General features: G+C 68.2%; 46 protein-coding genes, 3 pseudogenes and 5 CRISPR repeat arrays (1 of these 54 running past the window's edge). Of the genes and pseudogenes, 13 read left to right on the top strand and 36 right to left on the bottom strand.

The genetic code is table 11. The features are described from left to right. From AC0693_RS34725 to AC0693_RS34700, 6 genes and pseudogenes are all read right to left on the bottom strand, one after another. A protein-coding gene (locus tag AC0693_RS34725) for a hypothetical protein (RefSeq protein ID WP_469320549.1) crosses the window boundary here: on the bottom strand, positions 1-270 show its 5' portion. It extends 138 nt beyond the left edge of the window; 270 of the gene's 408 nt are visible here — the first part of the coding sequence; its start codon is at positions 268-270; its stop codon lies beyond the left edge, outside the window. Between the two features lie 117 nt (positions 271-387). Further along, complete coding sequence (locus tag AC0693_RS34720; protein WP_478804031.1) at positions 388-783, bottom strand: hypothetical protein; 396 nt, start codon at positions 781-783, stop codon at positions 388-390. Between the two features lie 137 nt (positions 784-920). Then, a complete protein-coding gene (locus tag AC0693_RS34715; protein WP_478804030.1) occupies positions 921-1,319 on the bottom strand; it encodes a hypothetical protein in 399 nt (132 codons plus the stop codon). Positions 1,320-1,528: 209 nt separating this feature from the next. Continuing rightward, on the bottom strand, positions 1,529-2,212 hold the full coding sequence (locus tag AC0693_RS34710; RefSeq protein ID WP_478804029.1) for a hypothetical protein: 684 nt from the start codon (positions 2,210-2,212) through the stop codon (positions 1,529-1,531). Positions 2,213-2,405: 193 nt separating this feature from the next. Continuing rightward, positions 2,406-3,470, bottom strand: a pseudogene (locus tag AC0693_RS34705) (BUD32 family EKC/KEOPS complex subunit). Between the two features lie 563 nt (positions 3,471-4,033). After that, entirely contained in the window at positions 4,034-4,528 is a 495-nt protein-coding gene (locus tag AC0693_RS34700; protein ID WP_478804028.1) for a hypothetical protein, read from the bottom strand. Between the two features lie 285 nt (positions 4,529-4,813). Between AC0693_RS34700 and AC0693_RS34695 the strand changes: the two genes are divergently transcribed. Both AC0693_RS34695 and AC0693_RS34690 read left to right on the top strand, forming a co-directional pair. After that, on the top strand, positions 4,814-5,260 hold the full coding sequence (locus tag AC0693_RS34695) for a hypothetical protein (RefSeq protein ID WP_478804027.1): 447 nt from the start codon (positions 4,814-4,816) through the stop codon (positions 5,258-5,260). A 53-nt stretch (positions 5,261-5,313) separates the two neighbouring features. After that, positions 5,314-5,655, top strand: a pseudogene (locus tag AC0693_RS34690) (transposase); the annotation flags it as partial. 551 nt (positions 5,656-6,206) lie between these two features. Here the strand turns inward: AC0693_RS34690 and AC0693_RS34685 are convergent. The 5 genes from AC0693_RS34685 to AC0693_RS34665 form a co-directional block, all read right to left on the bottom strand. Then, positions 6,207-12,353, bottom strand: coding sequence for an FG-GAP-like repeat-containing protein (locus AC0693_RS34685; RefSeq protein WP_478804064.1), 6,147 nt, complete (start codon positions 12,351-12,353; stop codon positions 6,207-6,209). Positions 12,354-13,085: 732 nt separating this feature from the next. Further along, a complete protein-coding gene (locus tag AC0693_RS34680) occupies positions 13,086-14,279 on the bottom strand; it encodes a competence protein CoiA family protein (protein WP_478804026.1) in 1,194 nt (397 codons plus the stop codon). Positions 14,280-14,344: 65 nt separating this feature from the next. Continuing rightward, positions 14,345-14,530, bottom strand: coding sequence for a hypothetical protein (locus tag AC0693_RS34675; protein WP_478804025.1), 186 nt, complete (start codon positions 14,528-14,530; stop codon positions 14,345-14,347). Positions 14,531-14,689: 159 nt separating this feature from the next. After that, positions 14,690-16,240 (bottom strand): zinc finger domain-containing protein, encoded by a 1,551-nt coding sequence (locus AC0693_RS34670; RefSeq protein ID WP_478804063.1) that lies wholly within the window; start codon positions 16,238-16,240, stop codon positions 14,690-14,692. A 568-nt stretch (positions 16,241-16,808) separates the two neighbouring features. After that, the gene (locus AC0693_RS34665; protein WP_478804024.1) at positions 16,809-17,126 is read right to left on the bottom strand and encodes a hypothetical protein; all 318 of its coding nucleotides are present in this window, start codon (positions 17,124-17,126) and stop codon (positions 16,809-16,811) included. A 71-nt stretch (positions 17,127-17,197) separates the two neighbouring features. Here AC0693_RS34665 and AC0693_RS34660 point away from each other — a divergent pair, with 71 nt between their 5' ends. Next, the gene (locus AC0693_RS34660) at positions 17,198-17,554 is read left to right on the top strand and encodes a hypothetical protein (RefSeq protein ID WP_478804023.1); all 357 of its coding nucleotides are present in this window, start codon (positions 17,198-17,200) and stop codon (positions 17,552-17,554) included. A gap of 482 nt (positions 17,555-18,036) precedes the next feature. After that, positions 18,037-20,078: a CRISPR direct-repeat array (repeat unit 29 nt; unit sequence GTGCTCCCCGCCGACGCGGGGGTGATCCG). Positions 20,079-20,180: 102 nt separating this feature from the next. Here AC0693_RS34660 and cas2e read toward each other — a convergent pair. From cas2e to cas3, 10 genes are all read right to left on the bottom strand, one after another. Further along, complete coding sequence (gene cas2e / locus AC0693_RS34655; RefSeq protein WP_478804022.1) at positions 20,181-20,498, bottom strand: type I-E CRISPR-associated endoribonuclease Cas2e; 318 nt, start codon at positions 20,496-20,498, stop codon at positions 20,181-20,183. A 1-nt stretch (position 20,499) separates the two neighbouring features. Next, on the bottom strand, positions 20,500-21,429 hold the full coding sequence (gene cas1e, locus AC0693_RS34650; RefSeq protein WP_478804021.1) for a type I-E CRISPR-associated endonuclease Cas1e: 930 nt from the start codon (positions 21,427-21,429) through the stop codon (positions 20,500-20,502). 59 nt (positions 21,430-21,488) lie between these two features. Next, a complete protein-coding gene (gene cas6e / locus AC0693_RS34645) occupies positions 21,489-22,142 on the bottom strand; it encodes a type I-E CRISPR-associated protein Cas6/Cse3/CasE (RefSeq protein WP_478804020.1) in 654 nt (217 codons plus the stop codon). Continuing rightward, positions 22,139-22,942: a type I-E CRISPR-associated protein Cas5/CasD gene (gene cas5e / locus AC0693_RS34640; RefSeq protein ID WP_478804019.1), complete on the bottom strand. Its 804-nt coding sequence runs from the start codon at positions 22,940-22,942 to the stop codon at positions 22,139-22,141. Before cas5e ends, cas6e begins: the two co-directional genes overlap by 4 nt. Then, on the bottom strand, positions 22,939-24,069 hold the full coding sequence (gene cas7e / locus AC0693_RS34635) for a type I-E CRISPR-associated protein Cas7/Cse4/CasC (protein WP_478804018.1): 1,131 nt from the start codon (positions 24,067-24,069) through the stop codon (positions 22,939-22,941). Before cas7e ends, cas5e begins: the two co-directional genes overlap by 4 nt. Then, entirely contained in the window at positions 24,066-24,758 is a 693-nt protein-coding gene (gene casB, locus AC0693_RS34630) for a type I-E CRISPR-associated protein Cse2/CasB (protein ID WP_478804017.1), read from the bottom strand. The genes cas7e and casB overlap by 4 nt, the downstream gene beginning before the upstream one ends. Next, positions 24,755-26,416: a type I-E CRISPR-associated protein Cse1/CasA gene (gene casA, locus AC0693_RS34625; RefSeq protein WP_478804016.1), complete on the bottom strand. Its 1,662-nt coding sequence runs from the start codon at positions 26,414-26,416 to the stop codon at positions 24,755-24,757. The genes casB and casA overlap by 4 nt, the downstream gene beginning before the upstream one ends. 625 nt (positions 26,417-27,041) lie before the next feature. Continuing rightward, the gene (locus AC0693_RS34620) at positions 27,042-27,533 is read right to left on the bottom strand and encodes a hypothetical protein (protein ID WP_478804015.1); all 492 of its coding nucleotides are present in this window, start codon (positions 27,531-27,533) and stop codon (positions 27,042-27,044) included. A 95-nt stretch (positions 27,534-27,628) separates the two neighbouring features. After that, positions 27,629-27,817, bottom strand: coding sequence for a hypothetical protein (locus AC0693_RS34615; protein WP_478804014.1), 189 nt, complete (start codon positions 27,815-27,817; stop codon positions 27,629-27,631). 298 nt (positions 27,818-28,115) lie between these two features. Then, positions 28,116-31,022, bottom strand: a complete 2,907-nt coding sequence (cas3, locus tag AC0693_RS34610) for a CRISPR-associated helicase Cas3' (protein ID WP_478804013.1) — start codon at positions 31,020-31,022, stop codon at positions 28,116-28,118. A 173-nt stretch (positions 31,023-31,195) separates the two neighbouring features. After that, positions 31,196-34,030: a CRISPR direct-repeat array (repeat unit 29 nt; unit sequence GTGGTCCCCGCCGACGCGGGGGTGATCCG). Between the two features lie 75 nt (positions 34,031-34,105). Beyond that, a CRISPR array of direct repeats spans positions 34,106-34,815; the repeat unit is 29 nt; unit sequence GTGGTCCCCGCCGACGCGGGGGTGATCCG. Positions 34,816-34,906: 91 nt separating this feature from the next. Beyond that, positions 34,907-35,607: a CRISPR direct-repeat array (repeat unit 29 nt; unit sequence GTGGTCCCCGCCGACGCGGGGGTGATCCG). A gap of 55 nt (positions 35,608-35,662) precedes the next feature. Here cas3 and AC0693_RS34605 point away from each other — a divergent pair. Then, entirely contained in the window at positions 35,663-36,583 is a 921-nt protein-coding gene (locus AC0693_RS34605; RefSeq protein ID WP_478804012.1) for a phosphotransferase, read from the top strand. Here AC0693_RS34605 and AC0693_RS34600 read toward each other — a convergent pair. The 10 genes from AC0693_RS34600 to AC0693_RS34555 form a co-directional block, all read right to left on the bottom strand. Beyond that, positions 36,570-37,616, bottom strand: a complete 1,047-nt coding sequence (locus AC0693_RS34600) for a glycosyltransferase (RefSeq protein ID WP_478804011.1) — start codon at positions 37,614-37,616, stop codon at positions 36,570-36,572. The two genes, AC0693_RS34605 and AC0693_RS34600, sit on opposite strands and share 14 nt — an antisense overlap. Continuing rightward, entirely contained in the window at positions 37,616-38,239 is a 624-nt protein-coding gene (locus tag AC0693_RS34595; RefSeq protein WP_478804010.1) for a hypothetical protein, read from the bottom strand. Before AC0693_RS34595 ends, AC0693_RS34600 begins: the two co-directional genes overlap by 1 nt. 1 nt (position 38,240) lies before the next feature. Beyond that, positions 38,241-39,113 (bottom strand): PIG-L deacetylase family protein, encoded by an 873-nt coding sequence (locus tag AC0693_RS34590; RefSeq protein ID WP_478804009.1) that lies wholly within the window; start codon positions 39,111-39,113, stop codon positions 38,241-38,243. Then, positions 39,110-39,835 (bottom strand): glycosyltransferase, encoded by a 726-nt coding sequence (locus AC0693_RS34585; RefSeq protein WP_478804008.1) that lies wholly within the window; start codon positions 39,833-39,835, stop codon positions 39,110-39,112. The genes AC0693_RS34590 and AC0693_RS34585 overlap by 4 nt, the downstream gene beginning before the upstream one ends. Further along, the gene (locus AC0693_RS34580; RefSeq protein WP_478804007.1) at positions 39,832-40,650 is read right to left on the bottom strand and encodes an aminoglycoside phosphotransferase family protein; all 819 of its coding nucleotides are present in this window, start codon (positions 40,648-40,650) and stop codon (positions 39,832-39,834) included. The genes AC0693_RS34585 and AC0693_RS34580 overlap by 4 nt, the downstream gene beginning before the upstream one ends. Before the next feature lie 56 nt (positions 40,651-40,706). Next, positions 40,707-41,582: a glycosyltransferase gene (locus tag AC0693_RS34575; protein WP_478804006.1), complete on the bottom strand. Its 876-nt coding sequence runs from the start codon at positions 41,580-41,582 to the stop codon at positions 40,707-40,709. 163 nt (positions 41,583-41,745) lie between these two features. After that, positions 41,746-41,985: a hypothetical protein gene (locus AC0693_RS34570; RefSeq protein ID WP_478804005.1), complete on the bottom strand. Its 240-nt coding sequence runs from the start codon at positions 41,983-41,985 to the stop codon at positions 41,746-41,748. Beyond that, positions 41,982-42,224 carry a hypothetical protein gene (locus tag AC0693_RS34565; protein ID WP_478804004.1) on the bottom strand — a complete coding sequence of 81 codons (243 nt, stop codon included), beginning with the start codon at positions 42,222-42,224 and terminating at the stop codon, positions 41,982-41,984. Before AC0693_RS34565 ends, AC0693_RS34570 begins: the two co-directional genes overlap by 4 nt. 421 nt (positions 42,225-42,645) lie before the next feature. Then, positions 42,646-43,848 (bottom strand): helix-turn-helix domain-containing protein, encoded by a 1,203-nt coding sequence (locus tag AC0693_RS34560; protein WP_478804003.1) that lies wholly within the window; start codon positions 43,846-43,848, stop codon positions 42,646-42,648. A gap of 114 nt (positions 43,849-43,962) precedes the next feature. After that, a complete protein-coding gene (locus AC0693_RS34555; protein ID WP_478804002.1) occupies positions 43,963-44,625 on the bottom strand; it encodes an HAD-IA family hydrolase in 663 nt (220 codons plus the stop codon). Between the two features lie 289 nt (positions 44,626-44,914). Here AC0693_RS34555 and AC0693_RS34550 point away from each other — a divergent pair, with 289 nt between their 5' ends. Continuing rightward, positions 44,915-45,214, top strand: coding sequence for a hypothetical protein (locus AC0693_RS34550; protein ID WP_478804001.1), 300 nt, complete (start codon positions 44,915-44,917; stop codon positions 45,212-45,214). 8 nt (positions 45,215-45,222) lie between these two features. Here the strand turns inward: AC0693_RS34550 and AC0693_RS34545 are convergent, their stop codons facing one another. Beyond that, positions 45,223-46,824 (bottom strand): ISL3 family transposase, encoded by a 1,602-nt coding sequence (locus AC0693_RS34545; RefSeq protein ID WP_478804000.1) that lies wholly within the window; start codon positions 46,822-46,824, stop codon positions 45,223-45,225. A gap of 1,096 nt (positions 46,825-47,920) precedes the next feature. On the opposite strand from AC0693_RS34545, the gene AC0693_RS34540 reads away from it, so the two are divergent. After that, on the top strand, positions 47,921-48,271 hold the full coding sequence (locus AC0693_RS34540; protein WP_478803999.1) for a hypothetical protein: 351 nt from the start codon (positions 47,921-47,923) through the stop codon (positions 48,269-48,271). Positions 48,272-49,369: 1,098 nt separating this feature from the next. Here the strand turns inward: AC0693_RS34540 and AC0693_RS34535 are convergent. The 4 genes from AC0693_RS34535 to AC0693_RS34520 all read right to left on the bottom strand — a co-directional run bounded on the left by AC0693_RS34535 (position 49,370) and on the right by AC0693_RS34520 (position 52,195). After that, a complete protein-coding gene (locus tag AC0693_RS34535; RefSeq protein WP_478803998.1) occupies positions 49,370-49,699 on the bottom strand; it encodes a hypothetical protein in 330 nt (109 codons plus the stop codon). Then, a complete protein-coding gene (locus AC0693_RS34530; protein WP_478803997.1) occupies positions 49,696-49,854 on the bottom strand; it encodes a hypothetical protein in 159 nt (52 codons plus the stop codon). The genes AC0693_RS34535 and AC0693_RS34530 overlap by 4 nt, the downstream gene beginning before the upstream one ends. A 488-nt stretch (positions 49,855-50,342) precedes the next feature. Then, on the bottom strand, positions 50,343-51,512 hold the full coding sequence (locus AC0693_RS34525) for a helix-turn-helix domain-containing protein (protein ID WP_478803996.1): 1,170 nt from the start codon (positions 51,510-51,512) through the stop codon (positions 50,343-50,345). A 38-nt stretch (positions 51,513-51,550) separates the two neighbouring features. Next, a complete protein-coding gene (locus tag AC0693_RS34520) occupies positions 51,551-52,195 on the bottom strand; it encodes an HAD family hydrolase (RefSeq protein ID WP_478803995.1) in 645 nt (214 codons plus the stop codon). Between the two features lie 388 nt (positions 52,196-52,583). Then, positions 52,584-53,525: a CRISPR direct-repeat array (repeat unit 28 nt; unit sequence GTCTTCCCCGCCGATGCGGGGGTGGTCC). Between the two features lie 252 nt (positions 53,526-53,777). Between AC0693_RS34520 and AC0693_RS34515 the strand changes: the two genes are divergently transcribed. From AC0693_RS34515 to AC0693_RS34485, 7 genes and pseudogenes are all read left to right on the top strand, one after another. After that, positions 53,778-54,035 carry a hypothetical protein gene (locus tag AC0693_RS34515; RefSeq protein WP_478803994.1) on the top strand — a complete coding sequence of 86 codons (258 nt, stop codon included), beginning with the start codon at positions 53,778-53,780 and terminating at the stop codon, positions 54,033-54,035. Further along, positions 54,032-54,406 carry a PIN domain-containing protein gene (locus tag AC0693_RS34510; RefSeq protein WP_478803993.1) on the top strand — a complete coding sequence of 125 codons (375 nt, stop codon included), beginning with the start codon at positions 54,032-54,034 and terminating at the stop codon, positions 54,404-54,406. Before AC0693_RS34515 ends, AC0693_RS34510 begins: the two co-directional genes overlap by 4 nt. A gap of 530 nt (positions 54,407-54,936) precedes the next feature. Then, positions 54,937-55,308, top strand: a pseudogene (locus tag AC0693_RS34505) (terminase large subunit domain-containing protein); the annotation flags it as partial. A 77-nt stretch (positions 55,309-55,385) separates the two neighbouring features. Next, positions 55,386-55,823: a hypothetical protein gene (locus AC0693_RS34500; protein WP_478804067.1), complete on the top strand. Its 438-nt coding sequence runs from the start codon at positions 55,386-55,388 to the stop codon at positions 55,821-55,823. A gap of 26 nt (positions 55,824-55,849) precedes the next feature. Beyond that, on the top strand, positions 55,850-56,209 hold the full coding sequence (locus AC0693_RS34495; protein ID WP_478803992.1) for a hypothetical protein: 360 nt from the start codon (positions 55,850-55,852) through the stop codon (positions 56,207-56,209). Positions 56,210-56,373: 164 nt separating this feature from the next. Beyond that, positions 56,374-57,273: an SRA domain-containing endonuclease gene (locus AC0693_RS34490; protein WP_478803991.1), complete on the top strand. Its 900-nt coding sequence runs from the start codon at positions 56,374-56,376 to the stop codon at positions 57,271-57,273. Between the two features lie 123 nt (positions 57,274-57,396). Continuing rightward, positions 57,397-57,570, top strand: a complete 174-nt coding sequence (locus AC0693_RS34485; RefSeq protein ID WP_478803990.1) for a hypothetical protein — start codon at positions 57,397-57,399, stop codon at positions 57,568-57,570. Positions 57,571-57,671: the final 101 nt, after the last annotated feature.

Here is a 57,671-nt window from a genome sequence, read left to right as displayed (position 1 = left end):
GATGTCGGGCCGGAAGTCAACCGCCTTCCACAGCTGCAGGCCGCTTCGGTCATATCCCTGGCTTGAGTCGACGCTGCAGCCCTGGAAGTAGACGCCGGTCCAGGCGCTGTCCCGGTTGTTGTCCTGCCACCGGCTGGATTCGTTGCCAGGAGCCCAACCTGCGATGTACGTCTCCTTTGAACCTTCGGCCTGCGCCGGAACGGCCCCGATCAGGCCGACCAGTGCGATACCGGCGATCAAGCCGGCTAAACGCTGATGACTGTTCTGCATGTTCATCCCTTGGGTCAGGCGCTCCGCGCGGTTGCGAAACGCTGAAACGGCTGAGGCCGGGGCAGCCGCGGTCCTGTTCGCATGCGGGGATTGCGGTCAGCCCCGGGCGGGGTGCTGCTACCAGCCGATGGTGACCTCGTTCACCCATAGGCCCTCGCCGTCGCCCAGGCCTCGGAGGGCGAAGTAGTACTGACCGGCGTCGTTGGGATCGTTCCAGTCCACCCAGCCGCAGTAGTTGGTCCGCGATCCCTTGCTGATATCCGGGCTCCAGGACACGTCCTTGTGTAACTGCAGGGTGGCGCTGGAGAACGTGGAGTCCGTTGAGCATCCCTGGAAGCGGACGCCAGTCCAGGCGCCGTCAGAATTCCGGTCACTCCAGCGATTCGACTCCTTGGAGATCACCCACCCGCTGATGTACGTGGTGCGTGCCCCCTCAGCGTGCGCGGGAACGGCACCCGTCACACCGAGCAATGCCACTTCAGCCATCAGCCCCGCAAGGCGCCTAATGATCATGGTTTCTCCTCTTTTTCGCGCAGAAGCAGAAGAAGTGACTCCCGGGACATTCCGCGGTTGGCCGGGGCGTGGGAACTGTCCAGCTGGGCCGAGACGCGGCCACGGGCTGTCCTCGCATGAGCACTGGACTCAGTCGGCTAATAGCCGACCGTCAGCTTGTTCACCGACAACCGGGAGCCGTTGCTGAGGCTCTCCAGCGTGAAGTAGTAGCTGCCGGCGTCGTTGGGGTCGTTCCAGTCGACCCACCCGCAATAGTTCGTGCGGGACCCCTTGCTCGGGTCCGGCTGCCAGTCAACCGCCTTGCGGAGCATGAGCCCCGCCTGCTGGAAGCCGCCCGAGTTGGTCGAGCAGCCTTCGAAATAAACGCCAGTCCAGGCCCCATCGGAATTGGTGTCGTTCCAGCGACGGGACTCGTTCGACACGGACCAGGCTGAGATGTACGAGTTGAAGCTTCCCTCGGCATGCGCCGGAGCCACCCCCGCCATACACAACAGCGTCACACCGGCCATCACGCCACCCACGCGCTGACGGTTCATCCCCACCGTGCCTCCCCTCAACAGCACCCGAGAGTGCCGGACATGCGGGGTCAGAGCCAGCCACGCGCGCCCCTCCCCCGAGGACATCAATCGATTCGAACGTTAGTCCTGGAAGGCGCCATTCCTGCTTCGCAAAGGATCAGATGACCGAAAAACGTGGCCGAACAGCCCATTCACGCCGCCAAGCGTTCACCAACGCATCCGGCCCCTCACGCCGGGCTATGCCCGGCGTTCTTCGTGAAGTGCAGCCACGCGCTGAGCGCTGCCTGAAGCTCAAGCACTGCTTCCCGGTCGAGGGTCTCGCCCGTCGTGCCAACGCGGAGCCGTACGTCCTTTCCGGTGACCGTCCAGCCGACGGGAAGCCGGGGCGGCGAGCTGATCGGCGAGCCGTGGGCCAGGGTGCGCAGCATTGCCTCGACTCGGGGTGGCATTGTCCTGTCCCGAGGTGCCCAGGAGACGTTCGCGGGCCGTGTGGGCAGGCCGAGGGCAGCCTGGAATTCCTTGATCGCGGTGTCGAGTGGCTGTGGTGTGGTCGGGGCCTCGCCGATGAATGCCTGGATGAGCTCGCGGTGCGGCACCTTGGAGGTTGGCGGCAGCTCCTCGATGTCCAGGCGCACGACGGCTGGAGGGATGAGGAGGCGGGTGTAGCCCTTCTTCATGAACGAGCCGTGCTGCGCGCGGAGGTTGGCGATGGGCCGGGCCAGCGGGCTCTCCCCGGTGAAGTCCACGTTGGCGGCGGTCAAGACGATCGACGGCTCAGGCCGGGACACTCGAGGCAGCTTCCCGTAGAGGCCGTGGGCCCGGTGCAGGACACCTGTCTGCGTCACCAGGACCGTCACATGCCGGCTGACGGTGTCACTGCCCAGCCGGAACCCCACGACCAGCGTCGCCATCAGCTCTCTCCCTCCGCCATAACAGCAACGCTAGCGAGGGCAGGACTGCCGCCGGGGCCGAATGCGGCATCGTCCTCGCCGCGGGCCGAGGGCGTTGGACCCCTGCAACGCATCGCTGCTGAAGACCACCAGCGTTGCGGGCCCACATCGGATGTTGTGCTTCTCCGCAGTGGCCCATGACCCCATAGGCGCATCAGACGGGGGTGTCCTGCTGCCCAATCCGACGGATTGCCTCCAGCGGGTAGGGGGTCTCCCGGCTCTCCTTCTGGAGCTTGCGGAAGAAGCCCCACATCACCGCGGCGAGCGGCGCATGGCGGGTGATGATCGCCGCGGCCGCCTCCGGGATTCCCGTGGGGCGCTCGCCCTCGGCGCACGCGCGCACCAGTGCGTAGCGCTCGTCCCACCCGTACCCGTACAGGGCAGTGACCAGCCAGTACACCAGGTACGAGGCCGTGTAGCAGTGGTCGTGGCTTTGGTGCCGGTCGTGGAAAGCGGCCTCATCCAGGGCCAGGTCGAAGCGGGAGGAGAGCGCGAGGCCGTAGTCCGCGAAGTACAGGCGGCGGCCGTCGGTCAGGATGTTCTTGAAGTGGGCGTCGAAGTGCACCAGCCCCCGGGCGTTCATGAACGAGGTGCCGGCTTTCAGCTCGTTGTCCACCATGGCGCAGGCCCGCCCGGCCACCTCGTCGCCAGCCCCGATCTGGACGCCCAGCCAGTCGTGCAGGGTCTGCGGGATGTACCCCAGGAACAGCATGAGGCTCGCCGTGGACCGCTGGAGGGCCTCGATCCGGCGGCGTACCCCGGATCCGCCTCCCCATTAGGCGACAGCTCTTTCCACATTGGCCAGTTCCTCGGGAAGTGGCTGGCCAGCATCTGGTAGCGCCCGCCAGTAGTAGGTCAGGGGGAAGCCCTCGTAGTCTCCGGCGATCACCCAGTTCGTGGTCATGGTGTGCACAGCCAGCTCCCGCCAGGCGCCGAACTGCGGGCCGCAGACGGTGCCGATGCCGTACTGGCAGAAGGAGGGCACTTCGAAAAGATTCGCCGTGGAGTGAACGTTCTCCGGCCGTCGCTCCAGATCGGTCAGGCGTAGCTGCTTGACGAAGACCGGGATTCCGTCGACCTCCAGCAGTACGGTCTTCCCGCTGATGCCGGAACCGATCGGTGTGGCGGCGTCCACGAGCTCGTGCAGTCTGCGATCATTGCATAGCGCCAGCGATGTGGAAACGGCACCGTGGGCGGCCAGACGAGCACCGCGGGACATGCCAGGGCTCTTCACCTATGCCTCCAGCCGGGCACCCGCCTCTCGCGCAGCCATTTCAACGAACACCCGGGCAGGAGCTGTTCGCCACCCTCTCACGGCGCACATGCCTGTACGCGCTGCTGATCCCCGAGACAGCGGCCCGCATCCGCACTGAGCTCGCCCCAGTCCTGGACCGGCCAGAGGCCCACACCGGTCTGCTGACCATGGCTGCCCAGATCCTGCAGGCCCAGGACCGCACCGACTTCTATGCCGAGCTTGTCGGCCCCGTACGCGAGCACCTGACCCACCCACCTGTAGCTGCACCTTCGCGCCGCCGGAGCACTGATGGGGGGCCGACCAGGTGTTGGGATCGTCCGACTGGAGCCCGCCCTCTGGCCCGTGGTGGCCACCGCTGGCCACGCCCGTATGACCCCATTCCGAAGCTCGCGCCGATGCCCCGCCGCACCGCAGCGGGTGGCCGGAAGGGAGATGCACTCATGTTTGTGCACGCAGCCGTCACCAGCAAACTGGTCGAGCCGTCGGTGCCTTCGGCTCGACTCTCCCCGGTCGGGCACAGGCCGCGGTCACCAGGTCGCTGTGCTCATCGTCTCGATGGCGGGGTTGCTGACCTTCACCGTGCCGTGATCTTTGAACTCGCGGGTGTGCCAGTCAGCGAAGGCCCTGGCTATTCTCTCGGCCTTCGCCACATCGGGCGCGTCGGTGTCGCGCAGCTCGGGGTCGAGGTTGGTGATGATGCGAATGGATAAGGGTGGACCGGCCTCTTCGGTGATCACGTGCATGGAGATGGCCAGGAGCCCCTTGGCCGAATCGTGGCCCCTGAGGTGCTGCCGGAAGGCCTCCGTTGCCGGGTCACCATTACCCGGCCAGTTCCCGGCCGGGGAGGAGGCGGCCGGCGGGGGGCTTGAGGTGTCACTGTCAGGGCTACCGCATGCCAGCGCTGTGGTGGCGAGGAACAGGGCGGCTGTCGCGCCGAACCTGAACAGTCGTCGGTTGCCGTTGGAGGGAACCTGGGCGGGGGGCTGGGCGGCGGTGGTGCCGTCCTGTTCGCTGCGATTCATACGCTTCCACATCCTTGGCGCTTTTGGGAGAAAGCTATGTCCGTCTCCGTGGGGGTTCCCTGACCGGTCAATGGCCTGCTGAACCTGGACGACTGCGCCGTGGACGGGTCGCATGCCCGGACCCTCAAAGACATCTCAGGGGGCTAACGAGTGAAGTCGTCTGCCTGGTTGGGGTGACGACAAGCCGGGGCGTGCTTCAACGATCGGCATACGTCACCATGGTCTGCCGGGCGGAACAGGACGTGGTGGCCCGGTAGGAGCGGTCTGTCGGTGAGGGTGGGGTCTGTGGATCAGAGCGAAGACCAGATCTTGGCTGAGGCGCTTGCCGCTCTCGGCGCATTGAGTGGGGGTAGTGGTCGCTTGGTCCGCGTGGTGGCCAAGCTGATGAGGAAGAACGTCCATGAGGTCGATCTGCTTGTTCCCATGCCCTTCGACGATGTGATGAAGCGCGTCTCCGCTGCGCTTGGGAAGGCGGGCCACATTATTGAGACCGTGCCAGTTCGCCTTGGTGAAGACGAAACTATCCGCATCGTCACCGGCGGCGGTGCCGGCGGTCTGAATCCCGTAGTGGTGACCGCGCGAGTACTAAAGGCCGATGAGGACAGCTCGGAGGTCTGGCTTCGTGCAGCTGCCAAAGAGGGTCTGATCAAGCAGCGAGCCGGGGATAAGACCGCCGTCCGTCTCGCCGCCCAGTTGATCGAGGCATCCGGAGCGGACAGGGCAGGCGGGTAAGAGGCAAGCTGACAGCGGCCCTGACTATGTCTGAGTGCTCGACGTTTCCGGAGACAGAGCCATCGGCGCGAAGTGTCACCCAGTTGCTGTCGCTGCTGGACTCTGTCCCAGCGATTCCGGGCCTGCCCACGCCGCAACCCGGCGTCCGTATGCCGATCGGGGCTACGCCTTCGAAGTACCGCCGTCTGCTGTGGAAGCGCGGCATCAAGCCGATGATTGCCCGACGCGGGGTCGCCCACGGCTCCGAACTGGGAAAGATGCGCTGGGCCGTCGAGCGCGCCTTCGCCTGGCTGCACCAGTTCAAGCGGCTCTGCATCCGCTACGAACGACGCGCGGATCTGCACCAGGGCCTGCTCGAACTGGCCCGCAGCCTCATATGCCTGGCGGCACTGCGTTGTGCTGCGCGACTTGGCTTCGGGCTGTGTTCAGGTCCGGTGTTCCTCGGAAAGGAACGGATCCACGAGTTGTCGTTGCCAGGCGGCGCCCCGCGTAGCGTTCATCACATCGGAAACCAGTCCACGGAAGGGCGGCGCTTTTTACCCATCCACCCCGTTGGCGGGCGGGGCGCTCGGCCAAGGTCTCCACCGGTACCCCACCCGCCCACTACAGTCGCGACGATCCTCCTGGGCAGGCCAGATAGCGATCGCTTGATTCGTGCAGCGTTCGACCTACAGCAGGCCGCGTTCTGTCAGGTCATCGACGTCTTCCCAGGTGATGAACACGCAATCCCCTGTGTTGAGGTCGACCGAGATCGGCAGGTTTCCGCCCAGTTGGGCATCCCGATCTCCATGATCGAGGAACTCGATGCGGTCATACGGGGCGATGAACCGATGGCCATCGACGAAGCAATCCTCCGCCATGAGCCGCACGTTGTCGGAAGCCCAGGCCCTGCTTCGTTCAGCAAGGAACTTTGACGCCCGTTCCTGGGCCGCTTCTCGGTCAAGCATTAGTTTGTCCTCATGATGTAGTAATGCCGATATCTGGCGGCGGCAGGGTTCGCCCTTCCCGTCTGAAAGTCGAGGAATACCACTTTACCGTCGATGTTGGCCACGTTGAAATAGTGTCCTAGTCCCTTGTTCGGCCACGCGCCGACGATTCCTCGGGCTCCAGGGCCCCAGCGAAGGACATCCTGGACGAGCGGGTTGAGCCCGCCCTTCTCCACGAAGGGAAGCCCGGTCATCGCCGAGAGTTCAGCCCGCGTCAAGGGGGCGTCGGTGCCGGGTACCGAGTTGGGGTTTCTTCCCGCCATGAGATCGTCACCCCCCTTCGCGCATAGGCCGCAGTTCATCCGTCCACCTTCAGGGTTGATGAGCTTCTGCGACGTCGGGTGATCCGGCGTGTAGTACGGCAGTCCGAAGCGCGTCTCATTTGGCGTTCCGTAGTACCGCCCACCGGCCGGTGGAGAAATTGCGTCCCGCTGCCAGCCTCGAAGTCCACCGAGGCCCGTGACTGCGATCTGTTGGGCCAGTTCATCCGCAGCTCGGCTGTAGACGTCGTACAGGGCCTCGCATCCCTGATCACGGAACATCTCGGCGGCCTTGTACAGCCGGAAAGCAGGGCGGACGGGTAGGTACTTGTCGACGAACCCGCCAGCGCCACCGTTCTGTCCTCTGAGGGCGTGGTAGATATCCCCGATGAACTGGAAGGGAAGCTTGGCACCCTCTACCAGGCCCTCGCCGAAGATGCTGGCGGCCTGGCCAAGGGAATGGATCTTGCCGTCGTTGGGGTCGTCCGGGGTCCGGCCTGTCGGGTCGGTGAAGCGCGTGGGTGAGTTGTCCGCATAGGCGTATGCGGAAATGTACGGCATACCGGCGGGGAGAGCGGCCGGGTCGGTTCCGGTGAGCCGGCCTGTGGTGGGGTCGTAGTTGCGTGCCCTCAGGTAATAGCCGGCCGCTCCGGTGGTGGGCTCGGTGTAGGCGCCCGTGTAGGTGAAGGGGTTGGCGGGCGGGTTGGCCGCCACGTCGGTTCTGGTGGCTTCACCGAACGCGGTGTATCCGTAGCGGATCCGCGCGGTACCGTTCGCGTCGGTGACGTCGGTGACGGAACCGAGCTGGTCGTGGTGCAGGAAGTAGCCGCTGCCGCCAGTGGTTTCGGCTTGGATCTGGCCGAGCGGGTTGTACTGGTACTCCGCGGTCCGGGTGCCAACGCTGTCGTACTCGGCGCCGATGGTGGGCAGGGCTCCGTTGACGTCCCAGGACGAGGTGCGGAGCACTGTGCTGCCCTTGGCTGCCGTGGTGCGATAGCCGTCGGAGTCGTAGGTGAAGTTGAACGTGTTCGTGCCAGCAGTGACCGAGGTGAGCTGATTCTTAGCGTCGTAGGTGAAGGTGTTGGCGCCGTCTGACGTCTGGTTCCCGTCGGCATCGTAGGTGAACCCGCGGCTAGTGGACCCGCTCACGGCAGTGGTGAGCTGGTCCGCCTCGTCGTACGCGTAGGTGGTGGAGGAACCGGCCTTCGTCTGAGTCTTGCGATTACCTACAGAGTCATAGGTATAGGTGGTGGCGGACGCAATGTCCGGGCAGGTAGCGGCTTGCGTGGCCGAGGCGCAGTCCGTGAGCAGTCTGCCGGCGTTGTCGTAGCCGTAGTACTGATAGCTGGCCGGCTGGCCGGCCCGCGTTGCTGCCACACGGGTGGCTCTGCCAGTGTCGTCGAGAGTGAGCTGCCACCCGGCGAGGACGACGGCGCCCTTGCTGTTGGTGATGGAGGTGAGCTGGCCCCCGTTGTCGTAGGCACGGTTTTCGACGTGGCCGTTGGTCGTCGGAAGGGTAGTGCTCGTGAGTCTGCCGTCCGGGTCGTAGCCGTAGGAGATGGTGCCCGCCGAGCCGGACTGGCTGATACGCCGTCCGTCGGCGTCATAGCCGTAACTGACCTTGTCTCCTCCTTCCGGTCCTGTCGCGACTGTGGCACCACTCAGGTTTCCCTTGCCGTCGCCGTTCCACTTGCGCAGCCGGTTGGTGGTGTCCGGGGCGACGATGCCCTGGTTGGTGGAGGACCCGAAGCGGCCGGGGGCCGGTATCCCGTACGCGGTCCAGTCGTCGGGCTGGATGATGTAGTTACCGAACCCCCCGGTGCCGTTACCCGGGTAGAAGCGCAGTTTGTGGTTGGCGGTGTCGACGGCGAGGAAGTCCTGCTTGCCGTCGTTGTTGAACTCGCCGGGCACAAGCTGCATCGCAGCCCAGCCTGTGCCGCGGTCGGTACGGGTGCCGAAGGCGCCTACTCCATCGCCAGGGTAGAAGTAGAGGTGGCCGTCGGCAGGGTTGACTGCGAGAAGGTCGAGTTTCCCGTCACCGTTGTACTCGATGGGGATGACCCGGTAGGCGCCCCAGCCGGACCCGATGGTGGTGCGGGCGGTGAAGCCGCCGGTGCCGTTACCCGGGTAGAGGTACATGGCGTTGGCGGTGGAGCTGATGGCGAGGAAGTCCTGCTTGCCGTCCTTGTTGAAATCTCCCGGCGTGAGGGTCATCGGGCCCCAGCCGGCTCCGAGATCAACGCCAGCGGCGAAACCGCCCTTACCGTCGCCGTCGTAGCGCTGGAGGTGACCGGTCGCTTTGTCGATGGCCAGCAGGTCGAGCTTGCCGTCTCCCGTGTACTCGAGCGTGAGGATCTGCTGGAAGCCGGTGCCCGAGCCGCTGCGCGTCGTACCGGTCGTGAAATTACCGTCCGAACGTCCGAGGAAGGTACGGATGCCGTTGGTGGCGTCAGCCCGGATGACGTCGGTGTAACCGTCGCCGTTGAGGTCTCCGGAAGCGGTCTGCACGGCACCGCTCCAGTCCAGCGGCTGGGGAGCGACGTAGTCGATGGTCCTCGAGGTCAGGTGCCCGGCCGAGTCGTACGCATAGCTGTATGAGCCCTTGCCCGAGCTCGGGGTGACCCCGGTCAGCCGGCCGGCCGCATCGAAGGCCATGGTCCGGGTGCCCGTGGCATCGGTGATGGTTTTTCGTCGCCCGAGGGCGTCGTACGTGGCCGATACCTTGGGAGTGGTGTCGCTGTAGCCGACTGAGGTCGCCAGGCCCCGGGCATCGACCGTTGCCGTGGCGGTGACTCCGCGGGCATTGGTGACCGTGGTCCGGTTGCCGTCGGGGTCGTACCCGTAGGAGTCCTTGCGGCCGAGCGGGTCGGTGACGGAGGTCTGTCGTCCTGTGTCGTCGTAGCCGTACGTCGTCGTGTGGTTGTTGGGATCCTTGCGTGTGGCCAGGTCACCTGCTGCGTTGTATGTGTAGCTGGTCACCGCGCCGTCCGGCCCGGTGACCTTGGCGATCCGGCCGACTTCGTCGTAGTCGGTCTTGGTCGTCCTGCCCGATTCGTCCGTGGAGGCCACGGCGCGGTTGAGGGCGTCATAGGACGTGCTGGTCGCCTTGCCCAAGGGATTGGTTACCTTGGTCGGGTTCCCTGCGGGGTCATAGGCGTATGTGGTGGTGAACTGGGCGGGATCGGCTCCCGCGGCGTTGCCTCGGGCTTCGACCTGGGTGGCCAGGCGCCCGTCGGCGTCGTACGTAGAGGTGGTCTTGAATCCCAGGGGGGTGGTGAGGCTGGTCTGGTTTCCGTCCGCGTCATAGCCGAACGAGGTGACCTTGCCCAGCGGGTCGGTCGAGGATGCGGTGAGCCCGCCATCCGTGTAGCTGTGGAGGGAGACCTTTCCGAGGGGGTCCGTCGTGCTGAGGACGTTGTCGTTGCCGTCGTAGGTTGTCTTGGCGGTCTGGCCAAGGGCGTTGGTGACGGAGACGGGGCGGTTCAGCGCGTCATAGGCGGTGGTTGTAACAGCACCCGTCTGGTCGGTCACCGTGGTCTGGTTGCCGCTGGCGTCGTAGCCGTAGTTGGTAGTGAAGGCCGCAGCGTTGGCCCCGGACACGTTGCCACGGGGGGAGACCGTGCTTAGCGGCCGGTTCGACTTGTCGTAAGTGCGGACGGTCTTGTTGCCCAGGGCATCTGTGGAAGAGGCCAGGTTGCCGTTGGCGTCATAGGTGCGGGTCGTGGACTTCCCTGCCGGGCTTGTCGTCTTCGTGAGGCGCCCGGCAGTGTCGTACGCGTAGGCGGTGGTACGGCCCGCCGGGTCCTTCACTGAGGTGAGCCGACCGGCGTTGTCGTAGCCGTACGTGGTGGTGTGACCGAGGGGATCCATCGTGGAGCTGAGCAGCCCACGCGGGTCGTAGGCATACGTCGTGGTGAAGGCATTCGGGTCGGCACCGGTGATATTGCCGCGTGGGTCGGTCATCGCAGTGACATGCCCGGCGGTGTCGTAGCGGAAAGATGTCTTCTCGCCTGCTGGTGTAGTGACCGAAACCCGGTTGCCTGCCGAGTCGTAGGCATAAGTGGTCGCGTTTCCGCGCGGGGTCGTGACGCGCGCAAGCTCACCCTGAGCCGTGTAGGTGTAGACGACCTTTCCACCGGACGGGTCCGTGCTGGTTGCGACACGATTGGCGGCGTCATAGGTGTACGTCGACGTCTTGCCGCGGCTGTCGGTGTGGCCGGAGATATTCCCGGCCGCATCGTAGGTCCAGCCCTCCGTCAGCCCGACCGATGCCGGCGCCTTCCGCGTAGCCATGCGGCCGGCGGCGTCGTACGTCATCTCTGTGGTGTTGCCGCGCGCATCAGTGATTGCTACCGGGTGCAGGTAGCGGTCGTAGTCGTACGAGACCTTCTTGCCGTACGGGTCGACGCTCTCCAGCAGCACGTTGCCGGAGTACACGTCGGTCCAGATGCCGCCATTCGGGTCGGTGGTGTGCGACTCACGCTTGTTGTCCCACGTGAAGGCGGTGGTCTTGCCCGAGCTGTCGGTCTGGGAAATGACCCGGCCAGCCGCATCGTAGGTGTTCGAGACCATCCCGCCACCGCGCCCGGTGGCCGTGGCCACCTGCTTACCCGCGTTGTACGTGTAGGTCGCAGTCTTGCCGGCCTGATCGGTCGCTGAGGTCAACAGCCCGCTCGTATAGCCGTAGGACACCGAAGTCCCGTCGGGCAGAGCCACCTTTGTCAGCAGTCCCGACGTATCAACGGTGAACGTTACGGTTCTGCCCGCCGCATCCTTCACCGACGCGATTCGGCCTGCAGAATAGGTGAGGGCGAGGCCCTGGCCGCTGCGGTCCATGCTGGAGGTGAGCTGGCCTGAGGGACTGTAGGTGTGCCGGGTCCGATCGGCGGTTGTGACCGTGTACGTCGTACCCGTCTTGGCCAGCGTGAGGGTGGAGCCCGCAGGAGTGACGTATGCGCCACCCGCCTGTTCCCTGAAGACCACCTGGGCACCATCGGCTGACAGGAGTGTCGCGCTACTGCCGGCGACGATCGTCAGTTTGGAGTCGAACGGTGTCGACCAGCCTCTGCCCAGAAGCCCGACGGCGCTCGAATCGGACCGATAGGTGCGGTCCAATGAGAAGGGCGTGCCAACACCCGGCAGGGCTGCGTCGACGTTCCGGTCGTAGAACATGCCGGTCGCTGTGTTGACCGGGTCCGCTCGGTACGCCTGCCCGTAACAGGTGCACAGACCGACCTGAGTACCGGGGATGTCAGCTGTGTAGAACGCTTCGACGAGAGGCGAGGTCGTCCCACCCGGGCTCGACGATCCGTCAGCTCCCATGAGGAAGATCCACGCGTAGTACTTCTTACCGTCTTGAAGATGCCCGCCGAGCAAGCTGGAGCTCCACCAGAAACACTGGTCGGCAGGGTACGCATTGGAGGACCACCAGCCGTAGCACCACGCGCCGTTCTCAACGTACTTGCCGCTCGGGTCGTCAGTGGACCGCTTGATCTCTTGCTGGAGTACAGGGTTCTTTTGCTCGTCCATGACGTACAGCCACAGTCCGGAAACTGAGGAGGCCTGGACCGAAGAGAACTTCGTCTGGCCGCCGATGGACAACATGGCCGGATAGGCCGTTGCATACGACGACACCCAGTCAGGATTTGGTACCCCTGCCGCCACCTGCCCTGAGGAGTTGCTCAGCTCAGCAGCCGACTTTGCGGCCGGACCTGATGTCAGTGGAACGTCCGGCTTCGACGCAGGAGCGGCAGGAAGCCTCAGCGGTTTCGGCTGCACGAAGCCCCGCATCGGCGAATGATCCCCCCGAGAGCGGTCCATCTGAGTCCGGCGCTCTGCCAAGGACATCGCCTTGGGCGGCTTCGGCAGGTCCTCCGCCGAGCGCGTAGTCATGCGGTCTACTGCCGGTGCTGCAAGTGCAGCTGGATCTGCCCAGGCTGCATCCGCCGCTCCGAACGTAGCCAGTAGTGCTGTCGCTAGCATCATGACGACCCCGCGACGCGCGGATCTGAACATGGCTCACCCCACCCCCATAGGAAACACAGACAGATCGTCTGTCACCTGTGAACACCACGGGGTAGTAGTCGAACTAACGGCCGATAATCGCCGTTCGGGCGACAGGGATCCCCGCCCGAGAGCAAGACGTTCACCCTGCGCTGGCGCCAGGTATGAGCGCACACGCAGCAGGGGGCCCGGCACGAGACGATCATGCCGCGAGCAGTACAGCATGCCCGATCTCCGACGGCGTTTCCCCTGGACACCGGAGTGATCGTCCCGCGCCGCAGAAGGACCGGACGCCCCACCTGCACGGGCAGGAACGGGACACTCGACGTCCTGGCGCACCGCCAAGCCGAGGGCGGCCTTCTCCGGGTACGGCCGGACCGCACCAGGGCCCCTTCTCGAAGGAGGCGGAGGCCCCCCACCCCTGCCCCGCCCGTGGCGCCCCTGAATGGGGCGCCAGCAGTGCTGGATGCCGGCTTCGGCGTACAGCATTGGCTTGAATTTGCGGTCCATGGTTTTGTTGCCAGGCGGAACGAGCTTGACGATCAGCTGGACCGCTTCCGTTTCACCTCCTGAGGACTACCGGTCCGCGCCCGGGGGCCTGTGCGGGGTTGCAGGCTGCACGATCTCGATCCTCTGGCCCGGCCTGGTCTGCGCGGCGATGCGCCGTCGCTCCGCTTCGGAGGCCACGAAGATCACAAGCGGGGCGAGGCGGTCCCGCAAGGCGCCGGTTCGACCGGCCACAGGGCAGACGACGCCGTACAGGGTCAACCCCACGTGGACGGGCACGCCCATCGCGTACTCCGGTGCGCCCTTGTCCTCGACGAAGGGATAGTCGCCCGTCTCACGGTGGACGAACTGGGCGACCGGTATCTCCAGGGCGGCCTGCCGCACCAGGAAGGCCTCAATCGCGGCCTTGCGACCGCCCTCCGTCCGGACCCGCTCCTGGTCCTCCCGTAATTCGCGAGCCCTCTCCTGGCGCTGCCGCTCACGGAGCACTCGTTGCTGTTCCTCCAACTCCCGCTTGCGCCGCTCCTGGGCAGCCAGGTGGGTAATCTCCGCCTCGGCGTACTGCGGAGCCGTCCAGAGAATGTTCCAGGCCCGTAACGGGCTGCGAACAGGTGCTCGCCGCCGGTGGGCCACCACCCGCCCAGTGAACACCCAGCGCAGGAACTCCCCGACTGGGACCCGCGGGCCGGCCTCCCACCCGTTGCCGCTGAACTTCGCGAGGCCCTCCACCACGGCCAGGGCACCGTCCACACCCTGCAGGCGAGCCCACGGGACCATCCCGAACCACGGCGCCCGCACCCGGTCGCTGAACCACACCGAGGACACCCCGTCCCCGAGCATCCGCTCCGTGCGGGCGGCAATGTCCTCCGGCGTGATGGCCGAGAGCTGAGCTTCCAGGGCCGTCTTCCACCCTCCGGCCGGGTCGCTCGCCAGCACGTCGGCCCGCCACGCACCGTCCGGGCCCCGGACCTCCAGTTCTGCGTGCGCCCCGGCCTCCCGCGCGGCGGCCGCGAGCTCCAGCTTGAGCAGGTGATGGGCCGGAGATTCCTCGGCCAGCGCGCATTTCGGGGCGCCCGGTGCGTGCGCGAAGAACCGCAGTTGGCTGGAGGAGACCTTCGCGTACATGGGGTGGCGGCATTCGTCACAGGTTAGGGGAGCGATCGGGCGGACCTTCCAGACTTCGGTCCAGTCCCGTCGGCAGCCGAGGTCGGGTAAGTGCGCGAAGATCGCGCCCCACTGTTCGTGCACGGCACGGATTGCCACGACTTGCCCTCCTGTTCGCCCGGGCAGCAGGGTGCCGCACTTGCCGGCATTGGGGTAGGCGACCTTCAGTCGGGTTTGACCTCGATGGACTTGAGGTCGCAGGCTGGCTCGTGCTCCGTGCCGGGTACAAGCCGGAAGTAGCCGACGCCGTTCTTGTAGCCGGAGACCGCATCGATGTCGGCGAGGCAGAACGCGCAGCACACAGTTCCCTTGGGCGGCTTATATCCGGGCCCGATCTCCATGCCCAGCACGGGGGCCGTCCAGCAGAACCGTCAGCTCGCCTCTCGCTTGCCTTCCTCTACCTCATCCCTCCGCCTTCTCCCGATGTGCCAGGCACCGGATCCGCACTTCCCATGGAGTCGGCCAGCCCCAACACGTGGGCTCCTCCTGATTGACGGACCCGCCCGTCGTCAGCGGGAACGCATCGAGCTCCTCAACCTGGCCACACGGGACGGATGAGCACCACCCGCGGTTTCACACCGGACGCCAGGAACCGCACCACAGGCCGGACACCCCACTTCATGCGCATGCCTTTTCCCAGGCCGCTGCCCCGGCAGAAGCGCGGAAACCCGGCCGGTTTCAGCCCCCGGATCCTTGCCGCCCGAACGGCTAACCCTTCCGGCTGGAGGCCCGTCGCCGAGTCCGGCACGCTCCTTCCACGACTCGACAAGCTCGCGCTCACGGGCACTGAGGACGCTGCCCGCCTCCTCCGCAGCCCGCACAAGCCGACGCACCGAATCCCGCATCACCTCACGCCCCTGCGACCGGCGCCCGGACGGACGACGCCGCAGATGCGACAACAGCGCACGGACCCGGTCCGCAGCCCGGCGCGCCCGCTCAGCCTCCTGCTGAGCCGCCAAGATCTCCTCCTGCCGCTCATGCGCATCCGCGGCGAGCAGAGCATCAGCCCGCTCAGCGACCGCAGCCTCGGCCGTGGTGCGGTCATGGCTGGCAGTCGCATTGGCCATGACCAACAGGTGACTCACCGCCACAAGATTCCCTGCCACCACGGCATCCTCCAACAGGACGAACAACTTGCCCCGCGCCTCGGCCTGGATCTCCAGCCAGCACCGCGCCTCTGCGACAGCGTCCGACAACTGCTGGCGCACTCCCCCCTGCACCCCCTCCACAGTGGCGATCTCGCCACAGACCTGCGTGACCACGACCACCGACTCCACCCGGCGGGCATCGGCCAGCTTCCGCAGGAGAAGCTGCGCCCGCGCCTGCACATCCGGCGCTTTACGGACCTTGCCCACACCCCAGGTGGAGACAGGCCGGGTGCTGCGGGAACGGACAATGCGTTCCACCGCTGGCGTCGACAGCCCGCGCTCGGTCATCTCGCACTCATCCAGCGCGAACCACTCAATGCCCCGGGTGAACGCCTCCGTGCCGATCCGGACACGTCGGTGGGTGCCCTCACTGTCCAAACGAATGCGGTGGACGTACCAACGCCGGACCAGCGTTGTCTCGTCCACCGGCACCGATACCCCCAAAACCGGCTCGATGCCGTCTTGGTCCCATGCCGGCTCGACTTCCCGGTCCAAGTGGACACGCAATCCACGGCTCTTGAACTGGACATCCAGGACGGAACCAATTGCGGCACCACCCGGCCGGGCAAAAGCGAACTCGGCCTCCTCGCCCAGGCCGCGAAGCCACGCCGCAGCCGCCGCCTTCACATACAGATGGTCGGCGCTGGCCACACCGCGTGCACGTCGCCGACACACATGGGCCACCGGCTCCGCGCCCGGATGGTGGGCGAAATGACACACGCGATCGGTGTAAAGCTTCGTGGTCAGCTGGACACCGCAGCCCCCAAGGAGTAACCCGCACCAGAACGTGTCATCCGCATGCCGACGCCGGAAGTCGTCCAACTCGATCGCCTCCAGCGGCAGCACCAACGGTCTTTCCGAGTCCACACCACCCAGCACCGCCGTCTGAATCTGCCGGTTGTCACCCCGCATGAACCTCACCCCTGACTCCTTGTCTCACCGGCTGCCCGATCACCGCACGGAGCGCACACACCGCTCCTCCCGCTGCCGGCGACGCGCCTGGCAACCCGGGCACGGAGCCACTCGCCGTATGCCACCTCGATGTCCCCGCCCGGCCCTGCCAGCACCGGAAAGAGCGCCGCGATCTCAGAGACGAGGACGGCAAACACATCGGCGGCGCCTACGGGGCCGTGGCCACTCATTCTTTTACCCGACCTGACCATGCCGCAGCCGAAAGTGGAGACCCTATGCCTCGGCGATCCCAACCCGGCAGGCACCTTTTGGAATGACCCGGCGGGGCTCGACCGCACAGCATTCTTGGCTGACCGGTGCCTTGTGCCCGGCCTACGCCTTGGCCGACCGTTTGGGGAACCTGCTGCGTAGCCCCGGGGGGAGTACGGATTTGGGGAACAACCGGGTGCGGCTGAGCGCTGGTGCAGCATGGCAGACGGACTTCCGTCGCCGGACCACAGGCCAAGCCGCCAGGACCGCAATGGAAATCGCCACAGTCCGCCGCACGCTGAATCACACCCTGACCGAACTAAAACGGGCCATCGACCAGCACGCGCTCGCGGTCGCCGCCGACCTGTACGCCCTGGGCTGGCAGCAGGCTGCCGGAGCACCACCTAGCGAGACGCGCGAACAGCGGGCGCAGCTCAACGACTTCAAAGAGATCCTGGGATCCCACCGGTGGCAGCAGGAAGAGCGGCGCCAGGCCGCCGCAGCACCCCCGAGGGCTGTCCTGCCACGAACTAATCAGGCAGCAACCGCCGTGTCCAAGGGCAGCCGAACACAGCCCGCGCCGGTGATGCTGTTGACCAGGTGCCACAAGAGAAAGCCACTCCACCGTCTGCGCCACGACGACGCTCCCCTGCTCCGCCTCAGGCACCGGCCCGGGTCGAGAAGCTTCCTTCCCTTAGCGACAAGCCCATGCTGCTGGGGAGCGGAAAGCTGTGGGAGAACGCGACCGAGTTGCGGCTGCTGCTGGAGCAGACTGCCCGGGCCAGCTCCACCACTACTTGGCCCCAGATCCACACGCGACTTCCGGGGCTGCCCCGCCTACACGCCGACGATCAGTGCGTGCTCCTGTGGCTGGTCGACGAGGACCGCCGCAGGGGAGAACCTCTCCTGTCCGCTCTCGTCACCGTCGGAGACCGTCAAATGCACCCTCGCTTCCCGGCCATCGCCGAACAGCTCGGCTGGAAAATCCCGGCCGACACTCGGCAGCACACCGCATGGACCTACGAGGTCCTGAGAGTGCACCAGCACTGGCGCCACCGGCGCTGAGTGACGTACATGCGCCTGCAGGCGATCGGCAATCCAAGCTTGTGACCCGCAGGGATGAGGACCTTACAGCCATCTCGCCGCAGCTATGGACCATCCGGTGCACCGATCACGACCCCCGCGTCGCCATATCGTTCCTGGGCCCGAAAGGCAGAGGACCAGTGCTGGTCCTTCACACTCAAGACGCTTCCGGGTCCTGAAGCAACCATCATCGCCGACCGAGACGAGACAGCATGCGACGCCGGTTCCATCCCGATCGGGTCGGCATCCGACGCTCATAGCGCGACGCTGCAGCCCCACTTCTGCCCACCAACTTCAACCCGACTGATGCCGATGATTTTGCTCATGATGAGCTGACGCGTAATTCGCAAGAAGAAACCGATCGCTGCCACCCACCCGTACCCTTCCTTCATGACAGTCACCGCTGCTGAACCTCACCTGGCAAAGCAATTGCAAACCGACTAGGAAGCGGCAGGTGGCGAAGGGTGCTCCCCGCCGACGCGGGGGTGATCCTTTTGCATCGCCCGGAATTGAGCGACGGACGAAGTGCTCCCCGCCGACGCGGGGGTGATCCGTGGACCACCGGAGGATGGTTGCGCCTCCGACGGTGCTCCCCGCCGACGCGGGGGTGATCCGGTTCTGGGCATCGCGGAGGACGGCTCCGTGACGTGCTCCCCGCCGACGCGGGGGTGATCCGAGTGCGGACGCCGCGCTCGACGCCGCGAAGAAGTGCTCCCCGCCGACGCGGGGGTGATCCGTAGGACCGGGGGGTGGAGACGTGGCGGTCGGCGTGCTCCCCGCCGACGCGGGGGTGATCCCTGCGCGAGCCCCAGGAACGGCACCGGTTCGTCGTGCTCCCCGCCGACGCGGGGGTGATCCGCCCTGCCACGCCAACAGGCCACCGTCTAAGACGTGCTCCCCGCCGACGCGGGGGTGATCCGCCGGGATTCGAAAGCCAGGGCATCGCGAATCGGTGCTCCCCGCCGACGCGGGGGTGATCCGGCTGCGTGGTGTGTCCGATACGCAGCGAGGCAGTGCTCCCCGCCGACGCGGGGGTGATCCGGCTGAGTATCCCTGGCGGTACTGGTCTATGACGTGCTCCCCGCCGACGCGGGGGTGATCCGCCCCAGTCACGGCTGCCGGTGAGTGTCTGGAGGTGCTCCCCGCCGACGCGGGGGTGATCCGGAGACTGTGCGGGAGCTGGTGGACTCCGGCATGTGCTCCCCGCCGACGCGGGGGTGATCCGTCACGCACGGCGGCGTACGTCGCGTGGTGCCGGTGCTCCCCGCCGACGCGGGGGTGATCCTGCGGCGATGATCGCGTCGAGCAGCGTGGTCTTGTGCTCCCCGCCGACGCGGGGGTGATCCGGCGCGAGCCGCGACCGAGACCAGCGCGCGAGCGTGCTCCCCGCCGACGCGGGGGTGATCCGGGCGAGATTTCCGGAGTTGCCGGTGTGGGTCAGTGCTCCCCGCCGACGCGGGGGTGATCCGCCCGACGAGTCCGAACTGGGGTGAAACGGACAGTGCTCCCCGCCGACGCGGGGGTGATCCTCGTCCAGGTCCACCGGGATGATCACGTGATCCGTGCTCCCCGCCGACGCGGGGGTGATCCGGGGATGGCTGCCGTCGGAACCCTTTTCGTCGCGTGCTCCCCGCCGACGCGGGGGTGATCCCACGACCTCGAAACTCAGCGGGGCGGCGGCCAGGTGCTCCCCGCCGACGCGGGGGTGATCCACTGCCGTTGCCGCAGGTCAGAGGGTGTGACCCGTGCTCCCCGCCGACGCGGGGGTGATCCGCAGACGGCGCGGGACCTGGGCTGGACGGTCGGGTGCTCCCCGCCGACGCGGGGGTGATCCGGTGTCCATGTGGCAGCCGGTGCAGTGGTAGGTGTGCTCCCCGCCGACGCGGGGGTGATCCGACGGGCCAGCGTCGCGTGCTCGATGCCCAGAAGTGCTCCCCGCCGACGCGGGGGTGATCCGGAGCGTTGTAAACCCTGGGCCCCTTACATGCCGTGCTCCCCGCCGGCGCGGGGGTGATCCGCCGCGGGACGTCCTGGGCTACTGGTACAAGAAGTGCTCCCCGCCGACGCGGGGGTGATCCGAGGCCGCCGAGCGTGTGGCGCGCTGGCTGTGTGTGCTCCCCGCCGACGCGGGGGTGATCCAGCTGCGGAACTAGCTATGTTGAGGGGGTCGACGTGCTCCCCGCCGGCGCGGGGGTGATCCGCGGCCGGGCGTCTATGTCCGCGAGACGCTCTCGTGCTCCCCGCCGACGCGGGGGTGATCCGGTGACCGCGAACTCCCGGATCTTCCTGACCGCGTGCTCCCCGCCGACGCGGGGGTGATCCGACGGCTGTCACGTTCACGCGGCAGTGCCGCCTGTGCTCCCCGCCGACGCGGGGGTGATCCGGCCTCGGGCCAGGCAGCCTCCACCGTGGCCACGTGCTCCCCGCCGACGCGGGGGTGATCCGCATGCGGGCCACGAGCCGCTCCGCGCACTCACGTGCTCCCCGCCGACGCGGGAGTGAGCCTTCCGCAGGGGCACCAGGAGGGGCGTTGCGCCTGTTTGAGGTGGACGCGGGACGACCAGTGCCGGCCTGGATCGAGTTTCCTTTCCGCTGCTCGGATTCGCTTTTACAGCTTCTTTGTTGCTGGTTGTGGCTGAATGGCTGCCGTCATCCGGATCAGGGTGAGTCCGTCGAAATCCATCGGGACTCGGCGCCGGGTTCCGGAAGTACGGAGGGCGTAGCCCTGTTCTGTGGGGGCTGTGTGGACGAGTACTGCCTGGCCGTCGCCGACTACTGCTGAGACGGCGGTCCATAGTTCGTCGCGGACGCGGGCCGATATGGTGCCGACGAAGATGCCGGGGACGACTTCTGTCGTCCACCGGCTGAGGGCGCCGCGAAGGTGGTCGGGGACGGCGGTGGTGGCGATGACTGCCATGGATGGCATGTCAGCCCGCCTCTGAGCCGTAGTTGACGCCTGCGGGTAGGACTCCGGCTTTGGGGTCCCATAGGTGGACCATGTCGACGTGGTGCCGCTCGGAGGGGTCCTCGAATGGGATTTTCGAGTCTGGTTTGAGGAGGGTCTGCACGTCGTGCACGATGCGGGGCAGCAGTCGTAGGAGCCGGAGGTCCTCACGGAATTTGCGGCGGGCGTCCCGTTCGGGGTCCGGGGAATCGTGGAGGGAGAAGGCCAGGGGGAGGGTCGTTTGTGCTTTGTAGAGGTCGGCGATGTCGTAGACGAAGGCGTGCTGTGTTCCGGCGTGGACGAAGCCCAGTGCGGGTGAGCAGCCCAGGGCGAGGAGAGCGGCGTGCACGATTCCGTAGAGGCACGTGTTGGCCGCTGACAGTGCGAGGTTGACTGGGTCCTGCTCGTGCCACTGGTCGGGGTGGTAGTTGCGGCGGAATCGGCCGATGCCGTGTTTTTGTGCCAGGAGGCGGTAGAAGGCTTTCATCCGTTGCCCTTCCATGCCTCTGAGTTTGTCCAGGTTCACGTCTGCGGGTACTTCGTTGTCGAAGCGCATCTTGTACATGTGGACGGCGACGGACAGGCGGCGCTCTGTGTCGGAGAAGGCGTGGACCTGGTGCTCGAGCCAGGTGGTGGTGAGGGAGTCGGGGAGTACGGATGCATAGGCGCGGACGCCTCCTGCTCCGGTCACGACGATGCTGGTGCCGTGGCGGGCGAGGGTTGCCATTGCGCGGGTGGTGATGGATACGCCGGGGCCCAGCAGGAGGCAGGAGAGTGCGGCGGTCGGGATGTAGACGAGGTCGGTGCGGTTTTCGTCCACGCGGATTTGTGCGCAGACTCCGGTGTCGTCCTGTACGACGCGGACCATGTCGAGATAGAGGAAGGACAGGGAGTCGGCGACGCGCGGGAGCATGGCGAGGGTGGGGGCGGCCAGACGTCGTCGTGCCTGGCCGCCTTTCCCGGAGGGGCCTGTCACGCCGCGGCTGCGGGGGCCAGAGTCAGCAGTCCAGCGCCGTACGGTTTGCCGCGGCCGATTCCGGTCAGCAGTGCGGCGGTGAGTGTCTGCGGGTCGGTGATGGTTGCGGTGCCGTCGTAGCGGACCAGGCTGTGCCGTAGGGGGGCTACGTCCTTGCCTCGTCGGCGGGCCGGCTCCAGTGGGGTGGGCAGGAGTGAGTTGAGGTGCAGTCCTGCTTCGGCGGCCCTTCGTGCCCACCACTGGTCGGCTTCCGCCCCGGCGAGCGGTATCACTTTGCCCCGCTGGCTCTTCTGTTCCAGTGGCAGCCTCTCCCGTTTGGCGGGGTTGACGGCGATCCGGTAGCGGACGCCCAGGCCTGGCCGTAGTGCGGCGAACATCGGGCTGAGGTCCTTCACTTCGACCTGTCCGTATCCGGTGGGCAGGCCCCGCTCGTCGAGTGGGGAGTGTGCCTGGACGAGGAGGGTGGTGGTGTCTTCGGTGATTTCCACCCGGTAGAGGAGTCCGCTGCGCAGGCGGGGGTTGTCGCCCAGGCCGTCGGGGACCAGACGCATGAGGGTGCGGTGCATCTGGGTGGCATCCCGCAGGTCCCGTTCCACGGCATGGTTGTCCGGGTTGAGGCGGATACGGGCGAGGGTGGCGCGCTGGTTCATGCGGGGATCTCCGTGCTCTCCGGGTTCGGTGCGCTGTGGACGGCGTAGTCGATGAGGCGCTGGTGCAGGGTGCGTCCGCTGGGTTCTAGGAGCTGGGCGGGCAGTTCCTCCACCGTGCGGTACAGGTGCCGTTTCGCGTGGCTGCGGGCGTGGGGGGCGAAGGTGACCGGCTGGTCGTTGATGGTGAGGCGGACGGCGTCCCGGCTGTCTGGGGGCGGCTGCTCCCACAGGAATTCCACCCGTGGCGGGTGCTGCGGTGCTCGGGTGGGGCGGCGTTCGTCGGTGTGCGGGCTGCTCAGCGGGACCCTGGTCAGGAGTTCGGTGACCGGGTCGGCGACGATGGAGCGCAGCAGGAACGGCTCGTCGGGGAGGCAGGACCGCCGGCCGAGGTAGGGCGCCCAGTGCGGGTGCTGCAGGGCCCGGACGAGTTGTCCGATGTGCTCTTCGGGGCCGCTGACGGCGGCGACGAACACGGCGTCGGCGAGGTAGTGGCGCCGGGTGATTACTGCGTCGCCTTTGTTCTTCCCTCCGCTGGTGGCGGCGGTCAGCTGGGCGGGAAGGCCCCCGCCGACGGTGTGGAAGTCGCTGAGGAGGATGCCGGGGCGGTCGACACGGATGGTGATCTCGAGGTCGTCGTACCGGGTGAGGGAATCACCGCGGGCCAGGCCCTGGGCGGCGGCCAGGATCCCGATGAGGCCTGAACGGGTGGGGAACCGTGCGGTGTCGCGGACCGCGGAGAATACTGAGCGCTCCCCCCAGGATTGCAGCGGGCCCGCCAGGCGCAGCAGGAGCCCCGTCACTGGCCGCCGTCCCCGGCTTCGGGCAGCGCTGCGTCCACAGCGGCGTCGATCAGCTCGCTGTAGGACTGGTGTGCGCTGCCGAGGTTCTCATACGGATCGGTGCTGATGCCGGCGTGGCCGTGGAAGGCACGGTTACGGTCCCCGGTGAGACGGTGAACCTGGCCCGCGTACTCGGCCAGGGCATCACGGGAGGGCCCGGAGAACCCGCCGCCGCGGTTCGCGGCCACCGGCGTCTCGAAGGCCGCGGCCAGGGAGAGAGGACGGTGTGTGCGGACGGCAAGGTAGGCGAGGTCGGGGATGGTGTGCGGGGCGGTGCTGTTCTTCTTGGCCTGGGGCAGCGACATGACGAAGTGCTCGGCGAAGGATCCGAGAACCGTCCGTGCGGCCTTCGTGTCACCTTCGAGGTTCTTCAGGAGATCGGTGACGTTGACGGTCGCGAACCGGTAGAACACCCCGGCGCTGAACTCGGCGGTGTTCAGATGGCCGCTGCCGGTGTCCGAATCGCCGAGCCAGTCGTCGACCGCGGTGAAGTAATCCCTCTGCGGCTCGCTGGCATGCGTGGTGAAGGCATGCGCGACCTGCGCCGCACCGTCCACGTTCGCACCGGGAAGCTCGGCCAGCATCCGGCCGAGCAGGCTGATGGAGGCCGTACGCCGCTTGAGGATCTCTTCGATCCGGTCGGCGGGCAGCACCGCCGGCGGCTTCGTCTTGCCCAGGGCCGCCTCGAGTTCGGCGCGCAGCTCGGTGCAGATGGCGGCGAGTTCGTCGATGCCGGTCTCGGGCAGGAACAGGAGCACGGAGGTGTGCCCCGCCTTCTCAAGGCCCAGCCCCTTCTTGCCGGCGCTGGCAGCTACCTGCGCTCCCGCGAACACCGCGAGGTCTTCGGGCCAGCCGGCCCTCACGAGGGCTTCCTTGACCTTGACGGGCACCAGGCGGGTGCGGGCCGCCTTCTCACCGAGGTCCTGTTCGACGCCGTGGCGCACTACGCGCTTCCAGGACTGGCTGGAGACGCGGATACGGTTGACGTTGCCGTACCGGACGCTCTTGGGTGATCCGAGATCATCCCGGTTCAGGTTCGCCGCGGGAACCGACTGGATGGCGTTCAGGTCCAGGAACACGGAGGTCACTGCTTCTCCTCGGGAAGGTCGGTGGTCGTGCCGTCAGCGCCGCTGTCCGGGGCGCGTTCATCGAGACTGCGCAGGCGGAAATAGGCCTCCAGCCAGCGCGTCGCGATGCGGTCCTGGTCGCTGTCCCACCAGGAGAGGTCGTCCAGGAGCACAACCCAGTCGAGGTTCACGCCGGCGCCGGAGAGCTGGCGGGTGAGTGCCGGGAGCCGTGTGTGCAGGGCATCGCTGCCCACCCGTGCCATCAGGTGCAGTTCCGACTCGGCCGAGTTCGGTTTCATCACCCCGCTGTTGACGGCTTCGGCCAGCGAGGCACCCAGATTGGGACGCTCCCACCACGACCGCCCGGCTGGAACCTCCGCCACGTCCTGGGCCGGGTCCGCTGCACCACTGTCGTCCCGGGCCTGCTCCTTGTCGCGGGCGGCACGGGAACGGGCGGCGATCAGCGAGGCGAGGGCGTAATACGGGCGGCGCGCCTCCGGGTGACGGCCCACCTCACGGGGAACCAGCCGCATGAGATGGCGGTGCATCCGGTGGCAGCGATCATACGGCAACGCGAGCCCACTGCGCAGATCAGCCTGGGCCCCCTTGTCCCGCGCGCACAAGGCCAGCACGCTGGCGATGAACTCCTCGGCCTTGGCCTGGCGCAACGAGCCTGCCGTTGCCACGGCTGGTGACGGGGTGATGGTCATGTGTTCCTTCCTGAGGACGCAACGGCAGGCTGCGGTACCGCGCCGGCCGGGCGGAGCAAAGCCCGGAGCGTGCCGCGGGCCCGCACCCGGGCCCGTGCAACACGGATATCGGCGCTCCGGGCACCCATCGCCGCATCCAGGGCCGCCAGAGCAGCCTCGACGAACGGCGGCCGCAGCGGATCGCCGCTCTTCTCCGGCGTGAGCAGCGTCCAAAACTCCCGCTCCGCCGCAGGCCAGTAACCGGCCAGAGCCGCCTGGGCCCACGGGCCGGGTTTCTTCGGGTCCAGCTTCACTTTCGCCAGCGGGTCGATACCGGCATCCGTGGCGAGCCTCCACGCCAGGCGGGCCGCGTAATGCAGGCGGTCACCGACTTGCTCCGCGAACTCCCGGCACTGCCCCACCCGCATGGCCATGTGGGGCTGGGGCCCGTCCTCCCGCCACTCCAGCACGGGCGGGGTCGTTGCCTCGAACCAGGAGCTGTCCCGCTGCTGCCCGTCCTGGTCGAAGCCGTACGCACGCACCCGCAGCCCGGTCCGCCCCTTGCGTGGCAGCCCCTCGAAAGCGGGCGGGCGCTGACTCTGTCCGCCGCCCTTGAGGAGCAGGGCATCCAGGTCACGCCACAGGGCACGGTTGCCGTCGGCGGGGCGGGCGAAGGGCGGCCCCCCGCCCGCCCTCGGCATGTCGAGGATGACGTAGGGGTCCCGTGCCGCCGCGGACGGCTGATGCGTGGACCAGGTGAGGTAGGCGTCGGTGACCATCGTGCCGTCCGCCGACGGCTCCAGCAGCGCCGCGTGGCGCGCCCGGCCATTCAGCACACGCCCCGGCCAGCTCGGCGCAGGGAGCGGGCCCAGAGGATCGGGCAGTTCCGCGGCTTCCCACGGGCACGCGTCGTCGGGATCGGGGTCCCCGCAGATTCCGGGCTGCGGGACGGCCAGCACCAGCGTGGTGAACAGGTCGTCCGCCCATGGGTGGTACGAGACTGATTTCCGCAGTGGGCCCGCATCGCCGTTGCCCGCCTTGACGGACGTGATCCGGCGCGGGGTGCACTGCCCCGAAGGCCCGTAGTACAACTGTGCGATCAGGTGCCAGGCCGCGACCGCCGCAGGCACTGGGACCGGAGCCGTGTCCGTGAAATGCCCGAACAAAACCGCTCCGTTGACGCCCGTCGGCCGGCCCAGAACCAGCTTGTTGACCCCCGACGGGTTCGGCTGGCCCTTCCCGTCCACGCACTCCGCACGCAGCCGCGGGTCCTGGAGGAAGGGCCGGGTGGGATGGAACAGATCAAAATGACCCTCGGGGACCTTCTCGTCCAGGTAAGCATCCACCGCGCTCGCATCGAAGTGGCCCGGCTCCAGTACCTGATTCCGCTGCCGGAGCCAGCCACGAGCGTCCTCCGCGAGGTCCTCGTCATCAAGACGGACCCCATCACTTCCCGTAGCGATCCTGGCGGTCATCGCGGCAAGGATCCGCAGCAGCCCAGATGCCGCCGGCGGCACCGGTAACTCCAGATCCTCAATCTCATGAGCCCGGTGGAACAGCTCCCGTAACCCGATCGACGTCGAACTCCCGTTCTTGAGTGCGACCGGGATCCACGGACTTTCCCGTAGGTCAAACCCAGGGGCCATACCCTTCCCCTCCCTTTTCTCCCCCTGCGGCATGGACGCAGGGCATAGCTCCGCCCTCGCCCAGAAGAGTCAGCCTCTTCGCGCCAACAGCCAAGCAGCCACCACTGACAACGGCCTGCCGGTGGGTGCGGAGCCACTACATCAGCGCTGCTGCGTCCCTGTCTTCATGTTGAGAGAAGTGGAGGGGATTTATTGGGAACGGACCCTGTGGACACCTGCACCCGTGTAATCTCCCGCAACATGGACCGAGTGCCACAGCTCCTGGCTGTGCCAGTAGTGCCTTGGCAAGGGTGTTTCGGAAGTTTCCTCGCTGATGTGAGGGTGTGCCGTGGAGTGGATTGAGTCAGTCGGGCGTGATGCGCAACTCCCCGCCGACGCGGGGGTGATCCGCCTCGATCCTCAGCATGGTCGCATGATGCTCTGGGACATCCGGGCGACATGAGTTTCGTCAGGGCATTGAGGCATGCCACGCGAGGAATGGGACGGATCTTCTTGCAAGCTGGGATGGGGCATCCGGGTATTGGGTGATCCAGGCGGCGCTTGTACTGCCTTGGCGAAGCCGGAGAGTGAGTGCCGTGCGGGGCGGCCCCGCTGGCTGCTGAAGGCCAGCAGCCAGTGGGGCACACCTGCTCGACAACACCTGAGTTTCCTTAGTGCTCTAGGCCACCTTCCGCCGTCCTGGAGTACGGTCCCACCTGGCAGCGAACGATTTGATGGACGCAGTGGTGAAGATCGGTCCGGCACCGACCCGTCCAATAGGCCGTGGAAAGTCCGGATGGCTGCCGTCAAGTTGGGCTACCCGCTGGCGGGAGACTCCCAGCTCTTCAGCTGCTTCCCGGTACCCCATGAGTTCCTGCTCCTTGGGATGGTCTCGCTCAGCATCTGCCTGCCACGCGACGACCACCCGGAAGTCCATCAAACTCGGCACATGGCCGAAAGAGGCTTCCAGGGCCTCATTGACCGCCTCGAGGGCCCGCTGCGTGGCTTGCCCTAGGCCATCCGCCGCCAGCCTCCACTGCAAGTGCAAGGCCTTACTCTCCGCCTCATGCCTGATGACGCCAGTAATGAAGCGATGCAAGTCATCGAACTGATCGTCCGAGACATTGCTGACAGCTTCTGCCGTCACAGACGCTAGCCATTCCTGTTCCATACTTCTCTTCTCTCCTCCCTCTTTACCAGTCGCTCACAGCGTGCACGGATGGACAGGGGCGGGGGCCCGGCCTTCAGGCCCCCGCTTCTACCTGCCTAGTCCCCTTCCGGGAAGACCAGACCTGCATTGCGCAGTCCCGCGATCATGTCGAACCACTCGCTCGGCGTCTCCGGCGTGCGAGTGAACGTGACCGTTGTGCCGTTCCGAGCAAAGAACCACGTCCCTCGGACGCTCTGACGGATCTTGAAGCCCTGACGGTCAGCCGCTGCGAGAAGCACGTCCATCCGTGTAGTCATACCAATTCCACCCCCAACCCTTGCTGATGTCAAGATATAAACTCCGGCAAGGTACCGTTAAACCTTGCTTGTGGCAAGCGTGATCGGTTGTCCGACCTGAACAGGGAAGACACCGTCCTCAGGACCCCACCGGGAACTGCCTCGCTCCGACATTGCGGCGATCCGGCCCCCTACCGTTCTTCAGGGGCCGTGCAGGTGAACCTGCGGCCACTGCCTGAGTCCCCGCGTCGATTACCCCCCGACGGTTGACCCGCTCACGTACGAGCGCGGGCAGTCCGCAGTGTGTTCACTCCCGGCACAGCCCCAGTGTTTCGTCCAGCCAGATACGCCGCTTGCCGACCACAGCACTCTCCGCTCGACCGTCACGCACCGGCTGCCGCAAAACGACAAGATCATCAAGGAATGGATGATCGGCCCAGTCGGCGGGAGGCTCCAGCTCAGCCTTGTCCGCGTCCCGGAACCAGTCCGCACTCACCGCAATCGTCCGCCCCATAACCTTGCGTACGTCCGCGACCGCCAGCTTGCCGCCCGCGGCCGCGGACGGCAGCGGCAACTGACCCCCCACATCCAGGGCCTCCTCACCACCAGGCTGCCGGTACACGCACAACAGCCGCACCGAGTCCGCCCCCAGCCGGGTCGCCGCCTCCCACTCATCCTCCGTACCAGGCAACTGGTGCAGCAGGTGCAACTGCGACACACTCCTGGCCCGCGGGATCACACTCAGCTGACCGACGCCGCGCTGCGCGGCCTCCTCCCCCAAAAACGCCCCCCACACCGCGGACTTCTCCGGGTTCTGCCAGTCGAACCTGTCCGGACGGTCCCCATGCACGTCCTCCACCAGGCGCTGAACATCATCGGGAATCACCACGGGATCCGAGCCACGCTCAGCCAGCGCCTCGGACGTCTCACGCAACAACGCCTCGTGATACACCGTCCCCCACACCTTCGGAACCGGCCCCCCAGCTGCCAACGGGTCCAGGACCACCAGCCGCGGCCCCGTCTCCCGAGCCCACCCGGGCCGCTCCCGCCCGCCCGGCCTCCCCCGCTCTGCCCACCAGTTCTCATGCCGCCAGCAACGGCCCGCCCGCTGCAGCAGCAACGCCAACGGCGCAAGATCACTGATAACCAGATCCGCATCAAGATCAAGAGACTGCTCAACCACCTGCGTCGCAACGATGACACGACGCACCGGACGAGGCCCCGAACGCCCCATCCCCGACGTCACACGCCTCGTCCGCACTTCCCGGACATCCGCCGGGAACCGCGCATGCAGCAGCTCCAAGTCCCCACTGCCATCTTGCTCCGCCACCAGCGCGTGCACATACGTGAAGGTGTCCTGCGCCTCAGCAACGGTGTTGCACACCACCAGGACACAGCCATCCCCACCCTCCAACACCGGCCGAAGAAGCCTTCCAATCACCGCAAGACGGGACGTGCCCGCTTCCACCGGGCCATGGACCACAGGCTCCACCTGCACCGTCAGCTCCATCCGGCGCTGACGGGCCTGCTCCTCCCCATCCTCCTCACCGATCCGGGCGCACTCCCCACTGGCCGCGTCCACGTACAACCAGCCCGGATACGGCGCCGGAAACGTCCGGGCACCCAAAGCGCTCTTGTTGTGCCCTGCCCCCTGCAGATACTCCCTCACCAGCCGGTCGCTCACCGAGGCAGGCAACGTCGCCGACAAAAGAACCACCGGCACCCCATACGCCCCGAGCCAGTTCAGCAGACGACCCAGCAACACCTGCATATACGGGTCATACGCATGCGCCTCATCCACGATGAACGTTTTCCCCGACAAAGCAAGGAGCCGCAGCGCGTTGTGACGCACCGGAAGCACCGCCATCAATGCCTGGTCGATGGTCCCCACCGCATACTGGGCCAGCAACGGCCGCTTGGCACCCCTGAGCCACCGCGTAGGCCGCATATCAGCCTCATGACGTACAGCGCCCACCCCGCCTGCGTCCTCATCGCCGTCACAGACCAGCACCCGCTCCCCCACAGCGAGCTCGTCCCCTGCATAGGCGGGGCTGAGCCAGGCCATGCTGTGAGCGAGGGTCAGGCTGGCTCCGGCGCTGCTCTGGCGCACAAGAACACCCGCAACGCGGCTGTGCATCTGGTCGCTGGTGGCCATTGTCGGCAGTAGGAATGCAAACCCGTGCGTGCCAAAGGCTGCAGAGAGCACCCGCTCGGCTTCCAGAGCGGCTTCCGTCTTCCCGTCCCCCGGAGCCGCTGTAACCACCAGGATCCCAGCCCGGCCATCGCCATGCGTGCCGTCCGAGTGGTACGCGGCCAGAGCAGCCGGCAACCCGGACGCGATGGACCGCTGCAGAGCATTCGGCTCGCCATCGATGCCATACGCCTCGGAGAATCCCGGGCGCACCAACCCGACCGGCAGGAGACCCGCCTCCCGCACCAGACCCTCCGCATCAGCACACGACCGCGCGAAATGACGGTCCAGACTCGTCCCGCGAGACTCCCGCTGACGCAGTCGCACGTAACCCTCCTGACTGACCAGCCAGTCAGCAAGAATCACCACACCCGTCACCAGCACTGCGGCATCAGGCCTGAAGTCCTCCGGCGACAGCGGCCCGCCCACCGCACCGAAAACAGCCGCAGCGTGCACACGACGCTGCTCCGCCCACAACCCCCCACCCAGCAGGTCCTGGTACCCCGCACCCGCATACAAGTCCTCGAAACGGTGGAAGCGCCCATGATGACCACCGATCACCTCGGCAATCCGCCGCATGGCCTCGCCCGCACCGTCATCGTCAGGATTCTCGCCGAACCCCAGCGCAGCGAGAACAGCCGGCGCCGCCCGCATTCCCGCCACGTCATGCCCAACGCACTCGCCCCCGGCACCACCCAGGTCATTCGCCATACCCTCACTCAGACAGGCGGCAGCATGACGGTCACAGAACTGGAACCCAGGCGAAATCTTACCAATATCATGCAAACCGGCACATAAGCCCACGAGCGCCCGGGCCCGAGCCCGCTCCGCCTCATCTTCAAGACCGAACCCCGCAGCGATGCACCGCCGTTGATTCTCGGCCAGATACGCGTCCCACAGGAACAAAGCCATAGCAGTCGCGTCTAGGAGGTGCCGCACCACCGGATACGGAGGCAGCCCAGCCTCCAACCCGCGAGCCTTCCCCCACAGAGTCTCATCCGGCTCACATTCGGGCTTCTTCATCACAATGGAGCTCCTCGAACACGCCGACTGCCTGGTTCACACGCACCCAATCAGACGGCACTGACACAGCCTGACGCCGCGCACCGTACGCTTCCTTCCATGACCCTCACCCCCGATGGCCCCTACCTGGTAAAGCAATTGCAAACCGGCTAGAAAGGTGCAGGTGGCGAAGGGTGGTCCCCGCCGACGCGGGGGTGATCCGATCTGCACGGGGGCTCCTGTGTGAAGGGGTGCGTGGTCCCCGCCGACGCGGGGGTGATCCGATCCCTTTTGCCTTGTAGCTCATTCGGGAGTCGTGGTCCCCGCCGACGCGGGGGTGATCCGGCGCCGAGGGCGTGGGGCAAGCACAAGAAGGGGTGGTCCCCGCCGACGCGGGGGTGATCCGCCGATCGCGCGCAGGATCTTGGCGTAGGTGTAGTGGTCCCCGCCGACGCGGGGGTGATCCGCGTGTGGCTGGCCGCCTCGGGGTGTTCCAGCAGTGGTCCCCGCCGACGCGGGGGTGATCCGTGCCAGAGGTGTACGACCACCGGGCAGTTCCCGTGGTCCCCGCCGACGCGGGGGTGATCCGAGGCACGCCTGCGCCGGGACCAGTTGGAGGGGGTGGTCCCCGCCGACGCGGGGGTGATCCGGCTGGGTGGAGCTGACCTTCGCGAGCGCAGCCTGTGGTCCCCGCCGACGCGGGGGTGATCCGAGGTCCGCTTGCGGGCCGACCAGCTGGACGGCGTGGTCCCCGCCGACGCGGGGGTGATCCGACGGCAGCAGCGGGGGATGAGTAGCGGGCCCGGTGGTCCCCGCCGACGCGGGGGTGATCCGTGCGTACCTTTGGTACCCGCCACTTGGTACCAGTGGTCCCCGCCGACGCGGGGGTGATCCGGCCACCACCAGCAGCTGACCGTCCGGCAGACCGTGGTCCCCGCCGACGCGGGGGTGATCCGGCGCGGGATCACCAGCAACTCGGCGGCGCCAGGTGGTCCCCGCCGACGCGGGGGTGATCCGTGACCCGCAGACCACGCAGGTCGTACCGGACCGTGGTCCCCGCCGACGCGGGGGTGATCCCAGGTCTCCTCCAAGGCGATCGGCACCGACGCCGTGGTCCCCGCCGACGCGGGGGTGATCCGCCGGTCACCAGCAGCGCCCGACTCCCCCTGCTGTGGTCCCCGCCGACGCGGGGGTGATCCGGCACTCACCACAGCCTCTTGGCCGCGGGCGGCGTGGTCCCCGCCGACGCGGGGGTGATCCGCCGCCGACGGGCGGGGAGTCCCCGCGCTACACGTGGTCCCCGCCGACGCGGGGGTGATCCGGCCACCTGCGAGTGCACGCCGCACGCCGTCATGTGGTCCCCGCCGGCGCGGGGGTGATCCGGTGTCGGCCCGGCGGAGCTCGTCGGCCGTGAAGTGGTCCCCGCCGACGCGGGGGTGATCCGCTCCGCGCTTCCCGGCGTCCCAGAAACCCCACGTGGTCCCCGCCGACGCGGGGGTGATCCGCTCCGGGTCCGGGTCCTTGCCTGCCGACCGGTGTGGTCCCCGCCGACGCGGGGGTGATCCGGAGACGGTGCCGGCCGTGGAGGTGATCGTGGCGTGGTCCCCGCCGACGCGGGGGTGATCCGGGACTCTTCAGCCGCCTGAACCTGTGCCCGTAGTGGTCCCCGCCGACGCGGGGGTGATCCGGATGTGCCAGTGGAGGTCCGCTTGCCCTGCTGGTGGTCCCCGCCGACGCGGGGGTGATCCGGGATCGGCTGTGGATATCGTGCAGGCTATCGGGTGGTCCCCGCCGACGCGGGGGTGATCCGAACCGGCCCGACGGACTACCCGGACTCCCGGAGTGGTCCCCGCCGACGCGGGGGTGATCCGTCAGGCGCTCCGCACTGGACCTGACCCCGGTTGTGGTCCCCGCCGACGCGGGGGTGATCCGTACGCGACGGAGGCGACCGAGTTGCAGCAACAGTGGTCCCCGCCGACGCGGGGGTGATCCGCCGCGGACGTCGTCGGGGTTGTCCAGGGCGTCGTGGTCCCCGCCGACGCGGGGGTGATCCGGCGTACCCCGGCAGCGACTACGTGCAGCACTAGTGGTCCCCGCCGACGCGGGGGTGATCCGCGAGGCACCCTATGGCACCCCATGACGCCGTCGTGGTCCCCGCCGACGCGGGGGTGATCCGGCGTACCACTGTCCACCAATGGGCAACTCATGGTGGTCCCCGCCGACGCGGGGGTGATCCGCCGAGGACGACGCCAGTAGTGCGGCGGTGCCGGTGGTCCCCGCCGACGCGGGGGTGATCCGAACCCCGCCCCTGCTGGGGCCAGTGCACCGACGTGGTCCCCGCCGACGCGGGGGTGATCCGTCCTCGTTCCTGTTCGGGGATGACCCCAGCGCGTGGTCCCCGCCGACGCGGGGGTGATCCGTTGCCCCTACGGGCTGACCTGCGGAAACGTGGGTGGTCCCCGCCGACGCGGGGGTGATCCGTACGACTCCCCCAGCCCCTGGCCAACGAGCGCGTGGTCCCCGCCGACGCGGGGGTGATCCGACCTTGCGTGCCTTGTCGGACAGACGCGAGTTGTGGTCCCGCCGACGCGGGGGTGATCCGGACAACGGCGAGCTCACGCTCAACGACGCCCTGTGGTCCCCGCCGACGCGGGGGTGATCCGCTGGCCGCCTACGGGACCGAATACATGTCGATGTGGTCCCCGCCGACGCGGGGGTGATCCGTGATGACCGCGTCAGCTGTAGAGCACCCCTGGGTGGTCCCCGCCGACGCGGGGGTGATCCGTCCGGCATCGGCGGCGCCGGGGGCTCCGGGGCGTGGTCCCCGCCGACGTGGGGGTGATCCGGGCGCCATCCGGAAGGGGAGCATCTCATCGGCGTGGTCCCCGCCGACGCGGGGGTGATCCGGAGTAGCCATGGGAATGGATCTCGCCCGGGTCGTGGTCCCCGCCGACGCGGGGGTGATCCGCAGGCGCCGGCGGACTTCATGTTGGGCCTGCCGTGGTCCCCGCCGACGCGGGGGTGATCCCGTGGGCACGGTCCTGCTCCTCTCACTGCTGGGGTGGTCCCCGCCGACGCGGGGGTGAGGCAGGCGCGGGCTTCGAAGTGGTCCCCGCCGACGCGGGGGTGATCCGGCCGTCGTGTCGTCCGCTGCTGGCGCCGCATGGTGGTCCCCGCCGACGCGGGGGTGATCCGTCGTCCCCCCGCCCCCTCGGAGAGCGGGCCCGGTGCAAGGGGTGGTCCCCGCCGACGCGGGGGTGATCCGGACCCCCTCGTGATCCCCAGCGACACCCGTCTGTGGTCCCCGCCGACGCGGGGGTGATCCGTCTAGGATCCGATCATGACTAGTCGTGGATCCGTGGTCCCCGCCGACGCGGGGGTGATCCGGCGGTTCCCCTTTCGGGGAGCCACAACCGGGCGTGGTCCCCGCCGACGCGGGGGTGATCCGACCTGGTGGCAGGGCTTGACCGGCCAGACGGAGTGGTCCCCGCCGACGCGGGGGTGATCCGATCAGGGACGTCCCCGGCAGTAAGGACGTCACGTGGTCCCCGCCGACGCGGGGGTGATCCGGGTCAGACGCGGTGCGCGGTCACAGACCGGACGTGGTCCCCGCCGACGCGGGGGTGATCCGTCGCGAAGACGGACCGCTAGGCCGACGTCCGTGTGGTCCCCGCCGACGCGGGGGTGATCCGTAGGAGAGGAACACCCCATGCTCAAGCCCGAAGTGGTCCCCGCCGACGCGGGAGTGATCCGCCTGTGGCCCGAGACCATAGGGTCCCGGGCCAGTGGTCCCCGCCGACGCGGGGGTGATCCGGGCCGCGGATCCGCCTTCACCCCCCGGCCGATGTGGTCCCCGCCGACGCGGGGTGATCCGAGATCAAGGCCTGAGCCGGGCCCGGTCAGACGGTGGTCCCCGCCGACGCGGGGGTGATCCGATGCGCAGGGCGGGCTCGTTGCGGGCGCGGCCGTGGTCCCCGCCGACGCGGGGGTGATCCGGGCCACGGCGTCATGGTCTCCCTCATCCGGTCGTGGTCCCCGCCGACGCGGGGGTGATCCGCGCAAGGCCGCCAAGCGGCGCGAGGCCGACCCGTGGTCCCCGCCGACGCGGGGGTGATCCGTCGTCCCCGCCCACGAGGAGCGGCGTGCCGGTGTGGTCCCCGCCGACGCGGGGGTGATCCGCGAGGATGGTGGTGCGCTCTGCGGCGGTGTGGGTGGTCCCCGCCGACGCGGGGGTGATCCCCACGCCCCGCCCCGCACACAAGCAGTCGCCGCGTGGTCCCCGCCGACGCGGGGGTGATCCCCACGCCCCGCCCCGCACACAAGCAGTCGCCGCGTGGTCCCCGCCGACGCGGGGGTGATCCGACCCCCCACCTACCAGGTGAACGGGGCAGTAAGTGGTCCCCACCGACGCGGGGGTGATCCGTCGGATCCGGGCGGCGCGTACACGGTCCAGCCGTGCTCCCCGCCGACGCGGGGGTGATCCGGTGGCCATGGCATCGAGGGTGAGCGGGATCGAGTGCTCCCCGCCGCCGCGGGGGTGATCCGTCCTCCCACTCCTGGGCGCCGACGGGCTCGCCGTGCTCCCCGCCGACGCGGGGGTGACCCGATCATCAGTTCCCAGCCCGTCATCGGGCCCAGGTGCTCCCCGCCGACGCGCGAATGTGAACTGGCGCCTCGATGCGGAGGCCGGCACGTTTGCTCTCAAGCGTGTGACGGATGTCCCGCTGGAGCGGCTGCGCCGCAACCTCGGTGCACTCGGGTTCCTCGGCGATCACGGTCTCCCCGTGTGCGCGCCGATCTTGGTCAGCGACGGGTCCGCGGTAGCTGAGACCCCGGGCGGCGGGTACTGCCTGTTCCCTTGGGCAGCCGGCGAGCACATTCCCGGCGTTTCGCTCACGCTGGGGCAGGCAGCGGCGCTCGGCGGACACATCGCGAGGCTTCACGTCACTCTTTCGTGGGCCGCGGACGGTCGCACACTGCCCCGGACACCGGAGTCTCTCGCTGTTGACGTCACGAGCGTCCAGCGGGCTGCGGAGAAGGCGGAGCGGCTCTCGGCCGCTGTGGCCGCGCAGGACAGCGCAAGCACCTTCGATAAGGAGGCCGCAGTCGCGTTGAAGGCCCGGCGGGCCATGATTGCCGCGCACGCCGACCGCCTCCCGGCTGATGAGGTCCCCGTCGGCCCGTATGGCTGGACCCATGGTGACCTCCAGTACCGGAACCTTTTGTGGTCCGGCAGCGAGCTGTCTGCGGTCCTCGACTGGGACCGGGTTGCCGTCCGCCCCTATGCCGAAGAGGTGGTGCGGACGGCTCAGGTCCAGTTCGGCGGGACAGGCGGATTCGATCTTGAGCGGGTGGCGGCGTTCGTCGGCGGGTACCGGTCGGTAGCGCCGCTGTCGACAGCCGCGCTTGAGGACGCGGTGCACCGGCTGTGGTGGAAGCGCCTCACGGACTTCTGGCAGCTGGAGTTCCGTTACAACAAGGGCGACCACTCCTTCGACGAGCTGTTCACCCAGGACGAGGCGCTGCTGCACTGGTGGACGGACCGGCTCGACGCGGTGGAGGCGGCGTTCACGTCGGCGTGAGGCCGAGGGCGACGATCTCCGGCAGGACGGGGCGGGTGTAGCGGGCGGCATCGAGTCGGGCCCGCTCCCCGGCCTCCCGGTGGTTCATAGCGCGGATCGCGGCCGCCCATTCCGTGAGGTCGGCGTCGGCGGGCAAAACGGTCCCTCCGGCACCGACGGCTTCGGGGATACCGCCCCGGTCGGTGCCGATGGTAGGCACTCCGTGCAACGCCGCTTCGACGATCACCCGAGGGAAGGCGTCCTCGACCACGGACGGCACGAGCAGGAGCCGGTGCGACCGGTAGAGCGGAGCCATGTCGTAGACGCGGGGAACGTACGTCACGTTGGGGTACTGCCGGAACTCGGCTGCTGTGTTCCACCAGCCCTCGACCAAGGTGAAGCGTTCCTCATGCATGGCTTGGATCAAGCCGTGCATGAGCCGTGATCCCTTCGCGGGAATCGGGTTGATCATGAGCACGGGGCCGTCGGCTCGGTCGGTGTTCACGGTGCCGGGGCCCGGTTGCGTGAATGGCGGGTACCACAGGGACATGCGGGTACCAGCTGGACAATCTGCGCGGTGGCGCACGAACTCCGATACGGCCAGACCGACATGTGGGCGGCCCACCAGGACGCCGAGCCCGGTGCCGGATACCGAGTGGCAGATGCCTGCAGTGAGCGCGTGGGTCCGGGCTTCGGCCGCGATGTCGGCGCTGCCTTCCTGCGAGGTGAAGACAACGTCGGGCCGGATGTCGGTGAGCAGCGAGGCGAGCGTAGCGGGGATGCGGTCCTGGGCGACGGCGATGCAGTCCACGCCGTTCCACCAGTAGCGCATGGCACCGCTAGCCGACTCGTGCGGGGCGTGGTTGGTGTCAAGGTAGGCGGTGATTTCGGCGAGCTGCCCGGGGCCGTCCCAGGGCGGTTGGTGGGTGCCGAGGTAGACCACGCGCCACCCGGCGGCGGCGAGTTGTTCGGCGAGGAGCTGTTGGGTCACCTCGGCCCCGCCGATGAGGAATGGGGGCGGGGTGCGGCGCCAGGCGATGAGGGCGGTGGGCATCACTTCGTCCAATGGAGTATCAGGGCGCGGGCGGCTTCAGCGACGTCAGTGGGGGTGGTGTCGGCAGGCAGCAGCATCACCTCCCGCGAGACCGGTTCGGCGCCGGATGTGGGGGTGGTGAAGTAGGAGCGGGCGTGCTCGAGGAACGCGGGGTTGTGAAGGAAGTAGTCGGACTCCGCAGCTGCGTGCCCGATGATCTTTCGTCGCAGGTGGAGCGTCTCGGGGGGAACGTCGAGGTAGATGGTGTGATCGGGCTTGAGGTGCGGCATGTTGGCGAGGCAGGCCCGCAGCTGGGCCTGCACGTCGTAGCCGTAGAGCTTGTCGAGGGCGTAAGCGTGGGCGAGGAGGGTGTCCACTGACCGGTCGAGGATGATGAGATCGGCAGTGGACTCGGTGACGGCGGCGACCCGGGCGGCTTCGATCTGCATGAACTTCTCGAACGCTGCGACCTGCTCGACGGCGGATCCGGTGCGCGCTGGCGGGATGTCCTCGCGGCGGTCGATGTGGTCGACGTAGCAGGCCGACACGAACGCGTGGGGACCGATGCCGCGCATGCCGCGGAGCCGTTTGATCGTGGACGACTTGCCTCCGTAGGAGGCGCCTTCGAAGGCGACGATGGTCATATCAGTGCTCCGTCCTGTAGAAGCGTTCCGCGTAGAGCCCGCCGTCGAGGAGGTCGGCGGCGACCGTCCAGGCGTGGCGAATCGGCCGGTACTGCTTGCGCGGGGGGCTCATTTGCGAGCCGTGCATCCGGAGGACAGTGACCTTGTCGAGGACGACGGGGGTGATGTCGACCAGCTCAGGCATCAGGGGGCTGCGGCCGGACCGGGTGTTGAACAGGTGGAGGTCACAGCCGGCGAGCGCATACGTCGACCAGAAGGCGAGGTCCTCCCAGAACCAGCGGCAGCCGAGCCGTACGGCGGCGTCGTGCACCAAGAGGTGGTCGGGGTGGCGGGTGACGGCGCCGGGGGCAAGCAGCTCAGTGCCGGGGTTCTGCTTGACGAGGGCGTGGAGGTCTTCGGTGATCTGGTCAAGGCGGCTGGGGTCGTAGGACCGGTAGGGCGGGTCGGCGTCCTTGTAGCTCAGCAGGCGACGGGCGGCTCCGAGCGGGGCGAGCGCGGCCGCACCCTCCTGGGCCCGCAACCGCGACACGGCCTCCTCGGTCGTCAGGCTGGCTTCCACCGTGGGGTGGACGCTGCGGGACCGGGTGAAGACCGTGACCACGGTCAGCGGCCTGGGGTGGGCGAGGAAGGTGCCGGAGGCGGACAGCGCGAAGTCGTCGTGGTGGGGCTCGATGGCGAGGACCGGCCGTCCGGTCGGGGTGCGGAATTCGACATGGTGGACGGCCCCGCTGTGAGGGGCGGTGAGTTCCAGCACCTGGTGATCGTCGGCCGTGTACCGGGCGGCGAGGCGCGTGCTGTGTGCGGTGTGCGCGCGGTCGAGGTCGTCGGGGAAGGTGTAGATGCCGTTGTGGTCGGGGACGGGAAGCTGGTTCATCGCACGGTGCTCCCATACCAGTGGCGCCACATGCGGGGCGAGGCCAGGCGCCAGCGGGCGGTGAAGGGGTTCTGCCACCACAGCATTCGCGCGGTGGACCACTGGTCGTAGCGGCGGGTGGAGGGGCGAACACGGAGATCGTCCAGGACGGTGACGGGGCCGTCGGTCTGTCTGCCGTGAGCGGTGAGTCGGGCGAAGAACTCGACGTCCTCGCTCATCAGTAACTCCGGCCGGTACCCGCCGACTGCTTTGAACGCGTCGGCGGTCGCGAACTGGGCGACGCCCTGTGCTCCACCCTGCCGGGTGCGGTAGTGGTCCCAGTAGGCGCACAGCAGTCGGGCGCCGAGTCGGGCCGGAGTGTAGAGCGGGGGGATCGCCCCACCGACGGCTCCGGCGTCCACGGCCGTGGTGGCGGCGGTGAACGTGTCGAGCGGGAGTGCTACGTCGGCGTCGGTGAAGAAGAGAAGGCTGCCGGCGGCGGCTGCAGCGCCGGTGTTGCGGACGGCGCCAATGCTGCGGACGCTCTCGGCGATGACACGGGCGCCCAACTGGGCGGCGAGGTCGGCGGTGCTGTCGGTGCTCCTGTTGTCGACCACGATCACCTCCCCCGTGCCGCCGGTAGCGGCCTGCCAGTGGTCGAGGGCGGCGAAGACGGTGGGCAGGTATCGGGGGAGGTAGGCAGCTTCGTTGTGGGCGGGGATCACCACTGAGAGCGTGATCATCTGGGGCTCCTCACGGTACGCGGGGTGTGAAAGAAGCGGTGCTGCTCGTGAGCCAGCTCGGCGAGGCGTCGGTTCCAGCGGGAGCGTTCCTCACCGGGCGGAGCAGTTGCCCGGCAGCGGGCGGTGTGGAACACGCACCAAGCCGTAAGACGGGCGTCGTCCAAGGCGAGGGGGTAGGCGCCAGTAACGGTGAGACGGCCGCGCACCGAGACGGCGTGGGCCATCACCAGTGCCTGCGCGACGTCCGCTTCCCGAGGTCCAGGGGTGGCGTCGGTGAAGTCGATCAGGTGGCGTGTGGCCTCCGGGCCAGCGACGACGACGTTGTCGAAGTGCACGTCGCCGTGGCACCACACCAACGGCGCCGACGCTGGGGGTCCGGAGAGGACTTCGAGAGCGGGCGCAATCCGACCGATGGCGCTGGCATCGCGGTGGCGCAGGGACGTGACATCGTCGAAGAACGGCCTTCGGGGTGTGCGAGGGGCGACCGGTGCCCGATGGAGGCGGCCGAGGAGGCGCCCGACGTCGCGCAGAGCGCGGTCCGTAGTGATCTGCCCAGCCCGAACGGCGGCACCGAGGGTGAGTCGGCCGAGGTCTTCACTGATCAGGGCGGTGAGGTCAGTGCCCTTGACTCGCCCTGCGGCGAGGACACGGGCCGTGGGCACAGAGCCCGCGGCGGCGCGGATCGCGGCGGCTTCGGTCACCGCGTTGCGACGTGTGGCGGCCGCGTACAGCTTGACCACCACCGCACGACCATCAGCGAGGCCAGCACGGTAAACGGAGGTGCGGTTGCCGATGGCAAGGCGTTCTGCGGTCACAGGCCGGACAGCGAGGAGGCTCGTGCAAGAACGCACGACGGCCGGAGGCAGGCCGGTCACCGCCAAGCCCCCACAGCACCCAGGCGTCGCACATGTCGGCTGGTCATCCTGAGGTGCGCCCGGTAGTCGCGGACGTCGTCAGTGGGAGGACAAAGGGACGACCACGGCTTCTCGGGGCCGACGAAGTGGACCAGCGCGGCGGACGTGTCTGGGCGCAAACTGCGGCGGACCACGCGACGCACCCATTCACCCCGCTCGAGGAACCGGCCGGTCTCGAACCGGTTGAAGCGGGACGGCACGGGGTGGACGCGCCCGGTACGCAGTAGCCAGAGGTTCAGGGCGTCCTGGTCGTTGTGCAGGATGTGCGCCCGATGCTTGACCAGGGCACTGGCAACTCCCCGGCGCATCGCAGGGATGTCCGCGGTGTGTGCCCAGAGCATCCCGGCGTTGTAGTAGGCGCGGCCGCGCCAGTGGGGCCAGCGTTCGGCCGCGCCAGGAAGTGCGGGGCACGCCCCCACGGCGGGGTTGAAATCGTCCGCGACGGCGCCGATCCGGCCGGGCTGGAGGGATGAGAGGGGGCCTGTGATGTCGTCACGCACGTGGGTGTCGGCGTCTACGTAGATCAGGTAGGGACGTCGGACGAAGTCAGGGGTGAACTCGAATCGAAGGTAGGTGGTGATCGTGATGTAGCTGTCGTCTGCCATGTGGGAGGCGGCGAGCGGGGCCCGGTAGGCCAGGTCGAAGGACCCAAAGCCGCACCGCTTCGCGAGCTGCGCGAGGAGGAGGGCGTGAGCCGGCGGGAGGTCCATGGTCAGGACCCTCAGGGCCGCGCCGCGGCGTGCGGCGGGGGTAAGGCTGTCGGCAAGGGAGGTGACGGCCGCAAGGCCGGGGAGGAGGTACTGCAGGTCGATGCACAGGCCGAATGCGTACACGTGGGTTCGCCTTTCGAGCGTGGTGCTGCGCAGGGTCGGGGTGTGGGCCCCGCGGCCCGAGGCCGATGCCGCCGGGTAGGGGTCGGCAGCAGGCGTCCCGGGGCGCGGGGCGGCCCGAAGCTCCGGCGTGGCCCCTTGGACAGGCGGGCGGGGCCGGATGCTTTCAGAGGGTGGTGCGGTCGGCGCAGCGGCAGACCCGGTTGCCCTCGTCGGCGTGCGGTTCGATGTCGGGACGGGCGGCCGCCGGCCGGTCCGGTTCGGGTGCGGCGTGGACGTGCGCGGTGCCGGTATGGGCTAGGAGGACACCGACCGCGACGTGTCCGGCAGCCCAGACGGCGGTCAGGAACGAGCCGACCCAGTCTCGGGGTAACCGGGGCCGGGTGGCAGAACGGCGGGTGCTCACAGGCCGTCCGAGCCAGTCTCGGGCCGGTCGTGGCGGATGCCGTCCAGTTCACTCCAGCCGGAGGCGCCTTCGAGGACGTTCCGGCGGCGGGCCTGCTGGCCCGGCGTGCGATGAGGAACCGACGCCGTGGCTACAGCGAGAAAGCCCCCGCGGTCGCGGATCAGGGCACCGAGCCGCTCGAACTCGGCCGAGTCGGAGGCGACGTGGGCCTGGTCCGCGACGACGATCCCCCGGACCATTCCGTTCCCGAGGGCATCAGTTATGCCACACCATCCAAGGCGATCGACCAGCGGTACGGCCGGGTCAGGGTCGGACCAGGCTCCCGCTACAGGCCACAGGCGGGCATCAGCGTAGCGCCGGGCGCACGCTTCCGATTCCTGGGTGGTGGCAGCGTGTGGGGAGGAGCTGTAGACGGCGACGGGAACATGTCCGATGCCGCCGCCGTGCGGGTTCGTCGGCATGGCCCAAGCGTCGCGGGGAGGGGGGCATCGGCCCAGGCACGAGGCATGGCAATCGCCGCAACCTGCGCACGGCCAGACTGCCATGGGGCGTGGCGGTGCGTTGTGGTGGATGAGCCTGGACTGCTACGTCCCGTGGCAGTTGCCCAGGTGAGGGGCAGTCAGGCTGTCACGGAACGTGGTGGTTGAGGGACGGGCTGGGTCAGTGCATGCCGAAGGGAACCCCGGCAGCGTGGGCAAGGCCGCGAAGGCGGGCGACGGAGACGCCAGTGAGGCGGCTGATGATGACGCCGGGGAGCATCTGGTGGCGCACCCAGCCGGGTGCCATCCGGCACACGCTGTCGAGAGTTTCGGCGGCCTGATCCCACCTGCGGCATTCGAGGTGAGTGAGGGCAACATCAAGGCCGTACCTGGCGCGGGTGGCCAGGGGAACGTCGTTGCCCAAGTGGACGGTGTCCATGAGGCGCAGCGCGCCGGCCGTGTCGCTGAGGGCGACGGCAATGCTCATCGCCTGTGTGGCGGCGTACATCGGACCGTAGGGCTGGGCGTGGTCGCCACGGGCGTGCTCGGTGCCGATGCGTGCTGCGACTGCGTGAGCTTGGGACAGGTATTCGCGGGCGGTGTCAGCGGTGGCGCCGCCGCGGGAGGCGGCGACAGCGGCGTTGGTGACGAGCTGCCCGTACACCGACAACCGGTCTAGGTCGTGTTCGCTCATCTTGGGCTCGATGCGGTCGGCCTGTGCGGCTGCGAGGGCGAAGCCTTGGGCGGTGCGGCCGTCGCGGAGGTTCACCCACGCTGTTGTGGCCGATAGGTGTGCGTCCCGCAGATCATCCCCGGCCTGCACGGCGATCTGTCGACCGTAGGTGAGGGCTGCGTAGGCAAGATCGCGGGAGCCCAGGACATTCGCCATCATCCCGGCTGTCTGGAAGGTGTCAGCGAGGAGGCCGGCCGCCTGTTCCTTATCGGCATGATCGGCATGGTCGTAACGGGCCCGCGCTTCGGGGAGGAGACGGGTGAGTAGGGAGCCGAGTTGCGTGTACTGGCCGGACCAGTAAGCGGCGTCGGCGTGGCGCACGACGCTGCGGAGCTCGTCCAGGGTGCCGGGGCTGGTGTCAGCGGGAAGGCCGATCGCGGCGTCGTGGGTGACGGCGGACAGGGCCCGGAGGGCGGACCGTTCATCGCGGTCCATGGAGCGGCGAGGTGCTTGCTGGCCGAGGAGGACGGCGATGTCTGTGCCGAGAGCGTGGGCGACGGACAGAAGGGACGCGATGGAGGCGGTGCCGCCGCGTTCGAGCTTGCGGATCACACCGACAGATACCCCAGCTGCTTCGGCTAAGCCCTCCTGGGCCATGCCGCTGCGGAGCGCCTTCAGTCTTTCGCTGTTCGTGTACTCCGACCACTGCACGCGCGCACCTCCTGGCTGATTGAGGTACGGACCGTACAGGGGGTCGGGGGGCCGCCGACAGGGGGCGACCGGACGGGAGTTGACGGCTTCCAGCCGGGTCTGCGCCACCGGAGTTCAGACGGCTAGAGGAGCGCTGATTCCGAGAAGGGATTCCAGCTTCGAGACCGTCGCCTCCTCATCGGCAACAAGGACTGTGGTGATGCCGAGGGCGGCTGCTGGGGGGAGGTTCCTGGGGTGGTCATCAGCGAATACGCACGCCTCGCCGGGAAGGCCAAGTCGTTCGAGGGTGAGCTGGTAGATCGCCGGGTTGGGCTTGGCTATGCCTACCTGTTCGGAAATGACGTGGACATCGAAAAGCCCCCAGATCCCGGCATGCTCGTAGGGGTTGTGAGGGTCCATTCCGAAGCTGTTCGAGAGCAGGGCGGTGTGGAGGCCAGCATCGCGTGCGGCCTGTGCGAGGGCGGCTATCCGGCGTGCGGTCGGCACGCCCGACCAGGCGCGGCCCATCAGGTTCGTCGGGTCCACATCAGGGCCGATCAACGGCGCCGTGCGGGCGTTCCACTCCGCTTGCCCAATCTCCCCGACTTCGAGGGCTTCGTACAGACGGCGCCCTTCAGGGTGATCGTTTAGTGTCGTTCGCCATGTTTCGGGGTCAAGGCCTTGAGCGGTGCACCACTCTCGGTGGACGGGGCGCGGGTCGGCCGTGAGGACCCCGGCAAAATCGAGGATGAGCCCCTTAAGGGCTGGGCGAGTTGCGCTGTTGGTGGAGTGCGGCATGCTGTGGGCGTCCCTTCCATGATGGCCTCACCTGGGACCGTACAACCCGTGCGCCCTTGAGCGCGGGGCGTGAGTTGCTTTGTCGGCACGGGATGTTGAGCGCGGTGACCAGAGGACGCCCGGCTTGGCTTTGTTCACGGGTTGTGAAGCCCGTTCGTCATGAGTTCGGGAGGCGCCGGCCGAGGCGGGAGGCTGATGTTCACGAGAGCCGGTTCTGGCTCACTTTCCGTGGAGGGCTGACTGAGTGTGATGTCAGTGGTGTGTGGTGGGATGGTCGGACTCTGCTGCCGTGACCTGCTGGGAGACCGCCTTCATGCCCGTGTACTCGTCTCTGACCCATGCCCTGGCGGCGGCCTTGGTCGATGTCCTGTGGTTCATCGAGGGCAGTGAAGACGAGCAGATGGATCCGGACGACGCCGTCAAGGTCCTGGAGGGTGTCGCCCACCTGGTCAGCAAGCTGTCGAGCGCCCAACGGAGCGAACTGATCGGTCTGCTCGGGACGATGGCCGAAGCCGAGGCCGATCCCGCGCGGCGGGAGTTCCTGGAAGGGTTTCCGGAAGGCTTCGGGCTCTTTGATGATGCGGTCTGACCTGTGCTTCACGAGTAGAGCAGGACGCGCTTGCGGAGGAGGTGAAAGCCGGCCCGGCCGAACATCTGGCGTTTGAGCATCTTGATTCGGTTGACGTGGCCTTCGACGACCCCGGAGCTCCAGGGCAGGGTGAGGCCGGCGATGACTGCATCGCGGTCACGGTCGATGCCTGCGGCGAGGGTATGGAGGCCGGGGAGGTCGTCTTGCCGGACGGCGTCGAGCCACTGCGGCAGCCGTTCGCCCTGGCGCTCGGTGAGCATCTGGCCGAAGGCGCGGACGTGGCCGGTGAGGGCGTCCAGTTCAGGGCAGTGGACCAGCACGGCCTTGAGTCGAAGGTGCTCCGTTTCGGTGAGGGTCTCCGGCCGGCGGAGGATCCATCCGGCGACGACCCGGGGTGACGGTGGCCGAGCCGTGACGGGGCCTGGCGAGAGCCGCTTCTCCCGGAAATAGGCGCGAACCCGCTGGTAGCTGCCCTGATAGCCGAGTGGCACGATCTCCTCCCACACCCTCCAGGCGTTCGTGCAGCCTTGGTTCCAGCGGTCATCCAGGTAGGGCTTGAAGGCGTCGAGTTTGGATGGCCGGCCCTGCCACTGTCCTTGGAACAATTCCTCCGGAGTGGCTGCGTCGGCGAGGAGCTTGACGGTGCGGGAGGTCATCCGGAGAGCGCGGCCGATCGCCCTCCGGCTGAGCCCTGCGGCCAGCAGTTCGTGGACGGTCGCGTGGTTGACGCGGGTGCGGTCAGCGAAGCGGTGTCCCCTCGGCCAGGGCGAGCCGGAGAGGTCTTCGAACTTCTCCGGGTCGGGGGCAGGCTGGGCTCGATCGGGCGCCAGGACCTGCAAGCATGCGCGGTGGTCTGCGACGCACCGCTCTGCAGCCTCGCTCAGGTTGTGCCAAAGATGCCACCTGTCCGCGACCTGCACCGCCTGCGGTGCCCCGGCCGTGGCACCATCGGCGAAGAACGGTGCCCGATCGCGGCAGACCACCTCCACCCCGGGCCTTTTCGCGAGCCAAGCGGCCAGGCTGGACGCCTCCCGGTCGGGCAGCAGGTCCACTGGACGCCGGCTTTCGACGTCGACCAGGACGGTCCCGTAGTGGCGGCCTTTGCGGGTCGCGTACTCATCGACGCCGACTACCCGCGGGGCTGGAACTTCGGGGTCGGGCAACGCTTCGACCAGCCTGAGCACCGTACTCCGACTGACAGATACGCCGAAGACTCTCGCCATGCGAGCACCGGCCCGGCCAGCGAGCGCGAGGCCCACCGCGGCCAGCGTCGACCGCAGGCGCTCGGTCCGCCGACCGTACCGACGGGTCAAACCCGGCAGCTGTTCGGCGAAGGTCCGCCGCCCGCACGCGATGACCGGGCAGAGGAACCGGCGAACGCGTAAACAGAGAGCGACTCGCCTACCTCCGCTGGGCACATCAGCGGGAAATCGCAGGTAGGAGCTATGAATCCGCCGTGACCAGATCCCGCATCCAGGACAGATGGCCCCAGCCACCGTGCTTCGGGCATCGATGTGAACCGCCTCGTCGTTCACGGCCACGGACAGCACCACCACGTCGGATATCGACGGGAACAGCAACTCCTCCAGCCGGAGCACCACTTCTTCCACGGGCCGAACTGTCAGCCACACCACACCCCGTACGGATCAATTCCGGGCATCTTCCTACGGGCGCGCTCGCCCGACGATCGTCACTCAGAGTGCATGCTCCACGGAAAGTGAGCCAGAACCCGAGAGCCGGAGGCAGTACACCGCAGCGGGCCGCGAGGCGGCGTCGGAGCCGCACCACCGGTCACCTGGCTCCGTAGCCAGCGCTTTTGTCCCCAGCAATCCGCCTCCCGAGGACGCCCGGACCGCCGGCGCTACGTCCCGGCGCCTGCGGTGCCGTCGGACGTCATGAACAACGGCTCGGCGCCGACGTCCAGGGTGACTCCCGAACTGCTGTCAAAACGCTGCTCTTCGACGTGTACAAAGCCACCGGCTTGTGCTCCACCGTGGCGGGCCGTGGCAACGGTTCGGCATACGCTGGGTGCATGAGCACCGGGGGGCTGGCTCTGGGGGGCGTCAGCGCGATCGTTGCGAAGAAGATCCTCACCAGCAGGATCAGGGTCGAGCGTAAGGTGCTCCTCGCCGACGCGCGGGTGAACCGTGGCGGGCGAGCAGGTCGCGGCGCGCGGCCTCGTCCTCCCCGCCAAGGCGGGGGTGATCCGGTTCGGGCGTCGTACTCCGCCCGGTCGCGGTAGTGCTTCCCGCCGACGCGGGGGTGATCCGGACATCGCGGATGCTGTTGGCGTAAGCCAGGCGTGCTCCCCGCCGACGCGGGGGGTGATCCGTGCGGCGAGGCTCTGGCCCTCCGGAAGGCGTTGTGCTCCCCGCAGACGCGGCGGGATCCGGGCGTCCTTCAACGCATGAAGGGCTGGGGCAAGTGCTCCCCGCCGACGCGGGGGTGATCCGAACGGGGCGGCCAAGTGAGCGCCGAGCCGATCGTGGTCCCCGCCGACGCGGGGGTGATCCGGCGTAGTCCCCAGTCCGCCGCCGCGGGGGTGATCCGCGGCTCAGGTCGCCGTCCAGGTCCGGGGTGCGGTGCTCCCTGTCGACGCGTAGGTGATCCGGACGCCACCCCTTGGCCGTAGCTCGGTGGCTCGGATCCTGGCCGTGCGAGGATGTGGGGGTGGGGACTCCTGGGGCTTCTTTCCGCTGGCAGCGCGTGATCGAAGCGCTTGTGGTGCTTGGTGCGGACTCGGCCGATCAGCTCGCCTGGATCGACAAGCACGAGGTCGTGACCGACGAGCTGGCCCTGGAATTCGATGACGCCTTTCGCCTGATGGCCGACCTCCAGCAAGAAGAGTTCTTGGATCCGGAAGCCTTGGGCAAGCTGCAGCTGATTGACGCGGTGCTCGGGGAGATGAGCGGCAGAGAGAACGCCGAGCGTTGGTCAAGGGAAGCGCTGGCCACCGACGCAGGGTGGCGTCAGGTTCGGACCTCCGCGCGCGACCTGCTGGTCAGCCTGCAGGGTGATTGGCGTCGGCCACTTCCCGAGATTCATGTCGTGCAATGACAGGATCGGGCAGTTCGTTCAGGCCATGTCAGTGCCCCGCTCGCCTCTCCGCGCTCGAGGCTCTCGTGCTACCCGCCGACGCGGGGACCGAGCCCAGGTTCCCCAGCACGTCGAAGCGGTGCTCCCCGCCGACGCGGGGGTGATCCGACCTCCATCCGGATGTCCTCGCGGATGCCCAAGTGCTCCCCGCCGACGCGGGGGTGATCCGTAGAGCACCGCCCCGGCGACGATGACCCAGACGTGGTCCCCGCCGACGCGGGGGTGATCCGACCGGCTCGGACCGGGAGATCGTAGCGTCGTAGTGCTCCCCGTCGACGCGGGGGTGATCCGTCGACGAACTGCCGACCGAGCTGTGCTCACAGTCTTCTCCGCCGACGCGGGGGTGGTCCGTACACCGAGGAGCGTCCCCGGTTGTAGTCGGCGTCTTCCCCGCCGAAGCGGGGGTGATCCGCAGTGGGACCGGTACGTGAAGGGCTCCGGCATGTGCTCCCCGCCGACGCGGGGATGATCCGCACCTCACGGGGCACGCCGAGCATGTTCAACTGTGCTCCCCGCCGAGGCGGGGGTGGTCCGATGGTCGGCTCCTGGAATCCGCTGTCCAGGGAGTGCTACGAATGTGGTCCCCGCCGACGCGGGGGTGATCCGGACAAGGCAGCACCCGCGCTTTGAGACTTGAAGTGGTCCCCGCCGACGCGGGGGTGATCCGGCAGACCTCGACCACGGGGCCGACTCGGGCAAGTGCTCCCCGCCGACGCGGGGGTGATCCGCGCTTCGGGTACATCTGGCACCGCCGCTACGAGTGCTCCCCGCCGACGCGGGGGTGATCCGGCGAAGGCGGTGCAGAGGGAGGCGATCGAGACGTGCACCCCGCCGACGCGGGGTGATCCGCTGGCTGAGGTCGAGGGACAGCGGGTCCGGCCGCGCTCCCTGCCGAGGCGGGGGTGATCCGTCGGATGGCGCGATGTGGTGGTGCAGGCCCGCCCCGGGTCCGCCTTCTGGGGAACGTGGGGCGGGGCGGGGGGTCAGTGGGCGCAGATCAGGACCACGGCAAGGATGCCGAGCACGATCAGCACGTACAGGAACTGGCGGCCCACTCGCTCACAGGGTGGCCGTCTGTCGTGCGCGGCGCCGGGCCTGGTGCTGCTCCTCCTCTTCGAGGAGGTCGCGGACCGCGCCCGCGAGGGCGACGGCCTTGGGCCAGCCGTCCGCGAGGCGGACCGCCGTGTCCCACGCGGCGAGGGCCTGCTCGGCGGTCGGGGTGCGCAGGCCTTCGGACTGGAAGTGGAAGCACTGGACCCCGTGGGCGACGAGGCCGCCCTCGTTGCGCAGGTAGGCCGTCCAGTCTGCGGCGACCGCGCCGCTCGGCTGCTGTCCGGCGTTGGCGAGGACGTACGCGGTGGCCTGCGGGAGTCGGGCGTCTGGGCTCACCGCGCGTCCGCGCGGACCGGCTTGCAGGAGGGGTCCCGGATGTCGTGCGCCCAGCTGGACGGCCGGGCCCCTGACGCGGAGTGCCGGATGAACTCCGTGCCGCCGGCGCGGATGGGTCGGTCGCAGACGGCGCAGATCCGTCCCGCGGCGGTCATGCTGACTCCGCAGGAGCAGGGCTGGACCACACCTCGGCATCGAGGCAGTGAGCCCCTTGACGGCCATGCACCGTGCCCCGGGGTACCGCGCCCGAATGGAGTTGGTTCCCACAGATGACGCAGGCCCTGCCGCAAGCCTGGTCATGCGTCAGCTCGGACGCGGACTCAGGCACAGGCATCTGGTGACACAGAGCCGCGTCGGGGGCCGTCCGGGATTTCGATGAGCACGTCTCGGCACACCGCTTGATTGGCCATGCCTTCTCGAAGCCGTGGACTACGGCTTCTCCCGCAGGGATAAGGCTTGCGGTGACGGCTCCGCAGTCCCAGCACGCCTCACCGTGGAGGCGGGCGATGCTCACATCGCCGACGGACACCGGCAGCTGCTGACTCATGGGCCCTCCCATCTGCTCGTTTGGTACGGGCAGGTAGAGGATGACCGGGGGGAAGCGGTACAAGTACCACAGTGTGTGGTACCTCAGATCCTTGACTCAGATGGCGCCGATCCACTCGGCGAAGCCGGACAGCGACTCGGCGTCGGCACGCTTCAGCCGACGGATGGTCTCGATGTCTTCACGTGCCCAGGGGTGTTCACGAACGTGCTGGGGCGCGAGCCTCCGCGCAACCTTCAGAGCCTCGAAAGCAGCTTCAGGGAAACCTGCCCACAGCTGGGCGCGCCCCATCTCGATATAGAAGCCGCTGCGGCGCTCGGCTGGAATCTCGGCGCCAGGCTTCCACGTCCGGGCCACATCGAGGGCCCGTCCGATGTGCTCCCGGCCAAGGCTTACGGCTACGGCTACCTTATGGATCCGCACACTCGACGGGCCGAACGCGGTCCCGGAGTAGACGCCCTCGGCGACGCCGTCGGCGAGTTCGGCAGCGTGTCGGAGGTGCTCGTGCGCTGCGGTAGCAGATCCAGCCCGCGCGGCCACGACCGCGGTCCGCATGTGCAGGGCGCCACGGGCCGCAGCAGAACTTACCGTGGTGGGGCCCGGGGCCGCGTCGAGAGCTCGCTCAAGCGAGGCCTGGCCAGCGCGGTGTGCTCGCGCGGCGAGGAACGTCTCGGCGCCGGTGTACGCGACGGCGGTGGCCACGTCTGGGTCGCCGGTTTCCACGGCAGCCCACCGCATGACGTCGATCAACCGGGCGGACAAGTCGTGGGCACCGACCTTATACGCGACAGCGTCCGCGCAGCGGGCCGCACCAACGACGAGCCGGGCAGCGAAGGGGCGCGCCCGGGCAGGCGCGTGGTGCAGGAGTGCCAGACTGTCGCCGAGAAGCGTAGGCGCTGCCTTCGCGATCTGTCCGTACTGCGCCGCCAGCCGCCATGCCACCGCAGTGCTCACGTCCTCGCGCAACTGCTCCAGGGACCGCGTCGGCGGGTCGAGCGGGATGTCGTAGCCCGCGATTGCGGCGGAGATCTCAGGCAGCGCCGCGCGCACCCGGTGAGCGGTCCCCGTGTACGCGGGATCCAGTCGCGACGGATCCACGCCCAGCGCGGCGGCGATCGACTCCAGCGCGGACGGGCTCGGAGCCCGCCGGCCCTGCTCGACATGGCGGATCATGCTCAGCGACAGGTGCGCGGCAGCAGCGAGGTCCGGTTGGGTCATGCGTCGGGACTGGCGCCGCGCGGCGATGCGCTGCCCGATGTGGTCGGCCATGCACGCACCGTACCGCTCCGCGAACGCACCGGCTGAACCTACGGGTTGACGATCTCGACGAGGTCGTGCAGCGAGTCGATCGAGTAGTCGGCGGCCCTGGACGCGCGGACCTCATCGGCCCACCAATGCCCCCACGGGCCACGCCGCAGGTGCGCGGTCAGCAGGCCAGAGGCACGGGCCGGCGTGATGTCATTGGCCGGATGATCGCCTACGTACAGAGTCTCCCCTGCTGGGGCCTCGGCCACCTGAAGGACCCGGTCGAAGAACTCGCGCGAGGGCTTGGCCACACCCCACTCACCGGACGTCACGACCAGGTCGGCAGGCAGATCCAGGGCTCGCAGCAGCCTGCCGGCCTTCCGAGTCTGGTTCCCGGCGATGATGACGCGGGCGCCTCCTGCCCGGACCGCCGTCAATGCCGGGCGTACGTCGTCGTACAAGTCGCTTTCGTCCAGGTGTTCCCCGCGGCCCGCAGCCTCCCGCGCGGCGTACTCCGCGGCAACGTCCAGCCCCGGTCGGACGAGTCCCAGTGCGTCCGCGTTGTCCCGTCCGTCGACCACTACGGCGCCTACGAGCGCTGAAAGGGTGTGCCGGGGTGTCCCGAGCCAGTCGGCCCAGGCTGCCCAGTATCGGTCATCGCGAGTCAGGGTTTCGCCGATGTCCAGCACGACAGTCCGAATGGTCATGGCCAGCAGGGTAGCTACCCGGTTCAGACGCACGAAAGCGCCTCCTCCCGGCCCGAAGGCCGAGAGGAGGCGGTGTGCGTCAGGCGGGCAGTGCTCCCCGCCGACGCGGGGGTGATCCGGACTGGACCGGCACACTGGAGGTGATCCGGCGGACATACGGATCCTGTGCTTCTAGCCTGCAGCCCTGAGGAAATGCCTCACCGCCGGGTAAGGCAGCAGCGTCTCCTCCAACCTGCTTGCCTCCTTCCTGCCTGATCTATACGGACTCAACAAGAGGGCATTGACGATGCTCAGCACAGCCGTAGGCTTCCTTCGTGACGAGGATCCCCGCTAACCCTTTTCTGGCAAAGAGATTGCAAACCAGCTAGAAAACCCCAGGTGGCTAAGTGTCTTCCCCGCCGATGCGGGGGTGGTCCGTCCCGACCGCCTCTCCAGCCCACCTCGGATACGTCTTCCCCGCCGATGCGGGGGTGGTCCGCAGCCGATCGGGGTGCTGCTGGCTGGTGGGCGGTCTTCCCCGCCGATGCGGGGGTGGTCCGGCCTCGCAGCAGGGCCGGAGCGACCAGCACCGGTCTTCCCCGCCGATGCGGGGGTGGTCCGTTGGGCTCCAAGACATGTCGGTGGTCCTTCCGGTCTTCCCCGCCGATGCGGGGGTGGTCCGATCTCCGCCGCGCGAGAGGTGACGCGCTCGCCGTCTTCCCCGCCGATGCGGGGGTGGTCCGAAGACCACCGCGAGGGCGCCCACGAAGACCACGTCTTCCCCGCCGATGCGGGGGTGGTCCGTGGTCGGCGTCGACCATGACCATGGTCACCTTGTCTTCCCCGCCGATGCGGGGGTGGTCCCCGATGTGCTGGCGGATCGCCAAGGTGGTCGACGTCTTCCCCGCCGATGCGGGGGTGGTCCGCCAGCCACAGCGCATGGAGCCGGGCGACGGCCGTCTTCCCCGCCGATGCGGGGGTGGTCCGGCGCGACGGGCCCCCGGGGCCTACCAGCGGATGTCTTCCCCGCCGATGCGGGGGTGGTCCAGCGTCGGGGGCCTGGTCGTGTCGGCGGCAGCCGTCTTCCCCGCCGATGCGGGGGTGGTCCGTGGTGAGACCGGCGGGACTTCGGCCAGTCCTGGTCTTCCCCGCCGATGCGGGGGTGGTCCGGCGCTCGCCCGGCAGTACGACATCGCCCCGAAGTCTTCCCCGCCGACGCGGGGGTGGTCCGTGGGGCCAGCTGAACCCGTTCCGGTGGGGCCGGTCTTCCCCGCCGACGCGGGGGTGGTCCGTCGGGTCCGCCCTGAGCAACGGGCCGATGATGTCTTCCCCGCCGACGCGGGGGTGGTCCGATGCAGCGGCAAATCGCAGATGAAGTGCTCCCCGTCGTGGCGGGGTGATCCCCGACCACGGCGCCTATTCGTCACCGGTCGACGTTCTCTGCCGTCGCGGGGGTGATCCGTGCATGGTCCCGGAGCAAAAGTGTCCGGCCAGGTGCCGCTCGCCGACGTGGGAATCCCGTTTCGAGCGCCGTGTCGGCAGCTACACGAGCCATACCCTCAGAGCGCCTGACCGTGGGTTCTACCCGCGGTAGAATCGCTTCATGAGCAGTAAACCCACGAGTATCAAGGCGACTGAGGCGACCCGCGATCGTTTGCGTCTCCTCGCTCAGGAGCGGGGGACGACGATCACAGAACTCTTGGAGGAGCTTGCGCAGAGCCAGCTGACGCAGGCCGAGCAGGAGGAACGGGCGGTGCAGGCTGCGGCGGAGCTCGGGATGGAGTACACAGAGCAGGTTCAGCAGGCTGGTCAGTCGGCCTGGGAGCGGATCCGCGCGCACCAGGGCGGCTCCGCCGCGTGAGCCTGACTGCGGTTTTCGACCACACCGCCCTTATCGCCCTCTACCGGGCTGATCCGTTTTTTACCGGGCTTTATATCGAGTCCTCCAGGGGGACCGGACGAGTTCTGATTCCGGCCCTTTCCGTCCTGGCCGCCGAGCGCGCGATGGTTGGCGCCGGTACCCACGCTGCACGCCTACGCTTCGCCGAGGCGGTGCCGTTCACTACGGACCACGCTCTGGATGCTGGGTCCTGGCCAGCTACCGACTGGTCGATCACCCACCCTGCGGCGATCGCCTGGCAGGCGGCGAAGACGGGAGATCCCGTTACCGTCCTCTCGCTGACTCCCGAGGTGTATGAGGGCACAGGTATCTACCCCCTGAATCCGGCCTGACGCCGCACCTGTTGGGGTCCTGCCTGCCAGCCCAGGTGTTCCGCTTCAAAACAAGAGCCCGATGCGCCGTTCATGCACCACCGGTGCTCCCCGCCGACGCGGGGGTGGTCCGCCGGTCGCGGCCTCGGTTGCGCCCACGCCGCCGTCCTCCTGCCGACGCGGGGTGGTCCGGTCAAAACGGGTCTGCCCTGGCCTACCGCGGCGTTCTCCCACCGACGCGGGGGGTGACCCGGTGGCGGCTGATCGCGCTGGCTGGCGACTCCGGATCTGAGGGTGGGGGGCTGACGAGGCTGCGGTTCTCCAGCTGTACCGCACGCTTCCCGCGTCGCGCCGCCGTGAGATCGCCGCAGCCTCCACACCACAGCTCCGTGCCCGCCTTGCTCAGATCGAGCGAGGCCTGGCGATGGACCGGTCTCCCGGCGCCATGGCGGCGGTCCTCACCGACGGAAAGGAGATGCAGGCCCCACACCTGGGGCTGATCGACGCTGCCTTCGAGCGGGTCGCCGCCGGTGTGCCGACCCGGGCTCACGATGCCGCCCCGGCACGGCAAGTCCCGGCACGCGGTCCGGTGGGCGCCGCTGTGGTACCTGCGGCGGCGTCCAGAGCACCGGGTGATGATCGCCTCGTACTCCTCGGACCTTGCCGATGATCACGGCAGGTGGATCCGGGACGCGATCCTCGCCTACGGACCGCAAATCCGCATCGACCTGCGCCCCGGTTCCTCGGCGGCCAACAGGTTCGACCTGCTCGGGACCGAGGGCGGCGCCGTCATGGCTGGCGTCGGCGGCGGCCTCACCGGCAAGGGTGCCCACCTTGCGGTGGTGGACGACCTGATCAAGGACGCCGCCGAAGCCAGCTCGCTCACCATGCGGCGCCGCCTCTGGGAGTGGTGGCAGGCAGTCCTCCTGACCCGCCTCGAGCCCGGCGGATCGGTCGTCCCCATCCAGACCCGCTGGGATGAAGACGGCCCGCCGGCCGAGTGCTGGCCGAGGAACGGCACCGGTGGACGGTTATCGACCTGCCCGCCCTGGCTCTCGCCGAGGATGGCGCGCTCGGCCGCTCCGTCGGCGGTGCGCTCTGGCCGGACCGGTACGACGAGGGCGCCCTTGCGGAGATCCGCGCGTCCGTCGGTGAGCGCGTGTGGTGGTCGCTATACATGCAGCAGCCCCGGCCGCAGGACAGCGGCGTCTGGGACTGGGCGTGGATCGCCGACAACCGGATCTCGGCCGCCCAGCTGCGCGGCATCGACCTGAGCAGGATTGTCGTGGCAGTCGACCCTGCCGGTGGCGAGTCCGCCATCGGGGACGAGACGGGCATCGTCGCTGCGGCGCGCGATACGGACGGGCAGATGTACCTCCTCGATGACCGCAGCGGGAACCGTGGCGCGGACGCCGGGGCCGGGAGACGTGTCTGCTAGCGATCGAGCTTCGGGCGGACGCGATCGTGGTGGAGTCGAACTGCGGCGGCGACATGAGCCGCCAGGTGATTGCGCAAGCGTGGGAGGAGCTGCACCGCAAGAACCGGACCGAGCAGATGCTCATGCCCGCGGTCATCCCGGTCACCGCCAAGAAAGGTAAGAGATTGCGCGCCGAGCCGATCGCCCAGTTCCACGAGCAGGGCCGGGTCCATCATGTCGGGCAGTGGCCGCCCCTGGAGCAGCAGATGGTGACCTGGGTAGCCGGGATGGACAGTCCGGACGAAGTGGATGCAGTTGTCCAAGCTTTGACGGAGCTCGCGAGTCCGCAGCACGGCTCAGCGTCATCTTCGGAGTACAGCGACGGCCGCCTCAACGGCCGCAGGTAACTTTTCCATAACGCATGCGACTCACAATTTGAAGGGATTAGGAATGATTTGCCAGGTCGATTTGGACTAGTCGACACCGACAGTGAGGTGCCACCTCACCAGTCCAGCCTGGTTTTCCAGGCTGGATTGTCTATCCTGTAAGCGTGAGCGAGGGAGGAGGAGCGATGGACGACGGTTCGCTGCCGCTGGGATGCGACATCACCCGTGAGGAAGTACGCGCCCTGTACGGGGGACCCACCCAAGGGGGGATCTCGCCGTCCAAGACGAGCGACAGGATCATGCTCTTCACGGGACCGTCCACCGAGATTGCCGACCTCGAAGGTTGGGGCTCCGACGGCTGCTACCACTTCATGGGCCTGGGCGCGTCCGGCGACCAGGTCATGAAGCAGGGCAACCGATCCCTGGCCAACCACAAGCAAGACGGCCGCCAACTACACCTCTTCATCCTGGCGCCGGACCCGGGCAGCCGAAGGTTGTACCGCTACGTCGGCCGGTTCGAACTTGACCCGTCTAACCCGCACTACAAAGCAGACGCGGTCGGCTACGACGGAGCCATGCGAAGCGTGATCATCTTCCGCCTTCGCCCGGTGGGGAAGGTCAGCGCCTACGGGCCTCGGCTCGCAGTTACACCAGCACAGGAACTGACAATTCAGGCTGCACCTCTGCGTCTATCCCGAGATCCTGTGAACAGGGTGATGCGGCCGTCCACCGCCCGCACAGAAGGTCTGCTGCTCCAGGAGTACGCCCACCATCTGCGCTCTCTCGGGCGTGAGGTATCCCAAATACAGATCAACGTCGCAGGCGAAGCCGGCGCGTTGTTGATCGACCTTCTTGATAAGACCGAGAACCGGCTGATCGAAGTGAAGTCCAATGCCACACGCAGCGCGGTACGAGCCGCCGTCGGGGCTCTGATGGACTACCGGCGCTTCATCAACCCCACACCACGGCTCGCGGTGCTGGTTCCTGACAAGCCCCGCGAGGACCTCCTCGACCTCTGTGCATCCCTGTGCATCGAGGTCATCTGGCGCGGCGAAACCGGGGGGTTCGTATCGAGCGATGACTGACGGTTGAGGCGGCAAGCGCACTGACATGCGCCGCCGTCTCAACCGCCTCGCGGCTTCCACAGGGTTCCTAGGCGCTGTGGCTGCCGATACCCATGTCCAGCGAAGAACAGGAGCACATTAAGTATGAGCGATTCCACGGTGCAGGTCGAAGCCGCCGAACCCGACCCCGCGAGGGCCTGGATGTACGGAGGGGCCTTGGCGGCCGGCGTCCTGCTGATCCTGCTCGGGAACGTGACCCCGTTGGAGGCGTCGGGATTCGTCTCGCCGTTCCTCGTGATCTACGAGCAGCGCCGGTAGAAGTGGCGGGGGGGGGGAGGGGGGGGGGGGCCCCCCCAACACACCCCCCCCCCCCCCCCCCCCCCCCCCCCCCCCCCCCCCCCCCCCCCCCCCCCGTCCCC

Source organism: Streptomyces sp. NPDC043876 (assembly GCF_056435825.1).
This window is presented reverse-complemented; position numbering and strand designations above follow the sequence as displayed.

Coding starts and splice junctions, on each gene's coding strand:
- AC0693_RS34720 (WP_478804031.1), bottom strand. CDS start 783: ATGATCATTAGGCGCCTTGCGGGGCTGATGGCTGAAGTGGCATTGCTC.
- AC0693_RS34715 (WP_478804030.1), bottom strand. CDS start 1,319: ATGAACCGTCAGCGCGTGGGTGGCGTGATGGCCGGTGTGACGCTGTTG.
- AC0693_RS34710 (WP_478804029.1), bottom strand. CDS start 2,212: ATGGCGACGCTGGTCGTGGGGTTCCGGCTGGGCAGTGACACCGTCAGC.
- AC0693_RS34700 (WP_478804028.1), bottom strand. CDS start 4,528: ATGAATCGCAGCGAACAGGACGGCACCACCGCCGCCCAGCCCCCCGCC.
- AC0693_RS34685 (WP_478804064.1), bottom strand. CDS start 12,353: ATGTCCTTGGCAGAGCGCCGGACTCAGATGGACCGCTCTCGGGGGGAT.
- AC0693_RS34670 (WP_478804063.1), bottom strand. CDS start 16,240: ATGCGGGGTGACAACCGGCAGATTCAGACGGCGGTGCTGGGTGGTGTG.
- AC0693_RS34660 (WP_478804023.1), top strand. CDS start 17,198: ATGCTGCTGGGGAGCGGAAAGCTGTGGGAGAACGCGACCGAGTTGCGG.
- cas2e (WP_478804022.1), bottom strand. CDS start 20,498: ATGCCATCCATGGCAGTCATCGCCACCACCGCCGTCCCCGACCACCTT.
- cas1e (WP_478804021.1), bottom strand. CDS start 21,429: ATGCTCCCGCGCGTCGCCGACTCCCTGTCCTTCCTCTATCTCGACATG.
- cas6e (WP_478804020.1), bottom strand. CDS start 22,142: ATGAACCAGCGCGCCACCCTCGCCCGTATCCGCCTCAACCCGGACAAC.
- casB (WP_478804017.1), bottom strand. CDS start 24,758: ATGACCATCACCCCGTCACCAGCCGTGGCAACGGCAGGCTCGTTGCGC.
- casA (WP_478804016.1), bottom strand. CDS start 26,416: ATGCCGCAGGGGGAGAAAAGGGAGGGGAAGGGTATGGCCCCTGGGTTT.
- AC0693_RS34620 (WP_478804015.1), bottom strand. CDS start 27,533: ATGGAACAGGAATGGCTAGCGTCTGTGACGGCAGAAGCTGTCAGCAAT.
- AC0693_RS34615 (WP_478804014.1), bottom strand. CDS start 27,817: ATGGACGTGCTTCTCGCAGCGGCTGACCGTCAGGGCTTCAAGATCCGT.
- cas3 (WP_478804013.1), bottom strand. CDS start 31,022: ATGAAGAAGCCCGAATGTGAGCCGGATGAGACTCTGTGGGGGAAGGCT.
- AC0693_RS34600 (WP_478804011.1), bottom strand. CDS start 37,616: ATGCCCACCGCCCTCATCGCCTGGCGCCGCACCCCGCCCCCATTCCTC.
- AC0693_RS34595 (WP_478804010.1), bottom strand. CDS start 38,239: ATGACCATCGTCGCCTTCGAAGGCGCCTCCTACGGAGGCAAGTCGTCC.
- AC0693_RS34590 (WP_478804009.1), bottom strand. CDS start 39,113: ATGAACCAGCTTCCCGTCCCCGACCACAACGGCATCTACACCTTCCCC.
- AC0693_RS34585 (WP_478804008.1), bottom strand. CDS start 39,835: ATGATCACGCTCTCAGTGGTGATCCCCGCCCACAACGAAGCTGCCTAC.
- AC0693_RS34565 (WP_478804004.1), bottom strand. CDS start 42,224: ATGGTCCGGGGGATCGTCGTCGCGGACCAGGCCCACGTCGCCTCCGAC.
- AC0693_RS34555 (WP_478804002.1), bottom strand. CDS start 44,625: ATGCCGCACTCCACCAACAGCGCAACTCGCCCAGCCCTTAAGGGGCTC.
- AC0693_RS34530 (WP_478803997.1), bottom strand. CDS start 49,854: ATGACCGCCGCGGGACGGATCTGCGCCGTCTGCGACCGACCCATCCGC.
- AC0693_RS34525 (WP_478803996.1), bottom strand. CDS start 51,512: ATGGCCGACCACATCGGGCAGCGCATCGCCGCGCGGCGCCAGTCCCGA.
- AC0693_RS34520 (WP_478803995.1), bottom strand. CDS start 52,195: ATGACCATTCGGACTGTCGTGCTGGACATCGGCGAAACCCTGACTCGC.
- AC0693_RS34515 (WP_478803994.1), top strand. CDS start 53,778: ATGAGCAGTAAACCCACGAGTATCAAGGCGACTGAGGCGACCCGCGAT.
- AC0693_RS34490 (WP_478803991.1), top strand. CDS start 56,374: ATGGACGACGGTTCGCTGCCGCTGGGATGCGACATCACCCGTGAGGAA.
- AC0693_RS34485 (WP_478803990.1), top strand. CDS start 57,397: ATGAGCGATTCCACGGTGCAGGTCGAAGCCGCCGAACCCGACCCCGCG.